Origin of the sequence: Hydrogenophaga electricum, assembly GCF_030160815.1 — a bacterium.
In the GTDB taxonomy this organism is placed as follows: Bacteria; Pseudomonadota; Gammaproteobacteria; order Burkholderiales; family Burkholderiaceae_C; genus Hydrogenophaga; species Hydrogenophaga electricum.
Genome location: NZ_BSPB01000033.1, coordinates 1 through 41,816, shown reverse-complemented (window position 1 = coordinate 41,816; position 41,816 = coordinate 1). Strand labels below are relative to the sequence as shown.

The 41,816-nt window shown below is 67.0% G+C and carries 40 protein-coding genes; 17 read left to right on the top strand and 23 right to left on the bottom strand.

What is annotated here, in order from left to right; all coding sequences use genetic code 11:
- The 3 genes from QQK43_RS16485 to QQK43_RS16475 all read right to left on the bottom strand — a co-directional run.
- A partial coding sequence (locus QQK43_RS16485) for an ABC transporter ATP-binding protein/permease (RefSeq protein WP_284308612.1) occupies window positions 1-1,759 on the bottom strand: 1,759 nt, incomplete at its 3' end.
- Window positions 1,760-1,871: 112 nt separating this feature from the next.
- Window positions 1,872-2,930 carry an aromatic ring-hydroxylating dioxygenase subunit alpha gene (locus QQK43_RS16480; protein ID WP_284308611.1) on the bottom strand — a complete coding sequence of 353 codons (1,059 nt, stop codon included), beginning with the start codon at window positions 2,928-2,930 and terminating at the stop codon, window positions 1,872-1,874.
- Between the two features lie 9 nt (window positions 2,931-2,939).
- Window positions 2,940-3,980, bottom strand: coding sequence for an ABC transporter substrate-binding protein (locus QQK43_RS16475; RefSeq protein WP_284308610.1), 1,041 nt, complete (start codon window positions 3,978-3,980; stop codon window positions 2,940-2,942).
- Between the two features lie 115 nt (window positions 3,981-4,095).
- Between QQK43_RS16475 and QQK43_RS16470 the strand changes: the two genes are divergently transcribed.
- The gene (locus tag QQK43_RS16470) at window positions 4,096-4,995 is read left to right on the top strand and encodes a LysR family transcriptional regulator (RefSeq protein WP_284308609.1); all 900 of its coding nucleotides are present in this window, start codon (window positions 4,096-4,098) and stop codon (window positions 4,993-4,995) included.
- A 13-nt stretch (window positions 4,996-5,008) separates the two neighbouring features.
- On the opposite strand, the gene QQK43_RS16465 is transcribed toward QQK43_RS16470, so the two are convergent.
- The 12 genes from QQK43_RS16465 to gspG all read right to left on the bottom strand — a co-directional run bounded on the left by QQK43_RS16465 (window position 5,009) and on the right by gspG (window position 16,632).
- Window positions 5,009-5,902 (bottom strand): 5'-nucleotidase, encoded by an 894-nt coding sequence (locus QQK43_RS16465; RefSeq protein ID WP_234265300.1) that lies wholly within the window; start codon window positions 5,900-5,902, stop codon window positions 5,009-5,011.
- Window positions 5,903-5,972: 70 nt separating this feature from the next.
- The gene (gspF, locus tag QQK43_RS16460; protein WP_284308608.1) at window positions 5,973-7,193 is read right to left on the bottom strand and encodes a type II secretion system inner membrane protein GspF; all 1,221 of its coding nucleotides are present in this window, start codon (window positions 7,191-7,193) and stop codon (window positions 5,973-5,975) included.
- A gap of 14 nt (window positions 7,194-7,207) precedes the next feature.
- Complete coding sequence (locus QQK43_RS16455; RefSeq protein ID WP_234265298.1) at window positions 7,208-8,623, bottom strand: GspE/PulE family protein; 1,416 nt, start codon at window positions 8,621-8,623, stop codon at window positions 7,208-7,210.
- Complete coding sequence (gene gspD / locus QQK43_RS16450; RefSeq protein ID WP_284308606.1) at window positions 8,620-10,767, bottom strand: type II secretion system secretin GspD; 2,148 nt, start codon at window positions 10,765-10,767, stop codon at window positions 8,620-8,622. The genes QQK43_RS16455 and gspD overlap by 4 nt, the downstream gene beginning before the upstream one ends.
- 37 nt (window positions 10,768-10,804) lie before the next feature.
- The gene (gspN, locus tag QQK43_RS16445) at window positions 10,805-11,602 is read right to left on the bottom strand and encodes a type II secretion system protein N (RefSeq protein WP_284308605.1); all 798 of its coding nucleotides are present in this window, start codon (window positions 11,600-11,602) and stop codon (window positions 10,805-10,807) included.
- On the bottom strand, window positions 11,599-12,090 hold the full coding sequence (locus QQK43_RS16440) for a type II secretion system protein M (RefSeq protein ID WP_284308604.1): 492 nt from the start codon (window positions 12,088-12,090) through the stop codon (window positions 11,599-11,601). Before QQK43_RS16440 ends, gspN begins: the two co-directional genes overlap by 4 nt.
- Entirely contained in the window at window positions 12,087-13,295 is a 1,209-nt protein-coding gene (gene gspL, locus QQK43_RS16435; protein WP_284308603.1) for a type II secretion system protein GspL, read from the bottom strand. Before gspL ends, QQK43_RS16440 begins: the two co-directional genes overlap by 4 nt.
- A gap of 77 nt (window positions 13,296-13,372) precedes the next feature.
- A complete protein-coding gene (gene gspK, locus QQK43_RS16430; protein ID WP_284308602.1) occupies window positions 13,373-14,380 on the bottom strand; it encodes a type II secretion system minor pseudopilin GspK in 1,008 nt (335 codons plus the stop codon).
- Window positions 14,377-15,114, bottom strand: coding sequence for a PulJ/GspJ family protein (locus tag QQK43_RS16425; protein WP_284308601.1), 738 nt, complete (start codon window positions 15,112-15,114; stop codon window positions 14,377-14,379). The genes gspK and QQK43_RS16425 overlap by 4 nt, the downstream gene beginning before the upstream one ends.
- Window positions 15,114-15,446 carry a type II secretion system protein GspI gene (locus QQK43_RS16420; protein ID WP_370465299.1) on the bottom strand — a complete coding sequence of 111 codons (333 nt, stop codon included), beginning with the start codon at window positions 15,444-15,446 and terminating at the stop codon, window positions 15,114-15,116. Before QQK43_RS16420 ends, QQK43_RS16425 begins: the two co-directional genes overlap by 1 nt.
- A 44-nt stretch (window positions 15,447-15,490) precedes the next feature.
- The gene (locus tag QQK43_RS16415) at window positions 15,491-15,961 is read right to left on the bottom strand and encodes a prepilin-type N-terminal cleavage/methylation domain-containing protein (RefSeq protein ID WP_284308599.1); all 471 of its coding nucleotides are present in this window, start codon (window positions 15,959-15,961) and stop codon (window positions 15,491-15,493) included.
- A 203-nt stretch (window positions 15,962-16,164) separates the two neighbouring features.
- Window positions 16,165-16,632, bottom strand: a complete 468-nt coding sequence (gene gspG / locus QQK43_RS16410) for a type II secretion system major pseudopilin GspG (protein ID WP_284308597.1) — start codon at window positions 16,630-16,632, stop codon at window positions 16,165-16,167.
- A gap of 85 nt (window positions 16,633-16,717) precedes the next feature.
- Between gspG and QQK43_RS16405 the strand changes: the two genes are divergently transcribed.
- A complete protein-coding gene (locus QQK43_RS16405) occupies window positions 16,718-17,215 on the top strand; it encodes a general secretion pathway protein C (RefSeq protein WP_284308596.1) in 498 nt (165 codons plus the stop codon).
- 9 nt (window positions 17,216-17,224) lie between these two features.
- Here QQK43_RS16405 and QQK43_RS16400 read toward each other — a convergent pair whose 3' ends face one another.
- Complete coding sequence (locus QQK43_RS16400) at window positions 17,225-18,316, bottom strand: nicotinate-nucleotide--dimethylbenzimidazole phosphoribosyltransferase (protein WP_284308595.1); 1,092 nt, start codon at window positions 18,314-18,316, stop codon at window positions 17,225-17,227.
- Window positions 18,317-18,330: 14 nt separating this feature from the next.
- The gene (gene ilvA / locus QQK43_RS16395; protein WP_284308594.1) at window positions 18,331-19,911 is read right to left on the bottom strand and encodes a threonine ammonia-lyase, biosynthetic; all 1,581 of its coding nucleotides are present in this window, start codon (window positions 19,909-19,911) and stop codon (window positions 18,331-18,333) included.
- A 232-nt stretch (window positions 19,912-20,143) separates the two neighbouring features.
- On the opposite strand from ilvA, the gene QQK43_RS16390 reads away from it, so the two are divergent.
- Window positions 20,144-20,593 (top strand): OsmC family protein, encoded by a 450-nt coding sequence (locus tag QQK43_RS16390; RefSeq protein ID WP_234265287.1) that lies wholly within the window; start codon window positions 20,144-20,146, stop codon window positions 20,591-20,593.
- A 25-nt stretch (window positions 20,594-20,618) separates the two neighbouring features.
- Here the strand turns inward: QQK43_RS16390 and coq7 are convergent, their stop codons facing one another.
- Window positions 20,619-21,287: a 2-polyprenyl-3-methyl-6-methoxy-1,4-benzoquinone monooxygenase gene (gene coq7 / locus QQK43_RS16385; RefSeq protein ID WP_284308593.1), complete on the bottom strand. Its 669-nt coding sequence runs from the start codon at window positions 21,285-21,287 to the stop codon at window positions 20,619-20,621.
- A 282-nt stretch (window positions 21,288-21,569) separates the two neighbouring features.
- Here coq7 and QQK43_RS16380 point away from each other — a divergent pair, with 282 nt between their 5' ends.
- Together QQK43_RS16380 and QQK43_RS16375 are read left to right on the top strand one after the other, a co-directional pair.
- Window positions 21,570-22,457 carry a porin gene (locus QQK43_RS16380; protein WP_234265286.1) on the top strand — a complete coding sequence of 296 codons (888 nt, stop codon included), beginning with the start codon at window positions 21,570-21,572 and terminating at the stop codon, window positions 22,455-22,457.
- 304 nt (window positions 22,458-22,761) lie between these two features.
- Window positions 22,762-23,670, top strand: a complete 909-nt coding sequence (locus QQK43_RS16375; protein ID WP_284308590.1) for a porin — start codon at window positions 22,762-22,764, stop codon at window positions 23,668-23,670.
- 91 nt (window positions 23,671-23,761) lie between these two features.
- Here QQK43_RS16375 and QQK43_RS16370 read toward each other — a convergent pair whose 3' ends face one another.
- Window positions 23,762-24,094, bottom strand: coding sequence for a ComEA family DNA-binding protein (locus tag QQK43_RS16370; RefSeq protein WP_284308589.1), 333 nt, complete (start codon window positions 24,092-24,094; stop codon window positions 23,762-23,764).
- Between the two features lie 251 nt (window positions 24,095-24,345).
- On the opposite strand from QQK43_RS16370, the gene QQK43_RS16365 reads away from it, so the two are divergent.
- From QQK43_RS16365 to QQK43_RS16330, 8 genes are all read left to right on the top strand, one after another.
- Entirely contained in the window at window positions 24,346-25,062 is a 717-nt protein-coding gene (locus QQK43_RS16365; RefSeq protein ID WP_284308588.1) for a DUF3047 domain-containing protein, read from the top strand.
- Window positions 25,063-25,198: 136 nt separating this feature from the next.
- The gene (locus tag QQK43_RS16360) at window positions 25,199-26,770 is read left to right on the top strand and encodes an ABC transporter substrate-binding protein (protein ID WP_234265282.1); all 1,572 of its coding nucleotides are present in this window, start codon (window positions 25,199-25,201) and stop codon (window positions 26,768-26,770) included.
- Between the two features lie 65 nt (window positions 26,771-26,835).
- On the top strand, window positions 26,836-27,816 hold the full coding sequence (locus QQK43_RS16355) for an ABC transporter permease (protein ID WP_284308587.1): 981 nt from the start codon (window positions 26,836-26,838) through the stop codon (window positions 27,814-27,816).
- Window positions 27,817-27,870: 54 nt separating this feature from the next.
- Window positions 27,871-29,082, top strand: a complete 1,212-nt coding sequence (locus QQK43_RS16350) for a M20 aminoacylase family protein (protein WP_370465298.1) — start codon at window positions 27,871-27,873, stop codon at window positions 29,080-29,082.
- Window positions 29,083-29,115: 33 nt separating this feature from the next.
- Complete coding sequence (locus QQK43_RS16345; protein ID WP_284308585.1) at window positions 29,116-30,687, top strand: ABC transporter substrate-binding protein; 1,572 nt, start codon at window positions 29,116-29,118, stop codon at window positions 30,685-30,687.
- Between the two features lie 62 nt (window positions 30,688-30,749).
- Complete coding sequence (locus QQK43_RS16340; RefSeq protein WP_234265278.1) at window positions 30,750-31,661, top strand: ABC transporter permease; 912 nt, start codon at window positions 30,750-30,752, stop codon at window positions 31,659-31,661.
- Window positions 31,662-31,665: 4 nt separating this feature from the next.
- Window positions 31,666-32,655, top strand: coding sequence for an ABC transporter ATP-binding protein (locus tag QQK43_RS16335; RefSeq protein ID WP_234265277.1), 990 nt, complete (start codon window positions 31,666-31,668; stop codon window positions 32,653-32,655).
- Complete coding sequence (locus tag QQK43_RS16330) at window positions 32,652-33,653, top strand: ABC transporter ATP-binding protein (protein WP_234265276.1); 1,002 nt, start codon at window positions 32,652-32,654, stop codon at window positions 33,651-33,653. Before QQK43_RS16335 ends, QQK43_RS16330 begins: the two co-directional genes overlap by 4 nt.
- A gap of 263 nt (window positions 33,654-33,916) precedes the next feature.
- Here the strand turns inward: QQK43_RS16330 and QQK43_RS16325 are convergent, their stop codons facing one another.
- Window positions 33,917-34,765: a MurR/RpiR family transcriptional regulator gene (locus QQK43_RS16325; RefSeq protein WP_234265275.1), complete on the bottom strand. Its 849-nt coding sequence runs from the start codon at window positions 34,763-34,765 to the stop codon at window positions 33,917-33,919.
- Window positions 34,766-34,829: 64 nt separating this feature from the next.
- On the opposite strand from QQK43_RS16325, the gene tal reads away from it, so the two are divergent.
- On the top strand, window positions 34,830-35,777 hold the full coding sequence (gene tal / locus QQK43_RS16320; RefSeq protein ID WP_234265274.1) for a transaldolase: 948 nt from the start codon (window positions 34,830-34,832) through the stop codon (window positions 35,775-35,777).
- 9 nt (window positions 35,778-35,786) lie between these two features.
- On the opposite strand, the gene mnmC2 is transcribed toward tal, so the two are convergent.
- The 3 genes from mnmC2 to groES form a co-directional block, all read right to left on the bottom strand.
- A complete protein-coding gene (gene mnmC2, locus QQK43_RS16315) occupies window positions 35,787-36,560 on the bottom strand; it encodes a tRNA (5-methylaminomethyl-2-thiouridine)(34)-methyltransferase MnmC2 (protein ID WP_284308584.1) in 774 nt (257 codons plus the stop codon).
- Between the two features lie 110 nt (window positions 36,561-36,670).
- Window positions 36,671-38,308, bottom strand: coding sequence for a chaperonin GroEL (groL, locus tag QQK43_RS16310; protein ID WP_234265272.1), 1,638 nt, complete (start codon window positions 38,306-38,308; stop codon window positions 36,671-36,673).
- A gap of 45 nt (window positions 38,309-38,353) precedes the next feature.
- Window positions 38,354-38,644, bottom strand: a complete 291-nt coding sequence (gene groES / locus QQK43_RS16305) for a co-chaperone GroES (protein WP_234265271.1) — start codon at window positions 38,642-38,644, stop codon at window positions 38,354-38,356.
- 386 nt (window positions 38,645-39,030) lie between these two features.
- Here groES and petA point away from each other — a divergent pair, with 386 nt between their 5' ends.
- The 3 genes from petA to imuA all read left to right on the top strand — a co-directional run.
- A complete protein-coding gene (petA, locus tag QQK43_RS16300) occupies window positions 39,031-39,645 on the top strand; it encodes a ubiquinol-cytochrome c reductase iron-sulfur subunit (protein WP_234265270.1) in 615 nt (204 codons plus the stop codon).
- An 87-nt stretch (window positions 39,646-39,732) separates the two neighbouring features.
- Window positions 39,733-41,163 (top strand): cytochrome c oxidase accessory protein CcoG, encoded by a 1,431-nt coding sequence (ccoG, locus tag QQK43_RS16295; protein WP_284308583.1) that lies wholly within the window; start codon window positions 39,733-39,735, stop codon window positions 41,161-41,163.
- A 95-nt stretch (window positions 41,164-41,258) separates the two neighbouring features.
- The coding region (imuA, locus tag QQK43_RS16290) for a translesion DNA synthesis-associated protein ImuA (RefSeq protein ID WP_284308582.1) at window positions 41,259-41,816 on the top strand (558 nt) is incomplete at its 3' end.

Sequence of the window (41,816 nt, the reverse complement as noted above, 5' to 3'; positions counted from 1 at the left end):
AAGCGGCGGCGGCCTCCGGCGCTTCCGGGCGCAGCGCCCAGCGCACGCGGTGGTGCTCGGCCAGCGTGCTGCGGTGCGCGATGGACACGATGCCACCGCCCGCCCGCCGCACGGCCGCCACCAGCCGCTGGTACAGCGTGGCCTCGGCCGCTTCGTCCAGGGCGCTGGTGGCCTCGTCGGCGAGCACCCAGGCCGGGCGCTTGAGCAGCACACGCGCCAGCGCCAGGCGTTGGCGTTCGCCGCCCGAGAGCTTCTGGCCCCAGGCGTCGCGGCGGTCGAGCTGGTCGGCCAGTTGCGGCAGCAGGGCCTCGTCCAGCGCCTGCTTCAGCGCCTCGTCGGTGTAGCGGTCGGCGGATTCCGGGTAAGCCAGGGCGTCGCGCAGGCGGCCGTCGGGGAAGTATGGTTGCTGGGGAATGAACATGGTGTCGGCGGGCATCTGCACCTGGCCCTGCGCGTGCGGCCAGATGCCGGCCAGGGTGCGGAACAGGCTCGACTTGCCGCTGCCCGACGGGCCGTGCACCAGCACCGTGTCGCCCGGGGCCACCTGCAGCGTGGCGTGGTCGAGCAGGTGGCGTCCGCCGGGCAGGCCGATGCTCAGGTCCTGCGCCGCGATGGCGGCGGCCCCCGTTGGTGCGCTGCGCGCCACGGCGCTGGTGGCGCGGTCCTGCTGGGCCAGGCTGTCCTCGAACCCGGTGAGGCGGTCGGTGGTGGCTTTCCAGACGGCCAGGCTCATGTAGTTGTCGACCAGCCAGGACAGCGAATCCTGCACGCGGCCGAAGGCGGAGTTGATCTGCATGAGCTGGCCGAGCTGGATGGCGCCGCTGAAGTAGCGCGGCGCGGCCACGATCAGCGGGAAGATGATCGCGGCCTGGCCGAAGAAGCTGTTGAACCAGGTCAGGCTTTTCTGGTTCTTCAGCAACCGCAGGTAGTTGCCCATCACGTCGGCGAAGCGCAGGTCGAGCTGCTGGCGTTCCACGCGTTCGCCACCGTCGAGGGCGATGGCTTCGCTGTACTCGCGCACGCGGATCATGTGGTGGCGGAAGTTGGCTTCCAGCATCTGCTGCTCGAAATTCAGCCGCACCTGGGGCCTGCCGATCCAGTGCGTGATGGCGCTGCCCACCAGGCAGTACAGCACGGCGGCCCAGACCATATAGCCCGCGATGTCCCACTGCCCGCCGCCCAGGAAGCCCGGCAGCGGCACGGTCAGTGAGCCCGAGAGCATCCACAGGATGCCGACGAAGCTCAGCAGCGTGACCAGTGCATTGAAGATGCCCATCAGCAGCGACACCGTGTAGCTGGTGAAGAGGTTCAGGTCTTCCTGGATGCGCTGGTCGGGGTTGTCGGGCAGGCGTTCGCTGCCTTCGGTGTAGCGCGCCAGCTCCAGCCGGTAGAACGCCTTGTGGGCCAACCAGCGGCCCAGATAGTGGTCGGTCATCCACACGCGCCAGCGCAGTTGCAGGATTTGCGTGAGGTAGAACTTGTAGACCGCGATCACGATGTAGATCAGCGCCAGCCAGCCGAAGCGCCCGATCTGTTGCCAGAAGACGGTCTGGTTCTTTTCCTGCAGCGCGTCGTAGAAGACGCGGTACCACTCATTGATCTGCACCAGCATGTACACCGCGCCCAGATTGAGCAGCACGATGGCCAGCAGCATGCTGCGGGCTTTCCATTTGTTTTCGCTGTTGAAGTAGGGCAGGGCAAGCGCCGCCAGCTGGCGGGCGAAGGCGCGCAGGTTGCGCGGTTGGGGTGGCTGTGCCATGGATGTCCTCGTGGGGCGGGCAGCGCGGCGGGCCCCGGGGGATGGGGCCCGTGCCTGTCCATGGCAGAAATGTAGCGCTGCGGCAGCCGGTCCGCGCGGCGCCGGCAGCGGTTCACCCCGTGTGGGTGTGGGGCCTTTCAGCGTGTGCCCGTTCGGCCGCCAGGCACTCGGCCAGGCGCCGCCGCAGCCGCACCACCCCGGTGTCGGAGGCGATGCGCATTGGCGTGAGGTCCGGGTGGGCGTTTTCCTCCCGCTGGATGGCTTCGAGCAGCACTTTGTCTTCGTCGAAGGTGAGCTTGTAAAGCGCTTCGAATTCGCGCGTGGTCGCTTCGTCGTCGGCGGCAAAGTTGCGCAACTGCAGCGAGAAGTAGTGCGTGCTGTCGCGCGTGCAGGGCGTGAGGAAGGCGTAGGACAGCACGCGGTAGGGCGCGCGGTCCTGTTCTTCGGGCGTGTGGGGCCGGCCGGCTTCGAAGGCGCCGAAGTCGACCCAGGTGGTGCCGGGCAGGCGGTAGTGGTAGAACTGCCAGCGGTCGACCAGCCCCTGGAGTCCCGTGTAGCGCCGCACCACCGGCACGGGGGGCGCGTTGTCGACCCAGCGGCCGCAGCGGATCACGTCGCCCTCTTCGGTGGCGGTGACCCGCACGTCGTCGCCGGCGTCGTTGCCGATGGTGCGCTGGTGCACGAAGCTGGTGTGCGCCGGGTCGATCAGGTTGTCGGCGATGTTCTGCCAGCAGGCCTGGAACAGGTCGTAGCCACGCGAGACGCCCCAGCCGGGCTGGCCGTAGGGCGCAATGGCCGTCAAGGCGGCCGGGTCGGCCAGCGCCGGATCGCCCATCCAGACGAACACCAGGCCATAGGCTTCGATCACCGGGAAGGCATCGACCCGTGCGGCGTCGGGGATGCGGTCCTGGCCGGGAATGCGGGTGCAGCGGCCATCGGCGCCAAACCGCATGCCGTGGTAGGGGCAAGCCAGGGTGTCGCCGTGCACGGGGCCTTGCGACAGCGGTGCGAAGCGGTGCGGGCAGCGATCGCGCAGCGCCGCCACCTGGCCGGCTTCCGTGCGGAAGAGCACCAGACGCTGTTCCAGCAGGGTGCGGGCGGTCGGCCCGGGGGCGACGTCGGTGCATGCGGCCGCCGCGTACCAGGCGTTGAAGAGGTAATCGCCAGACATGGGGGCTCCTTACAGCAGGCGCTCGCGCTGGGCCGGCAGAAAGGCCGGGTTGAACAGCTTCGAGGCGTCGACCGGGTGGGGGAGGCCGAAGGCCGTGCTGATGCGGGCCACGTCCGACGCCAGCCGTGCCGGCACGGCGCCGCCCAGGCCCGCCTGGCGCACGGCGGGCGTGGCCACGAAGTGATCGAGGAACGCACGCAGGCGCCGCTCTTCCACGTCGGCCTTGAGCAGCGGATCGCGCTGGCGGATGGCCTGGATGCCCGCGGCCGGATCGGCCACGCAGGCCTTGATGCCGCGGTTGAGCGCGCGCAGAAAACCCGCCACGGCCTGGGGCTGGGCGGCGGCAAAGGCCGCCCGGGTGACCACGGCGTTGCCGTAGAGGCTGACGCCGTGGTCGGCGTAGCGGAAGGTGACCAGGTCTTCGGCCGGCACGCCGCGGGCTTCCAGCGTGAGCAGGCCGGTGTAGTAGAAGCTGGTGATGGCGTCGACGTCGCCCTTTATCAGCAGCATCTCGCGCAAGGCGGGGTCGACGTTCACCCAGGTGACGGCGTCCGGCGCCAGACCGTTGGCCTGGGCGAACAGGGGCCAGGTCTTGCGACCGGCATCGAACACCGGCGCGCCCAGTTTGCGGCCTGCCAGATCGGCCGGCCGGCGGATGCCGGACGACTTGAGCGCGAACACGGTGGCCGGCGCGCGGTCCATGAGCATGTAGACGGCATCGATGGCGGGTGCGTCCGGGTGCGTGCCGCGGAATTCGACCAGCGAGCCCATGTCGGCAAAGCCGATGTCGTGCGTGTCCGCCGCCAGCCGCTGCACCGAAGCGGCCGAACCGTTGCCCGCGTCGATGACCACGTCCAGGCCTTCGTCGGCAAAGTACCCACGCGCCTGCGTCAACAGCACGATCGCGCCCGGGCCGTCGATGCGCCAGTCCAGGGTGAAGCGCAGGCGCGTGGCCGGGCGGGCGTGCAGCGCTGGCGCCAGGGCCGGCAAGGTGGCGGCGCTGGCCAGGGTGAGCAGATGGCGGCGGTTCAGGGAGGCGGGTAGGGGCATGGGGGTAACTGGTGAGGGGTGAAAGCGAAGTCCGCACGGTACGCAAGGACGAACACCTTGAAAATGGGAAAAATCGTATAAATTGATCTGAAAAACCGATCAATCAAACCCGCCCATGAAAGACTACCTGCGCGAACTGCGCGTGTTCACCGTGGTGGCCGAGATGGGGCATTTCACCCGCGCGGCCGAACGGCTCAACCTGTCGCAGTCGGTGCTCAGCAGCGCCATCAGCCGGCTGGAGGCCATGCTGGGTACGCGGCTTTTTGACCGCCACACGCGCCAGTGCCGCCTGACACCGGCGGGCCTGGCCCTGTTGCCCGACGCCCACCGCCTGGTCAACGACTGGGAGCGCCTGGTGGCCGGCGCGCGGGATTTCCAGGGCATGGGGCGTGGGCAACTGACGGTGGCGGCCCCGTCGGCCCAGTGCGCCTTCCTGCTGCCGCCGCTGGTGCGCGAATTCAGCGAACGCCATCCGGGCGTGAAGCTCAGCCTGCGCGACGTGCCCGAGCAGCAGGTGCACGAACTGGTGCGCAACGGCAGCGCCGACCTGGGCATCGCCACCGAGACGGCGGTGCGTTCCGATCTGTCTGCGACACCCTTCTATGCCGACCAGTACGTGGCTGCCGTGCCGGCGACGCATCCGCTGGCCACGCGCCGTGCGGTCGAATGGCGGCACGTGGCCGCCTTCCCGGTGATCGGTCCGCTGCCGGAGAATCCGGTGCGTCAGCACCTGGACGCGCGGCTGGCGGCAGCGGGCATCCGGCTCGATTACGCGCACGAAGTGTCGCTGCCCTGGACCATGGTCGGCCTGGCCCAGGCCGGGCTGGGCGTGGCGGTGGTGACGGTCGCCTTGCGGCCGCTGACCCAGTGGCGCCAGCTCGTGACACGCCCGGTGGGGCGCCCGGCGATCTCGCGCACCCTGCTGCTGCTGCGCCAGCCCGACCGGGCGCTGTCCCCGCAGGCGGCGGTGTTCCGCGATCTGGTGATGGGCCGCAAGCCCGCGGCGGCCGGCTGAACGTCGGCCGGGATCAGCGCTGGTCGTTGGCGACGCCGCTGGCGACATGGCCGGCCGGCACGTGCTGTGCGGCGTGCTCGATGTGGCCGGTCTGGTCGTCGAAGAAAAAATCGGGCTCGAACTCGCGCAGGAATTCACCCTTGTGAAGTCCGCCGAGGAACATGGCTTCGTCGACCTCGATGTTCCAGTCCATCAGCGTGCGGATCGCGCGTTCGTGGGCCGGTGCGCTGCGCGCGGTGACCAGGGCGGTGCGGATGCGCATGCCCTCAGATTGCAGCCGGTGCAGGGCCTCGAGAACAGGTTTGAATGGGCCCGCTTGCAGGGGCAAGGCCGCCTTGCTTGACTCGTGTTGCTGAAAGGCAGACAGCCCTTCGGCCTGGTAGACCCGCTCCGCCTCGTCGGAAAAAAGCACCGCGTCACCATCAAAAGCGATACGCACTTCGTTGGGGTAGTTGGGGCTGGCTCTGACCGACCGGGTATGGACGGTTGCTGCCGCAAAGCCTTCGTTGAGCGCCGCGCGAACGTCGTTGGGGTTTGCCGAAAGAAACAGATTGGCCTTGAGGGGGCGCAGGTATTTGTAGGGCTCTCTCCCCTTGGTGAATACGCCTCGCTCCAGTTTGAGTTCGGTGGCTTGCGCTGACCGGAATACGCGCATACCGGACACGGGGTCGTTGCGCGAGAGGATCACCACTTCCACGCGCTGCGCCTCGGCATCGTTGAACGCCAGCAGCTTCTTCACCAGCGAGAACGCGACGCCGGGTGGCGCGGGCTGCTCCAGCCGGTCGAGCTGCAGGCGCATATAGGCGCGGTCATCGCCTTTTTCGAATTCCCGGTTCTCTTCCTCGAAGTCGAACAAGGCGCGAGAGGAGATCGCGACCACCAATTTCCCATCCAGGGTTGCAGCCATGTTCAGAGTTCTCCGATAGCGGTGTCGTTTCGGGGGACGCCGTGGTGGTGGTGTGGCGTCGGGTAGGGGCTCATTTCACCAATTGGTTGAGCTGGATGATCGGCATCAGCACCGCCAGCACGATGAGCATCACCACCAGGCCCATGCCGACGATCAGCAGCGGCTCCAGCACGGTGGCCAGGTGCAGCGCGCGGCGCTGCACTTCGGCGCCGAGCTGCTGTGCCGCCCGCTGCAGCATGGCGGGCAACTGGCCGGTCTGTTCGCCGAGCCGCGCGAACATGGGCAGCAGCGAGGGAAAACGGGGTTTGCTGGCCAGGGCGGTGGCCAGTGGGGCGCCTTCGCGCACCAGGGTCAGGGCGTCGAGCGCGTCGGCCCGCATGGCGCGGTTGCCCAGGGTTTCGGCGGCCGTCTGCAGCGCGCGCAGGATGGGCACGCCCGCGCCTGCGAGCATGGCCAGCGTGCCGGCGAAGCGCGCGGCGTTGTAGCCACGTGCCAGGCGACCGACCAGGGGCAGGCGCAGCCAGGCAGCGTCCAGCCGCTGGCGCGGCCCTTCGCGCCGTCGCGCCAGCCACAGGGCTGCAGCGGCCAGGGCGGCGATCAGCAGCAGCAGCCAGCCCCAGTGGCGCACGAAGGCGCTGAGCTGCAGCATCACCACCGTCAGCAACGGCAGCGCGCGCTGGCTGCCCGCGAACACGCCCGCGACCTGGGGCACCACGTAGGTGACCAGAAACACCACGATGACCACCGCCACCAGCGACACGATGGCCGGGTACAGCGAGGCGGCCAGCAACTGGTTGCGCAGCGCCTGGCTGGCTTCCAGATCGTCGGCCAGCCGCTCCAGCACGGTGGCCAGCTGGCCGCTTTGCTCGCCGGCCGCGATGACCGCGGTGTAGGTCTCGCCGAATTCCCGGGGGTGCTGGCCGAGTGCGCGCGCAAAGGGCGCGCCGGCATTGACCTCGGCGCGCAGCGAGGCCACCAGGCGTTGCTGGGGTTCGCCCTCGGCCTCGTCGGTCAGGGCGGCCAGGGCGCGCTCCAGCGGCAGGCCGGCCGAGACCAGCCCGGCCAGCTGGCGGGTCCACACGGCCAGGCCGGTGGCGTTGAACACACGCGCCTGCCACAGCACCAGGTTGAGCCCGCTGCCGGTCCGCCCGGCTGCGGCCGGCTCCACCGACAGCGGCACCAGCGCCCGGTCGCGCAGCAGGCTGCGCGCGGCGCGCGGGGTGTCGGCATCGATCACCCCTTTCTGGGTCGCCCCCTTGGCGTCGAGGGCTTCGTAGGCGTAGGCGGGCATGCGCGTGTCGGGGGTCAGTCGCGCGTGACGCGCAACACTTCTTCGGGGCTGGTGACGCCGGTGGCCACCAGGCGCTGGCCGTCTTCGCGCATGAGCTGCATGCCGTGGCGCAACCCGCATTCGCGCAGCACCGCGTCGCTGGCGCCCTGGTGGATCAGGCCACGCAGTTCGTCGTTGGCCACCAGCAGCTCGAACACGCCGGTGCGGCCGGCATAACCGCTGCGGCCGCAGTGGTCGCAGCCGGTGCCCTGGCACTGCGGGCACCACTTGCGCACCAGGCGCTGGGCCAGCACCCCCAGCAGCGAGGAACTGAGCAGGAAGGGTTCGACCCCCATGTCGGCCAGCCGGGTGACGGCGCTGGCGGCGTCGTTGGTGTGCAGCGTGGCCAGCACCAGGTGGCCCGTGAGCGAGGCCTGGATGGCGATCTGCGCGGTTTCGAAATCGCGGATTTCGCCGATCATGATCACGTCCGGGTCCTGGCGCAGGATGGCGCGCAGCGCGGCGGCGAAGGTGAGGTCGATCTTGGCGTTGACCTGGGTCTGGCCGATCCCGGGCAGCTCGTACTCGATCGGGTCCTCCACCGTCATGATGTTGGTGGTGCTCGCGTCCAGCCGCTGCAGGGCCGCGTAGAGCGTGGTGGTCTTGCCCGAACCGGTCGGGCCGGTCACGAGGATGATGCCGTGTGGCTGCGCCACGAGCTGCTCGAAGCGTTCCAGCACCGTGCCCTGCATGCCCACGGCCTCCAGCGTGAGGCGGCTCTCGCTCTTGTCGAGCAGGCGCAGCACGGCGCGTTCGCCGTGGGCGCCGGGCAGGGTGGAGACACGCACGTCGATGGCCCGGGTGCCCAGCCGCAGGCTGATGCGGCCATCCTGCGGCAGGCGTTTTTCGGCGATGTCCAGCTCGGCCATGATCTTCAGGCGCGAGATCAGCGCCGCGTGCAGCGCGCGGTTGGGTTGCACCACTTCGCGCAGCGTGCCGTCGACACGGAAGCGCACGCTGGAATGGCGTTCGTAGGGTTCGATGTGGATGTCGCTGGCGCCATCGCGTGCGGCCTGCGTCAGCAGGGCGTTGAGCATGCGGATGATGGGCGCGTCGTCGGCGGTTTCCAGCAGGTCTTCGATGGCGGGCAGATCCTGCAGGATGCGGCTGAGGTCGGCGTCGCTCTGCACCTCGCTGACCACCATGGCGGCGCTCGACTCGCCCTGCGCGTAGGCCGCGCTGATGCGCTGCGCCACCGCGTCAGGGGGCTGCCATTCGAAGCCCTGCACGTCGTGGCGGCGCAGGATTTCCGACAGCGCCGAGAGCCGGCGCGTGCGCAGCTCGGGCTCGTCGGCCACCGCGTCCGGGCCGATCAGCGTCAGGCCGTCGGGGCGCGCTTCCAGCAGCCACTGGTGCTCGCGCGCGAACGCGTAGGGCAGCGGGTGCTTCATGGCGCGGCGGGCGCGGGCGCCGCCGGGGCGTTGGACGGCATGACGGGCGCTTCGTTGACCTTGAGGGCACCGCTGGGTGCGGGCTGGGCCGATTGCTGGGTGGCGCGCATGAGCTCGTAGCGGTCGAGCGAGAAGCTGTTCGTGGCGCGGGCATCGCGCAGCACCACCGGGCGCAGGAACACCATCAGGTTGGTCTTCTTGCGGCTGCGGGTTTCGCTGCGGAACAGGTTGCCCAGCAGCGGCACGTCGCCCAGGCCGGGCACCTTTTCCTGGCTGCCGGCGTACTCGTCCTGCAGCAGGCCGCCGAGCACCACGATGCCACCGTCGTCGACCAGCACGGTCGATTCGATGGTGCGTTTGTTGGTGATCAGCCCGGTGGTGGAGCTGACCGACGATGCCTGCACGCTGCTGACCTCCTGGTAGAGGGTCATCTTGATGGTGCCGTTTTCGCTGATCTGCGGTTTGACGCGCAGGGTCAGGCCGACGTCCTTGCGCTCGATGGTCTGGAACGGGTTGACCGAACCGTCGCTGCTGCCGGTGTTGGTGTACTGCCCGGTCACGAACGGCACGTTCTGGCCGATCACGATCTTGGCTTCTTCGTTGTCCAGCGTCAGCAGGTTGGGCGTGGAGAGGATGTTGCCGTCGCCGTTCTGCTGCAGGAAGCGCGCCAGCAAGCCCAGCACGTACACGCCGTTGCGGCGCTGGGCCAGCGCGAGGTTCAGACCGGTGCCTGGCGCGGTCAGGCTGCTCGCGTCTTCCTGGGCCACCGCCAGGGTGTTGGTGAGGATGTTGTTGCCGCCGCTGCCGAAATTGGTGCCCAGCAGGCCGACCACGTTGTTGCCCACATTGCCCAGCGGGCCTTGCCACTGGATGCCGAACTCGGCCGCCTTGTCGGCGTTGACTTCGGCGATCAGACTTTCCACGTAGACCTGCGCGCGCCGCACATCGAGCTGGTCGATCACCGCGCGCAGCTGGCGGTACTGGGGGTCGGGCGCGGTGATGATGAGCGCGTTGGTCGCCGGGTCGGCCTGGATCTGGCCGCCGGTCGACGGCGACGCGCTCTGGGCCACCGGCGTGGTGGCGGCGCTGCTGGTGCCCGACGAAGTCTGGCTCGTGCCCGTGTTGCGGGCGGTGGTGCTGGTCGTCGCCGTCGTCGTGGTGGCGGGCGTGCTGGCGGTGGTGGTGGTGGTGGTGCTGGCCGCGCTCAGGGCGGCGCGCAGCGTGGCCGCCAGCGACACGGCGTCGGCATTGCGCAGGTAGACCACATGGATGTTGCCGGCCGGCGTGCCTTCGCCGCCGGGCTGGTCCAGCTTGGCGACGATGGAGCGCACCAGCGCCAGCCGCGCCGGGTTGGCCGCGCGCAGCAGCAGGCTGTTGCTGCGCGGGTCGGCCACGATGGTGGTCTTGAACGTGGTGTCGGCCACCGCCTGGGCGCCCGCAGCGGAGCCGGTCGTGCCGCCGCTGTCGATCAGCCGGTTGACGAGGGGCGCGAGATCGGCCGCCACCGCGTGCTGCAGCACGATCACGTCGACGTCGCTGGCGCCGGAGACATCGAGCGCGGCGACGATGCGCCCGATGCGCTGCAGGTTGTCGGCGTAGTCGGTGATGACCAGCGAGTTGTTGCCCGGGTTGACGTTGATGGTGTTGTTGGGCCCGATCAGCGGACGCAGCACGGGCACCAGGTTGTTGGCCGATTCGTGGTTGAGCCGGAAGATCTGCGTGACGATCTGGTTGCCCGCGCCGAGCGCCTGCACGGGACCGGCGTTGACGGGGTTGCCCAGCAGCTTGGCGTCGGCCTCCGGCACGATCTTGTACAGGCCGGCGGTGTCCACCAGCGAAAAGCCCTGCAGGCGCAGCGCCGCGGCGAACTGGTTCAGTGCGGTGGCGGGCGGCACGGGCCGGTCGGTCGACAGGCTCACCGTGCCCTTGACGCGCGGGTCCACCACCACGTTGCGGCCGGTGATGGTGGCCATGGTGCGGGCCACGGCCTCGATCTCGGCGTCGACGAAATTGAGCACCACGGGCTCGCTCGCGCGGCCCTGGGCCAGCGCGGCGGGTGCCACGGCCAGCGCGATCAGGCTGGCGGCGCCGGTGGCGGCGGCCCAGGCCAAGATGCGGCCGGCGGGTTCGCGAAAACGGTTCATGCGGTCATCCTAATTCAATGCAGTTCCGCTCCGGCGCTCAGCCGAAAGACAGGATGGAGCGCTCGCCCTGGCGGCGCCCGATGATGTTGAGCAGGTTGGCCAGGGCGGCCTCTTTGCCGGCCGCAGCGCGCGCATCGCCGACGAACCGCAGGCGCTGGCCGCGCCACTGGCCCTGGCCTTGCAGCAGCAGGCTGCCTTCCAGCGTCTGCAGCTGCAGGCCGATGTCGGCGCGGTCGCCTGCGGCGTCGAACACCAGGCGGTAGCTGCCCAGCGGGCGCACGGTCGACACGCGCGAGGCCATGCCGAGCGCGTCCAGCGTCAGCCGGCCCTGGGGGCGCAGGCCACCGGCCGTGCGCTGCAGGCTGAGGCCGTCGGCCTGCAGCCGCAACTGGCCGTCGAGCTGCAGCGTGTTCCAGGGGGTGCCCAGCCCGGTCAGCAAGGGGGCCGGCCAGGTGGTGTCGATGGGGCCGGTGTGCCAGCGCAGGCCCTTCCAGCCGGCCGACAGCCACAGCGCGAGCGGGGCACGGGTGCAGCAGTCGGCGTCGAGCTGCAGCCCGATGGCCGGGCGGCCGTCGGGCCAGCCCCATTGCCAGCGCCAGCGCAGCGTGCCGGGCAGGGTGGTGCGGTCCTGGCTTTGCAGGCCTGCATCCAGCACCAGCCGGGCACTGCCGTTCCAGACGGTGCCTCGCGGCTGCAGCAGCAGGACCCGTTCGCCCGTGCCCTGCGCCACGGCCTGGGCCAGCCAGCGCGCCGGTGCGAACAGCAGCAGGGCCAGCAGCAGACCGCACAGGCCGCCGATCCACGCGGCCTGTACCGGCCGTCGGGACAGCGTCACGGTGCCGCCTCCAGGCCGGGGCCGGCCAGTTGCACCTGGCCCGTCCAGCCTGTCGGGGTGCGTTGCAGGCGCGCCTGGGTGGGCACGACACGGGCGTTGATGCGCACTTGCGCCAGCCACTGCGCCAGTGCATCGGGGGCGGTGCCGTTCAACTGCACGGTGGCCTGATCGCCCTGCAGGCTCAGGCGGGCGGTCGGGCCCAGGGCCTGGGTGGCCTGCTCCAGCGCGCGGACACTGGCTTCGCGCGGCGGTGGTGGCGTGCCGTCGGCGCGCAAGGCGCGCGCCTGCGCGGCCAGGGCCTGAACCTGGTCCCATTGCGCGGTCCAGCGAGCCTGGCGTTCATCGGCCTGGCGCAGCACGCTCAGGGCGGGCGCCAGCAGCCACCACCAGACCAGCGCGCCTGCCACCAGGGCGGCGGCCAGGACCACGGCCGCGCGTTCGCGCGGCGAAAGCTGTTGCCAGCGGGCGGACAGGGGCGGCGCGCTCATGGGGTGGCAGGCGTATCGGGTTGCAGGACCAGCGCCGGGCCATCGAGCCGGGTCTGCCAGCCTTGGGCGGCCAGGGCCGCGCGGCGGGCTTCGAGGGCGGCGGCGTCACCGTTCCATTCAGTGAGTGTGGTGCGGCCGTTGGCGAACTCGATCGACCGGGGCACCGGCAGTTGGGCGGCTTCGCCGGGGTCGATGGCGTTGAGCAGGGTTTCGAGATCGCCCTCACCCAGTAGGCCTCCGGCCCGTTGCAGGCGTTGCACTTCGCGCCGCAACTGCGCGGGACCGTCGATCACCAGGGTCACGCCCGGGGCCGCTTCACGCACCGCCGCGTCCAGTTGTTGTTGCTGGTCTCGCTGGCGCTGGCGTTCCTGCCAGGCGAGGGCGTTCAGGCCCGCGATATGGATCACCAGCAAGGCAGCCAATCCCCAGCGGGCCGGCCGCCAGGCCGGGTGCGAGCGCCAGGCGCGCCAGGCGGCCCGCAGCCGTTGTTGCTGCCGGGCACCTTTGCTCAGGCTGAAGCCCATCTGGGCGAGGTTCCAGTCGGACTGTGTGGCCTGCAACTGCTGCTGGGCCAGGGTGCGCAGGGCCACGGCATGTCCCAGCCGCTGCTCGGCGGCCGGCGCGGCGGCGGGTTCGGCCAGCCAGACATCGGCCGTTTCCCGGGGGTGTGCGCCGGGTTCGGTGCCATGCAGCGGCAGAAGAAGGACACCGTCGGCGCTGCGGGTGCCGACCCAGGGCTGGCCGTGTTCCAGATGCACCCAGTGTTCCACGCCTTCCGGCCCGGCTCCTGGAGCCATCAGCGGGACGATGCGGCCTGCGGGCCGGTTGGCGGCTTCCAGGACCTGGAGGCAACTGCGCAGCCAGGGCGCGTGGCAGGCAGCCACCCACAGGGGCTGGCCTGGCCGCCGTTCGGCCGGCAGGGCCAGGTGGGTGTCGGCCACATCGTCGAGCAGGCGCTCCTCCAGCAAGCCTTCGAGGGCGGCACGCCATTTGCCCGCCGGAACCTTGGGCCACACCACGCGGTGCCAGGCCACGCGGCGCGGCGGCAGGCAGAGCACCACGTCCGGATCGTCGGGTACCGAAGCCAGGGGGCCGCTGCCATGGCGCAGAGGTTCTCGCCCGTCGGTGCTCGTCACCCAGTCCCAGGCCTCCGGGACACCGGGAGCCAGTGGGGGCTGCGAAAGGGAGGGGGTCAGGATCAGCACAGGGGCAGGCGGAGCGAGAGGGCGTCGGGCGGCGGTGTTGGGCGCATTCTAGTGAGCGGGGTGGCCCAGATCGGGCGTCAACTGCCTGGCCAGGGCACCCGGTCGCGCCAGAGCACCCGCACGTCCAGGCCGTTGCGCACGACGGTGGCTCGTTCTTCCACCCGCAGCGCGTCCAGGCGCAGCCGGACCCGGATTTCAAAATGGCTGGTCCGCACGCTGTGGCGGTCGGCCGTGATCTGCGCCGCTGCCGTGGCACCGAGCCGAGCCTTGACCGTTTCCAGGCTGGTGAAGGGCACGTTGGCGCGCACCACGGCCAGCACCTGGGCGCTGGCCAGATCGAGCCCGGGCACGCTGGCGGCCAGTGCTTCCGGCGAGGCGGTGTTGAGATTCAGTGTCGTGACCTGGGGCAGCACCGTCACGTGCGGCGCCAGGCGCTGCAGGCTGCGGGGGCTGATGCCCAGCCATTCGAGCTGGGCGAAGCGCTGCGGAATCAGCGGTGAGGCCGAGGGCTCCGGATCGTTCAGGGCTTTGCGGGTCGAGGTGAGCAGGCGGCGCGCGGCCGCCTGAAGTTCCTCTTCGGGCAGGCCGAGGGTTTCGTAGAGCCGCTGGAAAGCGGCCAGATCGGGTTCGGACAGGCTGGCCTGCGCCTGGGCGCCGCGGCCCGTGGAGCGGACCAGGTTGCGGAAGTTCAGGCGCGACTGCAGGTCCTGGATGTCGCCCGAGAGAAAGGCGGGCAGCAGGTCGTCACCGGTGTCGTTGCGGTCGGCGGCCAGGAAACTGGACAGCCGGGCTTCGGCCAGGGGCGTCGCCCAGGGTTCGCCCAGGTGGTCGGCATTGCCGCTGTTGCGGTTGCCGCGGGCGTCTTCGCGCAGGATCAGGCGGGCCCAGTCGAGCGCGCCGGTGAGCAGCAGGCTGGCCTGCAGGCGCTGGCGCTCGGCGCTTTCCAGCTCCACGGCTTTCCATTGGTGCCACAGCGAGGCCGCCGACAGCGAGGCCACCAGGGTCACGACCAGCATGGCCAGCAACAGGGCGGCGCCGCGCTGGTGGCGGTGACGCGAAACCGGGCTGAGGGGCGAGGCGCTCATGAGCCGGCCTTGAGCGTGGGGCGGACCCAGTCGCTGGTCAGCGTGCCGGCAAAGCCCTGGCCCCCCGGCAGCGCCAGCACCAGGCGCACGCCGTCGGGCCAGCGCACATCGCTGGCGCTGGTGGCGTCGCCCGTCGAACTGCCTTCGGCCGACAGCGGGTTGCCCCAACTCTGCCCGCGGTGGTAATAGATCTGCCAGGTCGTGGCGGGCAGGGTGGCCAAAGCGGAAGCGCTGCCCGCGCTGGCGGTCGGCCCGTCGGTGGTGGGGCTGTCCGGGGGCACTTCGTCCGAGGTCGGCAGGGCGCCGCTGTCGGACCAGGTCTGGGCGGCCTGCCAGGCCCGGGCCAGTTCGTCGCGTTGGCGCAGCGGGGCCGACTGCCAGCGCATCCAGCGGGGTGTGCCGTCGGCTTCGGGTGGCCCCAGCACCCAGGCGACCACCCGCACGCCCTGGCTGTGCAGCGGCTGGTCGGCCGCGTCGCGGCGGGTCAGGCGCAGCAGGCGGCCGTCGAACGACAGCGGCGTGAGTTCCTCGGTGTCGACCAGGGCGTCGAGATCGGCTTTCCACTGGCCCAGCGTGGCCTGTATCCGGGACAGGGCCTCGCCGCGGTCTTCGGTGAGCGAGCGGGTGCGCACCATGCCGTCGATGGCGCGCCAGCTCATGAGCGTGAGCACGGCCATGGCGGCCACCGCCACCAGCAGCTCGATCAGGGTGAATCCGCGCACGGGCTGCTTCATCAGAAGCGTCCTGTGACGGTGGACAGGGTGAGCAGGCGCACGGTGTCGGCCTCGTCGAGCGTTTCGACGTCGGCGTCGACCCGACGGAAGTTGGGGTTGGGGGTGGGTTGTACCCGCAGCCGCACGCGGAAAGCGCGCCCCAATTGGTCGCAGGTGCTTTCGGTTTCGCCGGTGTCGGGCAACTGGCGGGACAGGCGCAGGCGGGCCAGCTCGTTTTCGGCACAGACCTGGGCCAGCCACTGCACGTCCTGCCGCTCGGCCGTGCGCACCAGGGCATTGGAGGCCTGGATGCCCGCGAGCAGCGCGATCGCCACAACCGCCAGCGCCACCATGACTTCGATGAGGGTGAACCCCCGGGGCCGCCGCCCGGCAAGGCTCACGGCGCGGCCTCGGGGTCGACGGCGAACGGGCCGAGGCCGTCGGTGTGCAGGCGCAGGCGGTGGTTGCCGCGTTCGAGCACCACCGCCTGGGCGGGAATCAGGGGCTCCGGCCCGAGCACCAGGGTGGTGGCACCTGAGGGCAGGGTTATGCGGGCCTGCGTGCCTTCGGCCAGCCAGGCCCAGTGCGGGGCGTTGCGGGTGGCGGTGTCGCGGTCGTCTGCCGCTTGCGATGGCAACCCCTGCAGGGCAAAACCGGTGTCATCGGCCTGCCAGCGCACAGGAATCCCGGCCGCCCGGGCCTGCGCGCGGCCCGATTCCAGCAGTGCCGACAGCCGCAGCCCTTCGCGCTCCAGCAGATCGGCATCGCTGTCGCGCATGGCGAGCACGACCCCGGTGCTCAACAAGGCCGCGATGGCCACCACCACCAGCAGTTCCAGCAGCGTGAAACCCCGTGTCCGATCGCGCATGGCCCCCGTGCTCTCAGAACGTCAGCAGGCGGCAAGACCGTGCCTGGATTCCCGCGTGCGCGGGAATGACAGGCGCTTCGCGTGCGCGACCCGTGCAGCGGCGGAGTGTGGGGCCTGGAACCCCGCGCCGGGCCGCCCCCAGCGGGATTCGCACCCCCTCGGGGGGCAGCGACCCGCGCAGCGGTGGAGCGAGGGGGCCCGGTTCACTGCCAACTGCCGATGTCCGCGTTCACCCCTTCACCGCCAGGCTGGCCATCGGCCCCCAGCGACAGCACGTCCACATCGCCGTGCACACCCGGGTTGATGTACTGGTAAGGGTTGCCCCAGGGGTCGGCCGGCAACTTGTCGAGGTAGCGGCGCCAGTTGGCGGGCGCCGGCTGGGTCGTGGGCCGGTTGACCAGAGCCGCCAGCCCTTGTTCGCCCGTGGGGTAACGCTGGTTGTCCAGCCGGTAGAGCTTGAGCGCCTGCACGATGTTGTTGACGTCGGTGCGCGCTGCGGTCACCCGCGCGTCGTCGGCGCGGTCCAGCACGTTGGGCACGATCAGGGCCGCCAGCACGCCGATGATGACCAGCACCACCATCAGTTCGATCAGGGTGAAACCGCGTTGAAGGCCTTGCAGCAAACCCCGGGGCGACCGGGAGACGGGGCGAAGAGGGGCAGGGACGGTCATAAGCACAGGGGAAGACAGCGTTGGGGCCACCAGAAGGCATGGCGCCAGGAGGCGTGGCCGAGGTCGGGTCGATCATAATGCGCGCATGCAGCCCATGGCCCGGACATTGCCCCGCCAACGAACCCCCGGTCACGGTCCGGACGAGGCCGGTGTGCGGCATCCCTGGCCGGCCTTGTCCGCTGCGTCGCTCTGGCTGGCGGCGGCATTGAGCGCAGGGTATTGGGGTCTGCAAATCTGGGGTTCGGGCACTGAACCCGGGTTGCCGGCGCCCGTGGCACGCTTGCAGCCGCCTTCCGACGTGGCCGCTGTCGCCCGCGCGTTGGGTGGGGGCTCTGCTGGCGTGCAAGCGGTCTCCGCCACGCCCGGCGCGCGTTTTCGTTTGCATGGGGTGGTGGCCCGGCAGGGTGCCCAGGGCGCGGCACTCATTGCGGTGGAGGGCCAGCCAGCGCGGCCGTTTGTCGTGGGTTCGGTGGTGACCGACGGCCTGGTGCTGCAGTCCGTGGATCGTCGGGGTGCACGTCTGGGCGTTTCCGTGCAAGGCGCCACGTCGGTCGAACTGGCGCTGCCCGAGCAACAGCCCTGACGGGTGGGTTCAGGCCTCGCTGGCCGGTGACGCCGGGAGCAATCCGGCAGCCGCTTGCAGTTGGGGCCAGGCGAGCAGGGCGCCCACGCCTTGTCCCGTGCGCAGTTCCAGATCGAGCAGAGGCTGGGATTGCAGATGAATCAGCAGCAGCCGGTGCCCTGGGTGCGCGCTGCGGTGCGCGTGGAACAAATAGTCGGCGACGGCGGGGACCAGGCCCCGGGCCACGAGGGCGGCGGCGTCGGCCACAAAGCCGTCGACCAGCACCACCCGCCGTTCCGATGCGGCCTGCAGCATTGCGCCCGCCAGCATGGCGATTTCGAACCCGCCCATGGCGGCGAGTGCATCGAAGGGGGTAATGGCTTTGCGGTGGCGCGCGGCCACCGCAAACAGGCGTTCGAGACGCAGCCGGTGCCGGACGTCGTCTTCGTCGGGTTCCAGGCCGCACGCATCGGCCAGCGGTACGCCACACAGGCGCGACAGCAGCAGGATGGCGCAAGCTTCGCCCGCCACCCCTTCGTGTCCCAGTACCAGCACGCGGCCGGGCAGATGGCGCACCACGTCCATGCCGGCATGAAGGGCCGAGACGGTCTGCGCAACCGACATGGCCGGGCCGAGCACCATGTTGCGGGTCCCAAAACCGATCTTTCGGCGCAGCAGCGGATGCGGGCGCGGTGCGGTGTCCAGCGAGATGTTCGACGCCAGACCCGCATCGACGACGCTCAGGCCAAACCCCTGGGACTTCGCCAGAGCGCAGACCGGTGCCGATCCGGACAGCAAGGCCTGCACACGTTCGAGCGAGTTGCTCGGCGTGGCGGGGCCGATGCCTTCGTCCACGATGCCGTGGTCGGCCGCAAACACCACGATCTGGGGCGAGGCCGGGGAGGATTCTTCGGTGTGGCCACCGATGGCCGCCAGGCGAAGTGCCAGCGTTTCCAGCCGACCCAGCGAATGGGGCGGCCAGGCCGGCGAATCCGTGTCGTCGGCCTGCGGGGCCAGCGTGTCGCCCGGTTTGGCCGCCACGATGTCCGGCAACTGCAGTGCCGCGGGCGCACCAGGCGGTGGTGCCACAGGCAAGGCGTTGGGCAGGACAGGCTCGGCCATGGGGCTAAACGGCTTCAGGCCTTGAGAAACAGGCGGTAGACCGGGTTGTGGGTTTCCTCCACGTGAGGGTAACCGAGCGTGCCGAGAAAACGGGTGAAAGCCTTGTCGTCCTTGGGCGGTACCTGCAGGCCCACCAGGATGCGTCCGTAGTCGGCGCCCTGGTTGCGGTAATGGAACAGGCTGATGTTCCAGGTCGGCCGCATCAGGCTCAGGAACTTCAGCAGGGCACCGGGCCGTTCCGGGAAGATGAAGCGCAGCAGGCGCTCGTCCTGTGCCAGCGGCGAATGCCCCCCCACCATGTGCCGGATGTGTTCCTTGGCCAGGTCGTCGTGCGTGAGGTCAAGCGCCTGGAAGCCGTGCCGGTTGAAGTTGGCCGCGATCTTGGCCGACTCCCCCTTGCCGTGCGTGGTCAGGCCGATGAACACATGGGCCAATTGGGCGTCGTTGATGCGGTAGTTGAACTCGGTCACGTTGCGCGGACCACCAGGCAGGTCCGCAATGACTTCCAGGAAGCGCTTGAAGCTGCCGCGTTCCTCGGGGATGGTCACCGCGAACAGGGCTTCGCGCTCCTCGCCCACTTCGGCCCGCTCGGCCACGAAGCGCAGGCGGTCGAAGTTCATGTTGGCGCCGCACAGAATGGCGGCGTAGGTCTGGCCCTTGGTCTTGTGCCGGGCCACGTATTGTTTGATGGCCGCCACGGCCAGCGCGCCGGCGGGTTCGACGATGGAGCGCGTGTCCACGAAGATGTCCTTGATCGCCGCGCACACGGCGTCGGTGTCGACGATCAGGTAGTCGTCGACCAGGTCGCGCGCGACGCGGAAGGTTTCTTCGCCCACCAGCTTGACCGCCGTGCCATCGGAGAACAGGCCCACGTCGGGCAGGGTGACCCGTTCACCCGCCTGCACCGACTGCGCCATGGCGTCGGAGTCGTTCATCTGCACACCGATGACCTTGACTTCCGGACGCACGGCCTTGATGTAGTTGGCCACTCCCGAGATCAGGCCGCCGCCGCCGATGGCCACGAACACCGCGTCCAGATCGGAGCCGAGGCTTTGCACCTGACGCAGGATTTCCATCGCGATCGTGCCCTGGCCCGCGATCACGTCGGGGTCATCGAACGGGTGGACAAACGTCAGCCCTTCCTTTTTCTGCAGCGCGGCCGCATGGGCGTAAGCGTCGGAGTAGCTCTCTCCGTGCAGCACGACTTGCCCGCCCAGGGATTTGACGGCGTCGATCTTGAGCTGGGGCGTGGTGGTGGGCATGACGACCACGGCCCGTGAGCCCAGTTTGGTGGCTCCCAGCGCCACACCCTGGGCATGGTTGCCGGCCGAAGCGCAGATCACCCCCCGGCGCAACTGCTCGGGAGTGAGGTGGGCCATCTTGTTGTAAGCGCCACGAAGCTTGAAGCTGAAGACTGGCTGCTGGTCTTCACGCTTGAGCAACACCGTGTTGTGCAGGCGGCGGCTGAGGGTGCGCGCCGGCTCCAGCGAGGATTCGGTGGCCACGTCGTACACGCGCGCAGTCAGGATCTTCTTGAGGTAGTCGGCAGGGGTCAGGGCAGGGGCGGGGGGCGGGTTTTTTCGGCGCGAAGGCATGACGGTTTCCTTGAGCCAATGATATCGGCCAAAAAAAACCCGGACCGCTTGACGCGGGTCCGGGTTTGAATCCACCCGTGGAGGGTAGAGGAGACAACCTTTCAATACAATGACGCGATTGTAGCGGCTTCATGCTGCGATGCAACATCTTTCGTGGGCCAAACGCTACGCTTTCCGTAGTTGACCGGTCAAAACCGGCGCAAGCGCGTCTTTTTTCACATCTTTGAACCGCATGGAGTGCACCGTCACCTGGACCGGCGCGGCCGGAACCCGTTCCCACATGGGCTTTGTGGCCGAAACCGGCAGCGGCCATGTGCTCGCGATGGACGGGGCGCCCGACGCCGCGCGCCCCGAAAACGGAGGGGCCAACCTGGCCCCCCGTCCGATGGAGACGGTGCTGGCTGGCACGGGCGGCTGTACGGCCTACGACGTGGTGCTGATCCTCAAGCGGGGGCGTCACGATGTGAAGGGTTGCAGCGTCAAGCTCACCAGCGAGCGGGCCGAGGTGGAGCCCAAGGTGTTCACCAAGATTCACATGCACTTCACCGTCACCGGACGGGGGGTGCCGGCGTCAGCGGTGGAGCGGGCCATTGCGATGAGCCACGAAAAATACTGCTCGGCCAGCATCATGCTGGGCAAGACAGCCGAAATCACCACCAGTTTCGATCTGGTCGAAGCCTGAGCCGGGCCAGGGCCGAGGCCGGATGTCAGATCCGGTGCGCCACGCTGGTCATGATCCGCGCCGCGAACCGCATGGCGCCCTTGATCGGGGCCGGAAGGGGCTTTGCCCCTGCGTGCTCAGCTTCGCGGGCGTGACGGGCTTCGTCACGCGCCATCTGGGCAACCACGGCCCGTGAGGCATGGTCGTTGATGGGCAACCGGTCCATATGACCGGCCAGGTGTGCTTCGACCTGGCGTTCGGTTTCCACCACGAAACCCAGGCTGACGCCCGGCCCCACGCGTCCAGCCAGCCAGCCTATGCCGAAAGCCCCTGCGTACCAGAGCGGGTTCAGCCGCGAGGGGTGGTCGTCGAGGTCGTCCAACCGTTGCGCGGTCCAGGCCAGGTGTTCGGTTTCTTCCCGTCCTGCGGCTTCCAGTTGCCGGGCCAAGGCCTCATTGGGGTGCCGGCCGGTACGTGCCGCGAGGGCTTGCGCGGTGTAAAGCGCTTGTGCGCAGACCTCTCCCACATGATTGACGCGCATCAGCGCACCGGAGAGGTGGCGGTCTTCAGGGCTCAGTGACTGGCGATGCTCTTCGGCGGTGGCCGGGGAGGGCTCCGTGCTTCTGGGTTGCACAAACAAGGTGCGCAAGGCCTGATCCGCTGCGGTGCACAGTGCATCGGAAATTGATTGCCGAGGGGGGACTTCGATGGTCATGGGCGAATTGTTCATGGATGAAAAAGGAATGAAGTTATTACCTTGATATTAAGTAATAACCCTAATAAATATCTATCGTCAGATTGGTGAAAACCCTAGTCTTTTCAAGCGCTTACGGAGTTCTGGTTGCTTTTGTTGTTGGATCGCTACAGGCGAGGGAATCGCTTTCTCGAATTCTTTGCATGGTGGTGAATGTTCTGGTGCAATGCACAGAACTTCCCACAACGGAGGTTGGTCCGGACCACAGATCTTGGCCCTTTCTTAACCTTGGAGATTTCCTCAATGAAAAAAACCCTGATCGCCCTGGCTGCCCTGGCTTCTACCGCTGCCATCGCCCAGTCCACCGTGACCCTGTACGGCAAGGCCAACGTGGGTCTGCGCAAGGAATCTGGCACCAGCACCACGATGCGTGGCGGTGCTGACGGTTCGGACAGCCGTTTCGGTCTGCGCGGCACCGAAGACCTGGGTGGTGGTCTGAAGGCCAACTTCGTCTTCGAATCCGGCCTGAATCCCGCTACCGGTGAATCCGATGCTGTCATGTTCCAGCGTTCGGCATGGGCTGGCCTGAGCGGCGGCTTCGGTGAACTGCGCCTGGGTCGCCAGTACACCGTGGGCTTCAACACCTCCATCGGTTACATGCCTTCCACCTACACCAGCGCTCAGATTCGTTCGGGCCTGGGTTTCAATGGCGTGGGCTCGCGTACCGATGCACAGATCCGCTACATCTCCCCGAACTTCGGTGGCGTGCAGGCTCACATCGCCACGCAACTGAAGGGTAACGCTGAAAACGCGCTGACCGAATTCGCCGTCACCTACGGCAATGGCCCGGTCAAGGCTGCTCTGTACACCAGCAAGACCAAGAACACCGATGGCAACAACGTGGCTCTGAACGGTAGCTACGACTTCGGTTCCTTCATGGTGGCTGCTGGCTATGTGGACAAGGCTGGCGACAACACCGGCAAGGGTGCCTGGATCCACCTGGGTTCCACCTTCGGTGCCTTCTCGCCCTACATCCAGTTCGCCAAGAACAACGACAACGATCAAGACACGATCGAAGTCGGTTCGCGCTATGCCCTGTCCAAGCGCACCGCTGCTTACTTCCACGTGAGCAACAACAGCGATGCTCCCAAGAAGAGCCTGCTGGCCATTGGTCTGGACCACAACTTCTGATTCTCCAGGCCAGGTATGACCTGGCTTGTGAAGTCGGCTCAAACCCCGCAGCCCAGGCTGCGGGGTTTTTTTGTGCGCCATGTTCGCAAGAGCGGGATGGGGCAGAGCGCCATCTCCCCGATGAAATGCACAAATTTGGTGCGTTCCGTGTGTTGTCTCATCAAGGCAACACTCTGCGAACTGTTGTGGTGATTTACAGGGAAAACCCTTGGGAAAGACGCTGCAGCCAGTACGATCACCCAGTGAGTTCAATCTCATCGGATTCGTACCCCCGGATCTGAAAATCAACTTGAAGGAACTTGTCATGAAAAAGTCTCTGATTGCTCTGGCTGTGCTGGCTGCCTCCGGCGCCGCCATGGCCCAGTCTTCCGTCACCCTCTACGGTATCGCTGACCTGGCCGTGGTCAAGGAAAAGGGCGAAAGCGCCACGATGGCTTCGGGCGGTGTGAACACCAGCCGTTGGGGCCTGAAGGGCTCTGAAGATCTGGGTGGCGGTCTGAAGGCCAACTTCACCTTCGAACAGGGCGTGGACCTGACCTCGGGCGCTGCCAGCGGTTTCAACCGCCAAGCCTGGGTGGGCCTGAGCGGTGGTTTCGGTGAAGTCAAGCTGGGCAAGACCTGGAACGCCTACGACGACATCGTCGGTGCGACCAGCCCCCTGTTCGACTCGGCCTACCTGACGACCAACAACTTCGCTCTGAGCTACGCTCTGGAAGCTGGTAACCCCAACAAGGGCGTCTACTACGCGACCCCCAGCTTCGGTGGCGTGAGCGGTGCCGTGAGCACCACCTTCAAGGAAGGTGATGACAACGCCCGCGTGAACGCCTTCCACGTCAAGTACGAAGGGGGTCCGGTGTTCGTCGGCTTCGCCTACGAACAACAGAAGTCCGATCTGGGCGACCTCAAGCTGTCCCGCCTGCAAGGTTCCTACGACCTGGGCGCCGCCAAGCTGCTGGCCTCTTATGGTCAGGTCAAGGACCTGAGCAAGGACTACACCCTGGGCGTGGATGTTCCCCTGTCTGCCGCTCTGACCCTGTCCGCAGGCTATACCCAGTCCAAGCTCGACGGCACCGACCTGAAGCCGGGCACCGTGGGCGTGGCTGCTCACTACGCGCTGTCCAAGCGCACCAGCGTCTACACCGGTTTCAACAAGGACAACAAGGATGCTGGCGACGGCAACCGCTTTGCCCTGGGCCTGAAGCACACCTTCTGATGACGGCTGCGGCCATTTGGCCGCTGTCTGATATCAAAAAAACCCCCGAGGGCTTTGGTCCTCGGGGGTTTTCTTTTGCCGCTGTAAGTTTTCAGGGTTTGGTTGTTTTCTCGCTCGGCTTGTTGGTAGACACCTTGGCAGTGCTTGCGGCTTCCGTGCCCTTGAAGGCTTGTCCATTCACGGTCAGGCCTTCGTCCGACAGCTTGGTGGCCCGTTTGGTTCCGATCCCCGGGACCCGCTGGATGAAGTCGGCCCAGTCCTTGAACTTGGCGCTTTTCCGCTGTTCGACAATTTTGGCCGAGGTGCTGGGGCCGATGCCTTTGATGCTGTCCAGATCGGCAAGGGCTGCGTCGTTGACATCAACGGCAGCGAGTGCGTTGAGTGAGACGGCCAGCGTCAGGGTTGATAGGATGCGTTTGAGCATGATTTCCTCCTTGTGTTGAAGATGCCTGGGGGGATTCCCATAAACGGTGTGTGACAGCGTGACCGTTGCACCAATCTTGCGGGGCTGGTTGGGCGGCGCGCATCCCCCATTTGGGGTAGTCTGGGCATACAAATCGATACACTGTGATATCCGTCGCGTTGTTTGCGTGGCCGGTCGATCAAAAAGAGGGGGCGTGAATGCGTGGATGGGCATGGGCGTTGTGGATGGCCTTGCTGGCAGGATGCGGTAGCTTGGCTGTCGAGGATGGGGCACAACCGGTGGGAACCGGTCAGGCCGTTTCAAGGGGCGAGGCTTCGAAGGCGCTTGCACAGCGCCTGTTGCAGACGCCGGCCTCGGTGCCCTGGGAGCCCTTTGTGCTGCCAGGCAAGACGTTTGTGCCATTCGAAGTCGCAGAGGTCGATGGGCGCCCTGCGCTTCAGGTTCAGGCGCAAGCATCGGTGAGCATCCTGCGTCAGCGTTTTAATGTCCCGCTTCAGCATCTGGGAGCGATGAAGTTTTCCTGGCGTGTCGATGGCTTGCCGCTGGATGCGCGGCTTTCCGAGGCAGACCGGGAAGATGCGCCGGTGCGCATTCTTTTGGCGTTCGATGGTGACAAGTCGCGGTGGTCTGCGCGGCAACACCGTCTTTCCGAGATGAGCCGCCTGCTGACAGGCGAGCCGCTGCCGTATGCAACCTTGATGTATGTGTGGAGCCCGCATGACGCGGTGGATACGGTGGTGGTGAATCCCCGATCGGACCGTGTGCGCAAGCTGGTGGTCGAGACCGGAGACGCGCGGGTGGGGCAATGGGTGGATTACCGGCGCGATGTGCGGGCGGACTTCATCCGGGTATTTGGCGAGGAGCCTGGTCCGTTGTTGGCCGTGGCTTTGATGACCGACACCGACAACACCCGCAGCCAGCTGACGGCGTGGTACGGGGCGCTTCGGTTGGAGTCCCCTTTGCCTTGAGCGTCCGTTTGCGGCGGATGGTGTGTCCGTGAGGCGCTGTGCGTTTGGGGTGATCAAGGTTCGGGTTACTCCCCTACGGAGAGTGGGAACGGATGTTGCATATTGCTTTGACCACGACTTGATTCAGGTGCCAACAATGAAACTTCGTCTGATTGTTTGGGTGGGCGCTTTGGCGCTGGTGTCCGGAGTGGCGCATGCCAAGACCTTCAAGTGGACCAGTGCCAGTGACATTCCGACCTGGGATATCCATTCCCAGAACAACGCCTTGGCCAACGGGGTGCATGCGTCGGTCTATGAGTCGCTCGTCTACTACAACAGCCGGACCTTCAAGCCGGAGCCTGTGCTTGCCACGGCCTGGAAGCAGCTCACGCCGACGCAGTTGCGCCTGACGCTGCGCAAGGGGGTCAAGTTTCATGATGGCGCCGATTTCACGGCGGATGACGCGGTGTTCTCGATCCAGCGGGCGATGGCCAAGACGTCGAACTTCGGTGTCTATGCCCAGGGCATCGACCGGGTGGTGAAGGTGGATGCGCACACCATCGACATCTTCACCAAAGACCCCAATCCGGTGCTGCTGAACCAGTTGACCGAATTGCGCATGATGAACAAGGCTTGGGCCGAAAAGAACCGCTCGGTCGAGCCCAAGGACATCAAGACCCAGGACGAGAATTTTGCCCACCGCAACGCCAATGGCACGGGACCCTTTGTGCTCAAGGAATGGCAGCCCGACCAGAAGCTGGTGCTGACCCGAAACCCGAGCTGGTGGGGCAAGGCCGACACCAATGTGACCGAAGTGGTGTACACCCCGGTCAAAGCCGTGGCGACGCGGATGGCGGCGTTGCTGTCGGGGGAAGTGGACTTCGTTTTGGATCCGAGCCCGCAAGACCTGCCGCGTGTGCGCCAGGACAGCAAGCTGAAGGTGATCGACGGCATTGAAAACCGCACCATCTTCTTCGGTATGGACCAATTCCGCGACGAACTTCCGGGCAGCAACATCAAGGGCAAAAACCCCCTGAAAGACCAGCGCGTGCGCAAGGCGCTGTACCAGGCCATCGACATCAACACCATCACGCGGGTGACCTTGCGAGGCTTGGGGCAGGCCACAGGGGCCCTGGTGGCGCCGCAGGTCAACGGCTGGACCGAAGGCGTGCACAAGCGCTATCCGTACGACGTCGCGGCTGCGCAGAAACTGCTGGCCGATGCAGGTTACAAGGACGGGTTCGAGGTCGACTTCGCCTGCCCGAACAACCGCTACATCAACGACGAAGCCATTTGCCAGGCGGTGGCCGCGATGTGGGCCAAGATCGGCGTGAAAGCCAAGCTTCGCACGCTGCCGCTGGTGACCTATTTCCCCATGATCCAGCGGTATGAGGCGAGCATCTACATGCTGGGCTGGGGCGTTCCCACCTTCGATGCGCTCTACAGCCTGCAGTCGCTGGTGCGCTCGGTGGGTGCGGGCGGCGACGGTAACTACAACGTGGGCCGTTACAGCAACCCGCAGATGGATGCGCTCGTGGAGCGTACCAAGAAGGAAACCGACCTGAAACTGCGCACGGAACTGCTGACCAAGGCGCTGCAGCTGCAGAACGACGATGTGGCGCACATCCCCTTGCACAACCAGGTGATTCCGTGGGCGATGAAGAAGAACATTGACGTCGTGCACCGCGCGGACAACCGGCTCGACTGGCGGCTGATCAAGGTCAACTGATTTCGCCAATGCCACCATGGGGGCCTCCGAAAGCGTCGGTCGCCCCCATTCCGTTTGGGTGACCGATGCTTGCATTCATTCTCCGCCGATGGGTCCAGGCCGTGATCGTCATGGTCAGTGTGGCCTTCATCGCCTTCATGCTGTTTCAGTACGTGGGCGACCCGGTGGTGTTCCTGCTGGGGCAGGACGCCACGCCCGAACAGGTCCGTGAACTGCGGTCGGCGCTGGGTCTTGACCAGCCCTTTTTCGTGCAGTTCTGGCATTTCCTGGTCAATGCGGCGCAAGGCGAGTTCGGCCTGAGCCTGCGTCAGGGGGCCAAGGTGTCGCGCCTGATTGCCGAGCGCTTTCCGGCCACCCTCGAACTGGCCCTGGTCGCGGCACTGCTTGCGCTGGTGGTGGGCATTCCGATGGGGGTTTACGCAGCGCTCAAGCGTGGCACCTTCATCAGCCAGGTGTTCATGACGATTTCGCTGCTGGGCGTTTCCTTACCGACCTTTCTGATCGGCATCTTGTTGATCCTGGTGTTTGCCGTGCAGCTGGGCTGGTTTCCGAGCTTCGGCCGCGGTGAGGTGGCAAACCTGGGCTGGTGGAGCACGGGGCTGCTCACAGCCAAAGGCTGGCACCACATCACTTTGCCGGCGATCACGCTGGCGATCTTCCAGCTCACGCTGATCATGCGGCTGGTGCGGGCCGAGATGCTGGAGGTGCTGCGCACCGACTACATCAAGTTCGCCCGCGCCCGCGGGCTGACCAACCGGGCCGTGCATTTCGGGCACGCGCTCAAGAACACGCTGGTGCCGGTGATGACCATCACGGGCTTGCAACTGGGGGGGCTGATCGCTTTTGCCATCATCACCGAGACGGTGTTCCAGTGGCCGGGCATGGGGCTGCTGTTCATTCAGGCCGTGACCTTTGCCGACATCCCGGTGATGGCGGCCTATCTGTGCCTGATTGCGCTGATCTTCGTGGTGATCAACCTCATCGTCGATCTGCTGTATTTCGTGGTCGATCCCCGGTTGCGTGTCGAGAAGGGTGGAGGGCATTGAGATGACCAAGCGGCCTGATCTGCGGCCGGTGTGCCCAGCATGGTGGCGATGCTGATGCCCCGCTACAAAGCCCACGGGCGTGCCTTTGCGCACATCACCGAGTTTCATCCGGCGCTGACGGCGCTGCGGCGGGAGTTGCATGCCCACCCCGAGCTGGGCTTCGAAGAGCATTTCACCGCTGCGCGGGTGGTGGAGTCGCTCAAGGTGTGTGGTGTTGATGAAGTGCACACCGGTCTGGGCAAGACCGGTGTGGTGGCGGTGATTCATGGCCGCCAGCGCAGCAGCGGGCGGATGCTCGGGCTCCGTGCCGACATGGACGCCTTGCCCATGAGCGAACAAAACGATTTCGCCTGGCGTTCCACACGGGCCGGCCTGATGCACGGCTGTGGCCATGACGGGCATGTGGCGATGCTGATCGGCGCCGCCCGCTATCTGGCCGAAACCCGCCACTTCGATGGCACGGCGGTGCTGATCTTCCAGCCGGGGGAGGAGGGCTTCGCTGGTGCCAAGGCGATGATTGAAGACGGGCTGTTCGAGCGCTTTCCGGTGCAGTCGATTTATGCCATGCACAACTGGCCGCAAATGCGACCGGGCACGGTGGGGATCAACCCGGGGCCGATGATGGCCTCGGCCGACCGCATCACCATCGACATCACCGGCAAGGGCGGGCACGGCGCGCACCCGTATGCGACGGTGGACCCGGTGCTCGTGGCGGCCCACATCATCACGGCGGTGCAGAGCATCGTGTCCCGCAATGTGCGGGCCATCGACAGCGCCGTGATCAGCTTGTGCGCCATGCAGGCAGGCGATCCGGGCGCTTTCAGTGTGATTCCGGGCACGGCGCGGCTGGTGGGGACCGTGCGCACCTTCAGCGCCGAGGTGCAGGCCATGGTTGAAAAGCGGCTGCACGAAGTGTGCTCCGGGGTGGCGCTGGGTCTGGGGGCGACCGCCCACCTGAGCTACGAACGCATCTACCCTGCCACCATCAACACGCGTGCGGAAGCCCGCTTCGCCACCGAGGTGGCGCAGAAGCTGGTGGGTCACGACCACGTGGACCGGCAGATGGACCCCAGCATGGGCGCGGAGGACTTTGCCTTCATGCTGCAGGTCAAGCCCGGCGCGTATCTGCGCCTGGGTCAGGGCGGTGAGGGTGGGTGCTTTCTGCACAACAGCCGCTACGATTTCAACGACGAGGTGCTGCCGCTGGGTGCTGCCTTGCACGCCGGTCTGGTCGAGCAAGGCCTGCCGCTGCCGGAGGCCGCCTGAGGGCAGATCATGGCTTTTCGAAAGGAGCGATCGATGAAGTTCTCTCTGACCTTGGTGGCCGGCCTGGTGCTGGCCATGGGCGTGGCAACCGCACAGGCCCAGACCGTGCGTATCGGCAACCAGGGCGATGCGCTGTCCATGGACCCGCATTCGCTCAACGAGTCGCTGCAACTGAGCGTGACGGGCAACGTCTACGAGGGGCTGGTGGGGCGCGACGCCAACCTGCAACTGGTGCCCCTGCTGGCCATGGCCTGGAAGCAGACCTCACCCACCATCTGGCGCTTCGAGTTGCGCAAAGGCGTGAAATTCCACGACGGCAAGCCCTTCACGGCCGACGACGTGCTGTTCAGCTTTGCCCGCGCGGCGGGCGATGGCTCGGACATGCGCAGCTACACCAACGACATCCAGGCGGTGCGCAAGGTCGGTGATCACGTGGTCGAGGTCGAAACCAAGGCCCCATTTCCCATCCTGCCCGACGTGCTTTCGCTCCTGTACATCATGAGCAAGACCTGGTCTGAGGACAACCAGGCGACGCGGCCGGTGGATCGGCGCAAGGGCATCGAGAACGCGGCGTCGTTCCGCGCCAATGGCACGGGCCCGTTTCGGCTGCGTGAGCGGCAGCCCAACGTCAAGACCAGCTTCGTGCGCAACGGCAGCTATTGGGGGCGCATCGAAGGCAATGTGGTCAACGTGGAGTACACCCCCATCGGCAGCGACGCCACCCGTGTGGCGGCGCTGCTGTCCGGTCAGGTGGACGTGATCGAGCCCGTGCCACTGCAAGATGTGGCGCGCATCAATGCCAGCGGCAAGTCCAGGGTGATGCAGGGGCCGGAGCTGCGGACCATCTTTCTGGGCATGGACCAGAAGCGCGACGAGCTGCTGTATTCGAGCGTGAAAGGCAAGAACCCGTTCAAGGACCGCCGCGTGCGCCAGGCCTTCTACCAGGCCATCGATATCCAGGGCATCCAGCGCACCGTCATGCGTGGCGCCTCGCGCCCGACGGCCCTGATGGTGGGGCCGGGCATCAACGGCTACGACGCCGCACTCGACAAGCGCCTTCCATACGACCCCGACGCCGCGCGCAAGTTGCTGGCCGATGCCGGCTACAAGGATGGCTTCGAGGTCACGATGAACTGCCCCAACGACCGGTACGTCAACGATGCGGCGATCTGCCAGGCGGTGGCCGCCAATCTGGCGCGGGTTGGGGTGAAGATCCATTTGCAGGCCGAGACCAAGGGCACCTACTTTCCCAAGATCCTGCGGCGCGACACCAGCTTCTACATGCTGGGCTGGACGCCGGGCACTTACGACGCACACAACCCCCTGAATGCGCTGATGCGCTGCGTGGATGACAAGGGCAGCGGCCAGTTCAACCTGGGCGCCTATTGCAACCCGAAGGTGGACGAGCTGACCCTGAAGATCCAGTCCGAAACCGACAAGGCTCGGCGCGACGCCATGATCCAGGAGGTCTTCAAGCTGCACGCCAACGACATCGGGCATCTGCCCCTGCACCAGCAGGCACTGGCCTGGGGTGTGGCCAGCAACGTGCAACTGGTGCAACTGGCCGACAACTTCATGCCCTTCCGTTTCATGTCGGTGAAATGACCGAGGGCTGCCGGTAGGCAGGCCCTCCGTTTTGTCCGCGATTTTTTCCACCCACGAAGCCTGTGATCAACACCCTGCGCCGTTGGCTCGACAGCGATGTCGGCCACAGCTTCCGCTCTTCCCCGACCGCCGTGTTCGCGGCGCTGATCGCTCTGGTCTGCGCGCTGGGCGCCGTGTTCGCGCCATGGCTGGCGCCGCACAACCCTTTTGACCTGGCCACGCTGGAGCTGTCCAATGCTCGTCTGCCGCCGGCATGGAGCGAGGGCGGCACCTGGTCGTTTCCGTTCGGCACCGACGATCAGGGCCGCGACATCCTCTCGGCGCTGATGTATGGCGCACGCATTTCGTTGGCGGTGGGGCTGGCGTCGGTGGTCCTGTCCGTGGTGATCGGGGTGTCCTTCGGGTTGCTGGCCGGTTTTCTGGGGGGCTGGGTCGACAGCTTCCTCATGCGTCTGTGCGACGTGATGCTGTCCTTTCCCGCGATCCTGGTGGCCTTGCTGATCGCCGGCGTGGGGCGGGCGCTGTTTCCCCATGCGCACGACACGCTGGCCTTCGGGGTGCTGATCCTGTCCATCACGCTCACGGGCTGGGTGCAGTACGCGCGCACGGTGCGCGGCTCGACGCTGGTCGAGCGCAGCAAGGAATATGTGCAGGCCGCGCGCGTGACCGGCGTGGCGCCGCTGCGCATCATGCGGCGCCACGTGCTGCCCAATGTGCTGGGGCCGGTGCTGGTGCTGGCCACCATCCAGGTGGCCACCGCCATCATCACCGAGGCCACGCTGTCGTTCCTGGGTGTGGGGGCGCCGCCGACTTCACCCTCGCTGGGCACGCTGATCCGCATCGGCAACGACTACCTGTTCTCCGGCGAATGGTGGATCACCATCTTCCCCGGGGTGATGCTGGTGCTGATCGCGCTGTCCGTGAACCTGCTGGGCGACTGGCTGCGCGACGCCCTGAATCCCAAACTCCGCTGACCCGATGAGCCTGCTGCAAGTCAAGAACCTTGTCGTCGAGTTTCCGCACCGGCGCGGCACGCTGCGCGCGCTGGACGACATCTCTTTCGACATCGCGCCCGGTGAGATCCTGGGCGTGGTGGGCGAGTCCGGCGCCGGCAAGTCGCTCACCGGGGCGGCCATCATCGGTTTGCTGGAGCCCCCCGGTCGCGTGGCCTCGGGCCAGATCCTGCTGGAGGGGCGGCGCATCGACAACCTGCCGCCCGAGCCCATGCGCAAGATTCGGGGGCGCCAGATCGGTGCCATCTTCCAAGACCCGCTGACCTCGCTCAACCCCTTGTATTCGGTGGGGCGGCAGCTCATCGAAACCATCACCACCCACCTGCCCGTGAGCCCGGCCGAGGCGCGCCAGCGCGCCATCCAGTTGCTCCGCGACACCGGCATTCCAGCGGCCGAACAGCGCATCGACCACTTTCCGCACCAGTTCTCGGGCGGCATGCGCCAGCGTGTGGTGATTGCCCTGGCGCTGGCGGCCGAGCCGCGCCTGATCGTGGCCGACGAGCCCACCACCGCGCTGGATGTGTCGATCCAGGCGCAGATCATCACCTTGCTCAAAACCGTCTGCAAGGAGCGGGGTGCGGCCGTCATGCTGATCACGCACGACATGGGCGTGATCGCCGAAACCTGCGACCGCGTGGCGGTGATGTACGCCGGCCGGATCGCGGAAATCGGCCCGGTGCACCAGGTGATCAACCAGCCGGCCCACCCGTACACCAAGGGCCTGATGGCCTGCATTCCCGACATGGAGGCCGACCGCGAACGCCTGCACCAGATCGATGGCGCGATGCCGCGCCTCAATGCCATTCCGCCCGGTTGTGCCTACAACCCACGCTGCGATCGCCGCTTCGATCGCTGCCACGCGCAGCGCCCCGAGCTGATGGCCGCGGGCGCCACGCGCGCGGCCTGCTGGCTGCACGACGCGGCCAGCGTGCAGGCGGTGGGAGAGGCCGCATGAGCACCTCGACACCGCTGGTGCAGGCAACCGACCTGGCCAAGACCTTCGATGTGTCGGCGCCCTGGCTCAACCGTGTGCTCGAACGCCAGCCGCGCCAGTGGCTGCGGGCGGTCGACGGGGTAAGCTTCGACATTCCCAAAGGCCAGACACTGGCGCTGGTGGGCGAGTCGGGCTGCGGCAAAAGCACCGTGGCGCGCCTGCTTGTGGGCCTGTACGAACCCACGCGGGGCGGCTTCATTTTCGACGGGCAGGACGCACACGCGGCCTTCAAGACGCCGCAGGGGCGCCAGTTGCGCAAGCGCATCCAGATGATTTTCCAGGACCCCTATGCCAGCCTCAACCCCCGCTGGCGGGTGGAAGACATCATTGCCGAGCCGTTGCGCGAACACGGGGTGCTCAGCGATGCCGTGGCGCTGCGTCAGCGGGTCGAGGAATTGCTGCATTCCGTCGGCCTGTCGGCGCAGGACCGGGCGAAGTACCCGCACCAGTTTTCGGGCGGGCAACGCCAGCGCATCTCCATCGCACGCGCACTGGCCACGCAGCCGGAGTTCCTGGTCTGCGACGAGCCGACTTCGGCGCTGGACGTGTCGGTGCAGGCGCAGGTGCTCAACATCATGAAAGACCTGCAGCGCCAGCAGGGGCTGACCTACCTGTTCATCAGCCACAACCTCGCGGTGGTGCGGCATGTGAGCGATCAGGTGGGCGTGATGTATCTGGGGCGCCTGGTCGAGCTGGCCGACAAGCAGACCCTGTTCAGCCAGCCACGCCACCCCTACACGCGCATGCTGCTGGACGCGATCCCGAAGATGCACGACACCGGTCAGGCGCGCACGCCGGTGCAGGGCGAGGTACCCAACCCGCTGAATCCGCCACCCGGCTGCGCGTTCAACCCGCGTTGCCCGCATGTGAACGAGCGCTGCCGCGTGGAGCGTCCTTCGTTGCAGACCATCGGCGGTGTGCGCATCGCGTGTCACGCGGTCGAGGAAGGCCGGATCTGACGGGGCTTCCAGCGCTCAGCCGGGTGGGCGTTGGCGCGGACGACGGGCACTCCCCTCCGCGAATGTCCCCCGGCCCGCTGCGCGGGCCTCCTCCTTTATTTCGCTGCGGGGAGCGCCCGTCGTCCTCTGGTGTGGGCGGCGCGCGGGCTCCCAGTCAAGAGATGCCGTGGAACCGGCTCTGCCGGGCCACATGCATCGTCCCCCTCTGGGGGAAGACGCGAAGCGGCGCAGGGGTCCGCATAAGCTGTGCGCAACGCGCACGCTTATGCGTACCTTTTACTCCTCAGGTTGTTCTTCATTTCCTTGAGCAGCGGCTGCAGCTTGGTACCCCCGATGCGCAGCGCCAGGCAGGTGGCCATCACGTCGATGATCATCAGGTGCATCAGGCGCGAGGTCATGGGGCTGTAGCGGTCGTAGCCCTCGGGGTGGTCGGCCGCGAGGTGGATGTGGCCGGCGGCGGCCAGCGGCGAGCCGCTGGCGGTGACCGTGATGACGGTGGCGCCGTGCTTGCGCGCGATGTCGGCCGCATCCATCAGGTCGCGCGTGCGGCCCGAGTTGGAGATGATCACCACGCAGTCGCCCGGGCCCAGCAGCGAGGCGCTCATCACCTGCATGTGGCCGTCGCTGTAGGCGATGGCGTTGATGCCCAGGCGGAAGAATTTGTGCTGGGCGTCCTGGGCCACGATGCCCGAGTTGCCGGCGCCGAAGAATTCGATGCGGCCGCGCTTGCGGTAGGTGTCCATCAGGGCATCGACCGCTTTTTCGATGGCGTGCGTGGACGCGTCGTTGCGGTACTTCAGGAAGGCGGCCACGGTGTTGTCGATCACCTTGACCATCACGTCGCTGACCTTGTCGTCCACGTCCACGCTGCGGTGGATGAAGGGCACGCCTTCGCTGACATTGCCTGCCAGTTTGAGCTTGAAGTCCGACAGGCCGTCATAGCCCATGCTGCGGCAAAAGCGCACCACGGTGGGTTTGCTCACATGGGCGCGATCGGCCAGCTCGGCCACCGGCAGGCTGGCAAAGCTGCGCGGATCGGCCAGAACGAGCTTGCCCACGCGCTGTTCGGCGGGGGCCAGGGAGGGCAGCGAGGCTTTGATGCGATCCAGCATGGCGGCGACAAAGGCGGAGAGTTACATGAAATGGTGAAACCGAATTACACCCGATAATGACCGCATGAACCAGCTCGATGCCCTCAAACAGTTCACCACCGTGGTCGCCGACACGGGCGACTTCCGTCAGATCGCGGCCTACGCCCCGCGCGACGCGACGACCAACCCGTCGCTGGTGCTCAAGGCGGTGCAAAAGCCCGAATACGCGCACCTGCTGCAGGAAACCGTGGCCCGTTACGGGTCGCAGGGGCTGGACGAGACCATGAACCGCCTGCTGGTGCGTTTTGGCATCGAGATCCTGCAGCACATTCCCGGGCGCGTCTCGACCGAAGTGGACGCGCGCCTGAGTTTCGACACCGAGGCCACGGTCTCGCGCGCGCGCCGCATCATCGACCTGTACCAGGGCGAGGGCGTGCACGTGGACCGCATCCTGATCAAGATCGCCTCGACCTGGGAAGGCATCCAGGCGGCGGCGCGGCTGGAGCGCGACGGCATCCACACCAACCTCACGCTGCTGTTCAGCTTCTGCCAGGCGGTGGCCTGCGGACAGGCCAAGGTGCAGCTGATCTCGCCCTTCGTCGGCCGCATCTACGACTGGTACAAGAAGCAGGCTGGCGCTGCCTGGGACGAGGCCGCCATGGCGGGTGCCAACGATCCCGGCGTGCAGTCGGTGCGCAACATCTTCAATTTCTACAAGAAGCACGGCATCGCCACCGAGGTCATGGGCGCGAGCTTCCGCAACGTGGGCCAGATCACCGCGCTGGCTGGGTGCGACCTGCTGACCATCAGTCCGGACCTGCTGGCCCAACTGGCGGCCACGGAGGCCCCGTTGTCGCCGGCCCTCGACGCCGAGGCGGCGCGGTCGCTGGACACGCCGTTCGTGACCTACGACGAAGCCGGCTTCCGCTACGCGCTCAACGAGGACGCGATGGCGACCGAAAAACTGGCCGAAGGCATTCGCGCCTTTGCCGCCGACACCTTCAAGCTCGAAGCCCTGATGAAGGCGGCCTGAGTCCGCCGTTCACCGCGTTGGCGCCGCAGGCTGCTTGCGCGCCACCAGACAGTGGCGCTTCGGGGGCAGCCCGTCGCGCTTGACCACGGAGAAGCCGGCCGCCGTGAGGGCCCGCCGCACCGAACCGGCCACGCACCAGGTGGCCAGCGCCGCACCCGGCCGGGCCAGCCGGCCCACCGACTGCATCAAAGCGGCTGACCACATGGCGGGGTTGAGCGGAGGGTCGAAGCCGTCGAGAAACACCGAGTTCACGCCAGGCTCCATGGCCTGCAGCGCGGGCAGGGCGTCGCCTTCGCGCAGCCGCAGGCGAACCGCGCCACCGGCATCGAGTCGCAGCTCACCCCGCTGGCGCAAGCGGGTCCAGCCGGTCGCCAGTGCCTCCGCCAGCGCGTGCAGGTCGGGAAAAGGGCGGGCTGCGCGACGCAGATCGTCGGCCGTGGGCACAAAGGCTTCGGTGGCGTCGTAAATCAGCGTCGCGGGCCGTTGCGGATCGCGTTGCCAGAGCTGCCAGGTGGCGAGGAAGTTCAGGCCCAGGCCGAAGCCGTTTTCGAGCACGCGCCACTGTGCGGCGCCGCACCAGGCCATGCCCGCCTGCGGGGCGCCATCTGCCGCGCACAAGCCGCAGCCGGCCAGGAACACGTAGCGGGCCTGCGCCAGTCCCCCCAGGCCGTCGATGCCTTCATTGCGGTAGCGGTCCCCGAAGCGGACGCTGACCGGGGCGCCCTGCGCGTCCCAGGCGACGGGCGAATCGGCGGCCGGGGGTTGAAGGGCGACGGGTTTCATGGCTTCTGCGGGCGGGTTCTGGGGGGATCCCCAAAAAGAAACCCCGCGAGGATATCGCGGGGTTTCGAGGCAGGCATCGGGGCGGGGCGCCCCGATGTGCAGTCGGGCAATTACATGCCCATGCCGCCCATGCCACCCATGTCGGGCATGGCCGGTGCCGGGGAGTCGTCCTTCGGTGCTTCGGCGACCATGCACTCGGTCGTCAGCATCAGCGAAGCCACGGAAGCGGCGTTCAGCAGGGCGGTGCGGGTCACCTTGGTCGGGTCCAGGATACCCATTTCGATCATGTCGCCATAGGTGTCGTTGGCGGCGTTGAAACCGAAATTGCCCTTGCCTTCCAGCACCTTGTTGATCACGACCGAGGGTTCGCCACCGGCGTTGCCCACGATTTCGCGCAGGGGAGCTTCGATGGCCTTCAGGACCAGCTTGATGCCGGCGTCCTGGTCGGGGTTGTCACCCTTGATGGCGCCAGCGGATTGCTTGGCGCGCAGCAGGGCCACGCCACCACCGGCCACGATGCCTTCTTCCACCGCAGCGCGGGTGGCGTGCAGGGCGTCTTCCACGCGGGCCTTCTTTTCCTTCATCTCGACTTCGGTGGCGGCGCCGACCTTGATGACGGCCACACCGCCGGCCAGCTTGGCCACGCGCTCTTGCAGCTTTTCGCGGTCGTAGTCGCTGGTGGCTTCTTCGATCTGGATGCGGATTTGCTTGACGCGGGCTTCGATGTCAGCGGCAGCGCCGTTGCCGTCGATGATGGTGGTGTTTTCCTTGCCCACTTCGATGCGCTTGGCCTGGCCCAGGTCGGCCAGGGTCACCTTTTCCAGGGTCAGGCCGACTTCTTCGGCGATGACCTTGCCGCCCGTCAGGATGGCGATGTCTTCCAGCATGGCCTTGCGGCGGTCGCCAAAGCCAGGGGCCTTGACGGCGACAACCTTCAGGATGCCGCGGATGGTGTTGACCACCAGGGTCGCCAGGGCTTCGCCTTCGACGTCTTCGGCAATGATCAGCAGCGGACGGCCGGCCTTGGCCACGGCTTCCAGCGTGGGCAGCAGGTCACGGATGTTGCTGATCTTCTTGTCGAACAGCAGGACGAAGGGGTTGTCCAGCAGGGCGGCCTGCTTTTCGGGGTTGTTGATGAAGTAGGGCGACAGGTAACCGCGGTCGAACTGCATGCCTTCCACGACATCCAGCTCGTTGCTCAGGCTCTTGCCGTCTTCGACGGTGATCACGCCTTCCTTGCCGACCTTGTCCATCGCGTTGGCGATGATTTCGCCGATGGAGGCATCGCTGTTGGCGGAGATGGAGCCGACTTGCGCGATTTCCTTGGAGGTGGTGGTGGGCTTGGAGGCCTTCTTCAGCTCGGCGATCAGGGATTCGACAGCCCGGTCGATACCGCGCTTCAGATCCATCGGGTTCATGCCGGCGGCCACGTACTTCATGCCTTCGCGCACGATGGCCTGGGCCAGCACGGTGGCGGTGGTGGTGCCGTCACCGGCGTTGTCAGAGGTCTTGGAAGCGACTTCCTTGACCATCTGGGCGCCCATGTTCTGGAGCTTGTCCTTGAGTTCGATTTCCTTGGCCACGGACACACCGTCCTTGGTCACGGTGGGGGCGCCGAAGGAGCGCTCCAGCACCACGTTGCGGCCCTTGGGACCCAGGGTGGTCTTGACCGCGTTGGCCAGGATGTTCACGCCTTCGACCATGCGGGCGCGGGCTTCACCGCCGAAAACGACGTCTTTTGCTGCCATGTTGATTTCTCCGGATTCAGTAAATGGGGATGGATGAGGGAAGGTTTACTTCTCGACGACGGCGAACAGGTCGTCTTCCTTCATGACCAGCAGTTCATCGCCATCGACCTTGACGGTCTGGCCGCTGTACTTGCCGAACAGCACACGGTCGCCCACCTTCACGCTCAGGGCCTTGGTTTCGCCCTTGTCGTTGGTCTTGCCAGGTCCGACTGCCAGCACTTCGCCTTGATCGGGCTTCTCGGCAGCGGCGTCAGGGATGACGATGCCGGAGGCGGTCTTGGTTTCGCTGTCAATGCGCTTGACGATCACGCGATCGCCGAGAGGACGAAGGTTCATTGCATCTCCTGAAAGGATAGAGAAGGGTTGTTATGCCGACGGAAGGCACCGCGGACCGGTGCCTCTTCGTGACTGGGAGCGGGTGTTAGCACTCAACTCCAGCGAGTGCTAATCATAAGGGTGGTCTGCGGCGTTTTCAAGGGCGGGCGCCGCGATTCTTTTGAGGCCCGCATCCGGGCGGGTCTGGCACGGGTGGGCGTGACCGGCATCGGCGCCATCGTGCCAGTGCTGGACTGCCAGAACTGACATATTTGGCAGTTTTGGGGCGGAGGTCGCCAGCCGTGTTTCCGCACCGGCTGGACCGGGCGTTGATTTCCCTCAGGATTTTCCAGCGTTGCCGACTGGCATATTTTTTGGAAAAGAAGCGGTGTTTCAGGAGAACCGCCATGACACACGCCGCTTTGCCTCTGCCACCCGTTTTGCCCGATGCCGAGCGCCGGACCTGGCTTCTGACCACTGGCGCTATGGGCGTGGCGGCCACCGCCGCCGTGGCCGTCCCGCTGGTGTCCAGCCTCGCACCCAGCGAGCGTGCCAAAGCCCAGGGCGCGAGCGTGGAGGTGGACATCAGCGGCCTGGCGCCGGGTGAGATGGCCACAGTCGAATGGCGTGGCAAGCCAGTGTGGATTTTGCGGCGCACGCCCGAGATGCTCGCCGCGCTGGAGCGCACGGCCGATCTGGCCGATCCGGCGTCGAAGAAGGACCAGCAACCGGCCTACGCCACCAACACGGCCCGTTCGATCCAGCCCGAGGTGTTCGTGGCCGTGGGGATCTGCACGCACCTGGGGTGCTCGCCGGTGACGCTGCCGGCGGGAACCGCCAACCCCAGCGTGCCGGCCGACTGGCAGGGCGGCTTTTTCTGCCCGTGCCACGGCTCGACTTTTGACTTCGCGGGGCGGGTGTTCAAGAACAAGCCCGCGCCAACCAACCTGGAGGTGCCGCCGCACCGCTTCCTGGCGGACAACCGGCTGCTGATCGGTGAAGACGGCAGCGGCGCGGGGTGACACCCGCGCACAGGCAGTGCATGATGCCCGGACAGGACGGTCTTGTCCGGTCCGGGCAAGGTCTCTCATAAAAATCGCCACGAACCCATGAATACCTTGAGCAACGCGCCCACGACCGGCCACGGGGCCGATGAGCCCGATGAGGTCGAGATCTCCCTGTACGAGTCGCGCAAGAAAATCCAGCCCCGAGCGGTCAGCGGTACGTTCGCCAACTGGCGCTGGGCGCTGGTGTGGCTGACCCAGATCCTGTTCTACGGATTGCCCTGGCTCAACTGGAACGGTCGGCAGGCGGTGCTGTTCGACCTGCTGTCGCGCCGCTTTTACCTGGGCGGGCTGGTGCTGTACCCGCAGGACTTCATCTACCTCACCGGTCTGCTGGTGATGTCGGCGCTGTCGCTGTTCCTGTTCACGGCGGTGGCCGGGCGCCTGTGGTGCGGTTACGCCTGCCCGCAGACGGTCTACACCGAGATCTTCATGTGGATCGAGCGCAAGATCGAGGGCGACCGTGCCGCCCGCATCCGGCTCGACAACGCCCCCCTGTCGGCGGGCAAGTTCGCGCGCCGCGCGGGCAAGCATGGCGCCTGGATTCTGTTCGCGCTGTGGACGGGTTTCACCTTCGTGGGTTATTTCACGCCCATCCGCGCGCTGGGCATGGAGGTGCTTGCCGGGGCCCTGGGCCCGTGGCAGACCTTCTGGATCTTCTTCTACAGCTTTGCCACCTACGGCTTCGCCGGCATCATGCGCGAACAGGTCTGCAAGTACATGTGTCCCTATGCGCGTTTCCAGAGCGCCATGTTCGACAAGGACACGCTCATCGTCACCTATGACACGGCCCGGGGCGAGCCCCGTGGTTCGCGCGGCAAGAAGGTCGATCCGAAGGAGAAAGGGCTGGGGGCCTGCGTGGACTGCACTTTGTGCGTGCAGGTCTGCCCGACCGGCATCGACATCCGCAAGGGCCTGCAGTACGAGTGCATCGGCTGCGGCGCCTGTGCCGATGTGTGCGACGAGGTGATGGACAAGTTCGGCTACGAGCGCGGGCTGGTCAAGTACTCGACCGAAAACGCCATGACCGGTGGCTGGAGCAAGGCGCAGATCATCCGCCGCGCGCTGCGCCCGCGGGTGCTCGTCTACGCGGCCGTGCTGGCCACGATCGCCGTGGCGGTGGGGGTGAGCCTGTACCTGCGCGTGCCGATGAAGGTGGACGTGATCCGCGACCGCGGCGCGCTGGCGCGCATGGTCGAATTCGGGCGCATCGAAAACGTCTACCGCCTGCAGGTGATGAACGCCACCGAAACCGAGCAGCAGGTGCATCTCACGGTCGAAGGCCTGGAAGGCATCACCCTCGCATCCGAACCCCAGGTGAGCGTGTTGCCGACCGAGGTCCGCACCCTGGCCGTGCGTGTGCAGGTGCCGCCCGACATCGACAGCGGCTCGCACCCCATCCTGTTCCGCCTGCAGTCGCAGAACGACCCGGCCATCCACCTCGAAGAAAAGACCACCTTCCTGGTGCCCCGCTGAGCCCCGACGGGGCCGGGTCCGGCGCCCTGAACGGGATGGGATCTCGAACAAAATACTGTACATAAAAACAGTATTTGGCCTATCATCTGGGCACCATGCCATGCCCTTCTTACCGGCGGGAGACGCCCGAGTCTGCCGCCGTTTCTGTCTCTGAGCGCCCGTCTCCGGTGGCCGACCTCTGCGACCGGCTGGCCCCGGCCGTGGCGCAGACGCTCTGGCGCGGCGACCAGTTGGGCCGCGCCGCGGGCTTGTCCGTGCGGGCCAGCGGATTCGCGGCGCTGGACGCGGAACTGCCCGGTGGCGGCTGGCCCTGCCAGGGCGTGACCGAACTGCTGTGCGCGCAGGCCGGCACGCTGGAATGGCGCCTGCTGGCGCCTCTGTGGCGCCGTCTTTCGGTGGACGGGCTGCCGTTGGTGCTGGTCGCGCCGCCGCATCGCCCGCACGCGCCGGGCTTGCGCGCCCTGGGGCTGGATGAACGGCAATGGGTCTGGATCGACGCCGAGGCCTCGGCCCAGCGCCTGTGGGCGCTGGAGCAATTGCTGCGTTCGCGCGCGTGCGGCGCCGTGCTGGCCTGGCTGCCCCAGGTGCGCGCAGCCCAGGTGCGGCGCCTGCAGGTGCTGGCTGCCGGCGCGCGCGGGCCGGTGTTTCTGTGC

Coding starts and splice junctions, on each gene's coding strand:
- QQK43_RS16480 (WP_284308611.1), bottom strand. CDS start 2,930: ATGTCTGGCGATTACCTCTTCAACGCCTGGTACGCGGCGGCCGCATGC.
- QQK43_RS16475 (WP_284308610.1), bottom strand. CDS start 3,980: ATGCCCCTACCCGCCTCCCTGAACCGCCGCCATCTGCTCACCCTGGCC.
- QQK43_RS16470 (WP_284308609.1), top strand. CDS start 4,096: ATGAAAGACTACCTGCGCGAACTGCGCGTGTTCACCGTGGTGGCCGAG.
- QQK43_RS16465 (WP_234265300.1), bottom strand. CDS start 5,902: ATGGCTGCAACCCTGGATGGGAAATTGGTGGTCGCGATCTCCTCTCGC.
- gspF (WP_284308608.1), bottom strand. CDS start 7,193: ATGCCCGCCTACGCCTACGAAGCCCTCGACGCCAAGGGGGCGACCCAG.
- QQK43_RS16455 (WP_234265298.1), bottom strand. CDS start 8,623: ATGAAGCACCCGCTGCCCTACGCGTTCGCGCGCGAGCACCAGTGGCTG.
- gspD (WP_284308606.1), bottom strand. CDS start 10,767: ATGAACCGTTTTCGCGAACCCGCCGGCCGCATCTTGGCCTGGGCCGCC.
- QQK43_RS16440 (WP_284308604.1), bottom strand. CDS start 12,090: ATGAGCGCGCCGCCCCTGTCCGCCCGCTGGCAACAGCTTTCGCCGCGC.
- gspK (WP_284308602.1), bottom strand. CDS start 14,380: ATGAGCGCCTCGCCCCTCAGCCCGGTTTCGCGTCACCGCCACCAGCGC.
- QQK43_RS16425 (WP_284308601.1), bottom strand. CDS start 15,114: ATGAAGCAGCCCGTGCGCGGATTCACCCTGATCGAGCTGCTGGTGGCG.
- QQK43_RS16420 (WP_370465299.1), bottom strand. CDS start 15,446: ATGGTGGCGCTGGCGGTTGTGGCGATCGCGCTGCTCGCGGGCATCCAG.
- QQK43_RS16415 (WP_284308599.1), bottom strand. CDS start 15,961: ATGCGCGATCGGACACGGGGTTTCACGCTGCTGGAACTGCTGGTGGTG.
- gspG (WP_284308597.1), bottom strand. CDS start 16,632: ATGACCGTCCCTGCCCCTCTTCGCCCCGTCTCCCGGTCGCCCCGGGGT.
- QQK43_RS16405 (WP_284308596.1), top strand. CDS start 16,718: ATGCAGCCCATGGCCCGGACATTGCCCCGCCAACGAACCCCCGGTCAC.
- QQK43_RS16400 (WP_284308595.1), bottom strand. CDS start 18,316: ATGGCCGAGCCTGTCCTGCCCAACGCCTTGCCTGTGGCACCACCGCCT.
- ilvA (WP_284308594.1), bottom strand. CDS start 19,911: ATGCCTTCGCGCCGAAAAAACCCGCCCCCCGCCCCTGCCCTGACCCCT.
- QQK43_RS16390 (WP_234265287.1), top strand. CDS start 20,144: ATGGAGTGCACCGTCACCTGGACCGGCGCGGCCGGAACCCGTTCCCAC.
- coq7 (WP_284308593.1), bottom strand. CDS start 21,287: ATGACCATCGAAGTCCCCCCTCGGCAATCAATTTCCGATGCACTGTGC.
- QQK43_RS16380 (WP_234265286.1), top strand. CDS start 21,570: ATGAAAAAAACCCTGATCGCCCTGGCTGCCCTGGCTTCTACCGCTGCC.
- QQK43_RS16375 (WP_284308590.1), top strand. CDS start 22,762: ATGAAAAAGTCTCTGATTGCTCTGGCTGTGCTGGCTGCCTCCGGCGCC.
- QQK43_RS16370 (WP_284308589.1), bottom strand. CDS start 24,094: ATGCTCAAACGCATCCTATCAACCCTGACGCTGGCCGTCTCACTCAAC.
- QQK43_RS16360 (WP_234265282.1), top strand. CDS start 25,199: ATGAAACTTCGTCTGATTGTTTGGGTGGGCGCTTTGGCGCTGGTGTCC.
- QQK43_RS16355 (WP_284308587.1), top strand. CDS start 26,836: ATGCTTGCATTCATTCTCCGCCGATGGGTCCAGGCCGTGATCGTCATG.
- QQK43_RS16350 (WP_370465298.1), top strand. CDS start 27,871: ATGCCCCGCTACAAAGCCCACGGGCGTGCCTTTGCGCACATCACCGAG.
- QQK43_RS16345 (WP_284308585.1), top strand. CDS start 29,116: ATGAAGTTCTCTCTGACCTTGGTGGCCGGCCTGGTGCTGGCCATGGGC.
- QQK43_RS16335 (WP_234265277.1), top strand. CDS start 31,666: ATGAGCCTGCTGCAAGTCAAGAACCTTGTCGTCGAGTTTCCGCACCGG.
- QQK43_RS16330 (WP_234265276.1), top strand. CDS start 32,652: ATGAGCACCTCGACACCGCTGGTGCAGGCAACCGACCTGGCCAAGACC.
- QQK43_RS16325 (WP_234265275.1), bottom strand. CDS start 34,765: ATGCTGGATCGCATCAAAGCCTCGCTGCCCTCCCTGGCCCCCGCCGAA.
- tal (WP_234265274.1), top strand. CDS start 34,830: ATGAACCAGCTCGATGCCCTCAAACAGTTCACCACCGTGGTCGCCGAC.
- mnmC2 (WP_284308584.1), bottom strand. CDS start 36,560: ATGAAACCCGTCGCCCTTCAACCCCCGGCCGCCGATTCGCCCGTCGCC.
- groL (WP_234265272.1), bottom strand. CDS start 38,308: ATGGCAGCAAAAGACGTCGTTTTCGGCGGTGAAGCCCGCGCCCGCATG.
- groES (WP_234265271.1), bottom strand. CDS start 38,644: ATGAACCTTCGTCCTCTCGGCGATCGCGTGATCGTCAAGCGCATTGAC.
- petA (WP_234265270.1), top strand. CDS start 39,031: ATGACACACGCCGCTTTGCCTCTGCCACCCGTTTTGCCCGATGCCGAG.
- ccoG (WP_284308583.1), top strand. CDS start 39,733: ATGAATACCTTGAGCAACGCGCCCACGACCGGCCACGGGGCCGATGAG.